Consider the following 53,008-nt stretch of genomic DNA (forward strand, 5'->3'; position numbering starts at 1 on the left):
GCTATTCATAGTTGGCGTCCAAATCGGACGCCCCCACATTCATTCTCCGGAGAGCGACTGCCCTCTCCAAACTGGCTTTCATACCGGATCGCTACGTTTAAGCGCGCCAGTCCGCTACGTCGAGTCGCGCCAAGGTGGCAGAGTCCGGCCTAACGCAGCGGCCTGCAGAGCCGCCCACCGCCGGTTCAAATCCGGCCCTTGGCTTTTTCACGGATACGGTTTCATTCGTCCGGCTGTTCGGGCGTCTCGCGGAGGATCTCCCGCAGACCGGTGAGCGGTGTGCCGGTCTTGCTTCCGTGGCGCGTGACTTCGAACTCGCGGAGGTGCGTTGGGAGTCGCTGGTTCGTTTCTTGAGGACGCCGACGACCTTCCGCAACTCGCCGTCCATCTTGATGTAGCGGAGACGGACGATGTTGTCAGCCAAGTAGCTGATATCTCCTTCGGTCGCTCGGGGTCATCGTCGGTGACCGCGCTCGATCCAGGAGTGAGATCGAGGCCGGCGATTCCGTCGATGTCGAGACCGATGGCGGCGGCGTTCCGTCGGATGTCGGTTTCCGTCTCTTCCAGCGCGACGAAGAGGCACTCCTCGTCCTGCTCGATGCCGTCGACGAGATACACGGGTGCGAGGAGCGATTTCCCCGCCCCGGGTTGCCCATGGAGCATGTCGCTCTGCTTGGAGATGAGGCCACCGCCGAGGACCTCGTCGAGACCCGCCACTCCGGTACTCATGCGGTCGTCGCTGTCGTCGCTCATTCGTCCCCCGTGTAGGGGCGACCCGAATAGCTCTTATTCCGACTTGGCCGCGTTCAGGTGCATCGTGACGGTCGGGTACTGGTGGGCCGTCTCGACGCCAAACTCGCCGCTCGACTGCTCGACCGCCCACCGGAGCAACCAGGGTTCGAGTCGGTCGAGGTGTTCGAGCGGCGTCTCGGTGTCCCGTGCGACGATCTCGATATCGTGGCGACTCAGCACGTCGCTCCGGTCGGTCACGGTGAGACGGACGCGATCGTTCTGCTCGTGGATCGCAATGTCGAGTTTCACTGTCGCGTCGTCCTCGAAGAGCGAGAAGAACCCGCGGAGGGCGGCGCGTAGCGACGGGTGACTGGTAATGACGGCGTGTTCCGGGAGATCCGTGGCGATGTCGGAGTTCGGGACGTGTTTCCGGAGTGCGTCGACTTCGCTTCTGACGAGGGGAATGACGTCGAACACTTCGTCCTCGGCCTCCCCGTCAGCGACGAGGGTATCGAACTCGTACATCTGTGTCCCGATTTGGAGGAGCTCGTCCGCCGCGCGGCGGATCTTCTCTGCGTCTTCGGGTGCGCTCTCGCCGGTCTCGATACGCTCCGCATAGCCGCGGATGACGGTCATTTTGTTCCGGAAGTTGTGGCGGAGGACGCGATTGAGGACGGAGAGGCGGAGCTCGCGGCGTTTGCGCTGTGTCACGTCCTGTTGGAACCCGAGATAGTGCGTGATGTCGCCGTCGTCGTCACGTATGGGGACGACGTCGAGTTGATTCCAGAATGGCGTCCCGTCCTTCCGGTAGTTGAGGATCTCGATGGAGACGTGTTCGCCGCGCTCAATCCCCTTACGCAGCGTCGTGACGGCCGCCTCGTCGGTGTTCCGTCCCTGGAGAAACCGGCAGTTTCGTCCGACCACCTCGTCGGTTTCGTATCCCGTGATCCGCTGGAAGGCGTCGTTCGCGTAGATGATGGGCATATCGTCCGCCTCGGCATCCGCGATGGTGATCCCCTGTGAGGCGGCCTCAATTCCCCGTTGGAAGAGTCGAAGGCGCTGTTCGCGTTCGGCGAGGGTGAGCGACGCCCGTCGCGTCCGGAGGTGGTTCTCGATGCGCCGATGGAGTTCATCTCGACCAACCGGGAGTGAGACGACGTCGTCCACACTGTCCGCGTGCCACGTGTCTTGGCGGTCGTGTGTCGTCAGTAGGACGTGTGGCAGATAGATCGGCTTGGCGTCGGTTGTCCGCTCGCTGACGGCATCATGCCACGCGTTGGACGTGTCGTCGTCGAGAAGGCAGAGGTCGTAGTCGGCCGGGAGATCGTCCGTGTCGGTCGCGGTGACAACGGTGTAGTCGGTGGCGGTTCCGAACCACTCCGCGAGCAGTTCGCGATCGCGGCCCGGCGACATGAAGAGGACCACCCGTTCGGCCCCCTTGGTGTCGTCGAACACCCGCTCCCCCACCTCGTCCATGCCCCTCCTTCGGCGTCCTGATACTTCCATCTGTGGCACGTTTCGTGCGCCCGGATGCAGCACATTTCGAGGTGGAGACCCCGACGGGAGCCGTTCAAAAGGCGCTTCGCGTCGTTCGTGACGTCGTCAGGACGCGGAGCGTTCTGACCGCACGCGGGAACGCGTTACTTCCCCGCTATGACGAGAGAGATCACGCGCTCTCGGACCACGGCGAGGGAGTCGGGAGGGGTAGTTCAAACCCCGCTGACCGTTTCGCGATAGGACCGCACGGAATCGAGCGCGTCGTCGACGGCCGCCGTCACGCCCTCGTCGTCCGTGTCCGACGCGATGTCTTGGAGCGCGTGCGTGTGTCGGGCGAGGCGACCGTGATCGGGCCCTCGCTCTTGCTCGGCGAGCGATCCGAGCGCGTCAGCTTGCGTGGCGAGTCGGTCGCGCAGGTCGTCGTCGTCACAGTCGTCCGCGGCGGCGGCGAGCGTTTCGCTCGCGTTTCGGAGTTCCTCGATCACCATAACGTACCAGTCATCGAACGGCCGCCTAAGCGTTTCGACGCGTCCTCGGCACGCCACTTACGTAGCTACGCCGCCAAACACGTCTAATGAGTGACGCCGTCCCGCTGCAACCGGATCGCCCGGACGCCGAACGGGAGTTTCGCGTCGACGCGCCGTTCGACCCGGCGGGGGATCAACCGGACGCGATCGAGGCGCTCGCCTCGGGCTTCGAGGCGGGGATGGACGCCCAGACGCTCCTCGGCGTGACGGGTTCGGGGAAGACGAACACGGTCTCGTGGGTCATCGAGGAGGTCCAAGAGCCGACGCTCGTCATCGCGCACAACAAGACGCTCGCGGCGCAGCTCTACGATGAGCTGAAGAACCTCTTTCCTAACAACGCCGTCGAGTATTTCGTCTCCTACTACGACTACTACCAGCCCGAGGCGTACGTCGAGCAGACGGACACGTACATCGACAAGGACGCCTCGGTCAACGAGGAGATCGACCGGCTGCGCCACTCGGCGACGCGCTCGCTGCTGACGCGTGATGACGTGATCGTCGTCGCGTCTGTCTCGGCGATCTACGGGCTCGGCGACCCGTCGAACTACGTCGACATGTCGCTCTCCGTCGAGCGCGGGGAGACCTTGGATCGCGACGAACTGCTCGCGCGGCTCGTCGATCTGAACTACGAGCGCAACGACGTGGACTTCACGCAGGGCACCTTTCGCGTCCGGGGCGACACCGTCGAGGTGTACCCGATGTACGGGCGCTACGCTGTCCGCGTGGAGTTCTGGGGCGACGAGGTCGATCGCCTGACGAAGCTCGATCCGCTTGAGGGCGAGGTGGTCTCCGAGGAGCCCGCAGTGCTCTTCCACCCGGCGGAACACTACTCGATCCCCGAGAAGCGACTGGAGGACGCGATGGCGCGGATCGAGGCGGACATGGAGGAGCGTGTCGGCCAGTTCGAACGCGAGGGCGACCTGCTGGCCGCCCAGCGCATCGAGGAGCGCACGACGTTCGATCTCGAGATGCTCCAGGAGGCCGGCTACTGCTCCGGGATCGAAAACTACACGCTTTACTTCTCCGATCGGGAGCGCGGGGATGCACCCTACACCCTCCTCGATTACTTCCCGGACGACTTCCTCACGGTCATCGACGAGTCCCACCGTACCGTCCCGCAGATCAAGGGCCAGCTCGCGGGTGATAAAGCCCGCAAGGAGAGCCTCGTCGACAACGGCTTTCGCCTCCCGACGGCGTACGCGAATCGTCCCCTGAGCTTCGAGGAGTTCGAGGAGAAAACGGACAGGACGCTGTACGTCTCCGCGACGCCGGGCGACTACGAGCGCGAAGTCTCGGGGCGCATCGCGGAGCAGGTCGTCCGCCCGACGCATCTCGTCGACCCCGAAATCGAGGTGTCGCCCGCGGACGGGCAGATCGACGACCTGCTCGCGCGCGTCCGCGAGCGTGCCGAGCGCGACGAGCGGACGCTCGTGACGACGCTCACGAAGCGGATGGCTGAGGATCTCACCGAATACCTTGAGGAAGCCGGCGTCGCCGTCGAGTACATGCACGACGAGACGGACACCCTGGAGCGCCACGAACTCATCCGCGGTCTCCGCCTCGGCGAGTTCGACGTCCTCGTCGGCATCAACCTCCTTCGCGAGGGCCTGGACATCCCCGAGGTGTCCCTGGTCGCGATCCTCGACGCCGACCAGCAGGGGTTCCTTCGCTCGCGGACGAGCCTCATCCAGACGATGGGGCGCGCGGCGCGCAACGTGAACGGGAAAGCCGTGCTCTACGCGGACGAGACGACGGACGCGATGACCGAGGCCATCGAGGAGACCGAGCGCCGCCGCGAGATTCAGCAGGCGTTCAACGAGGAGCACGGCGTCGACCCACAGACGATCCAGAAGGAGGTCTCCGAGACGAACCTTCCCGGCACGAAGACCGACACCGGCGACGCGACGAGTGGCGAGACGCCGGCAGATGCCGAGGCTGCCGCCGAACGCGTCGCCGAGCTCGAAACGCGGATGGAGGAGGCCGCCTCGAACCTCGAGTTCGAACTCGCCGCTGACATCCGTGATCGTATCACCAACCTTCGCGAGGAACATGACCTCGACGCCGATGACGACGGGATCGCGCCCGAACCGGACGCGGACTGGTAGCTACTCGACTTCGATCTCGACTGCGTCGGCGTCCGCGGGCGTCTCGATCACGTCGTCCAGATCGAGTTCGACGAGGTCGACGGCGTTCGATGTGAGTGCGCTGTTCTCGCTCCCGTCGCCGAGCTGCCGGCCGTAGCGCCCGACGAGCGACGTGAGTTCCTGTGGGACGACGTACGTCGTCGCCGCGCCGCGCCCGATACGCTCGATCGCGTCGTATCCCCGATCGATCAGCGCGCGCTCGCCCATCGCTTCGGCGGCGCGGGCACGGAGGATCGTCGCGGCGGCGTCACCCTGCGCTTCGAGGACGCTCGCACGCTTCGTGCCCTCCGCACGTAACACCGCGGCCCGCTGCTCGCCGAGGGCGCGCTCGACAGCCGCCCCCCGTGCTCCCTGTGCTTCGAGGATGGCGGCGCGGCGGTGGCGTTCGGCGGCGCTCTGTCGCTCCATCGCGCTCACGACGCCCTCGCTCGGTATGACGCGTTTCACTTCGACGGCCTCGACGGCGACGCCCCACCCGGCGACCGTCTCGTCGAGCTGCTCGTGGATCCGCTCGTTCATCGCCGTTCGCTCGCTGAGCGTCGCATCGAGCTCCATGTTGCCGATGGTCGCGCGCAGCGACGTCTGCGCGAGATACGCGACGGCGTCGCGATAGCCGTCGATTTCGAGGAACGTCTTCTCGGCGTCGACGACGTTGAGGTAGACGACGGCGCTCGCGCGGACCGGCGAGTTGTCGCGCGTGATGGCCTCCTGCGTCGGTACCTCGATAGTCTGCGTGCGCGTGTCGAAGGCGTGCGTCTCGGTGACGAACGGGATGACGAGATTGAGGCCTGGGCCGAGAATACCCTGATAGGCCCCGAAGACGGTGTACGGGCGGCGCTCGTATGCCTGTACGATCTCGACGCTCTCGACGCCGAGGACGACGAGCGCGCTCAGGGCGAGGACGGTGAGGACCGCCCCCGTTCCGACGCTGGCGGCGACGAGGAGCGCGGCGAGCGTGAGGACACCGACGACGAGGTGCCAGCGTCGCACGCGAGCGCTCGCGCGCCCGAGCGTGCGGAAGAACCGCCGTGTCGCGTCGTCCCCGGACATACGTGAACCATCCCGCCGGGCATCCTTAGCCGTTGCCCCGCCTCGTTCCCAGCCGCTTAGAGCCGCCGATCGAGGCGCTCGCCGAGCGCGGGCCCGACGCCATCGACGTCCCGCAGCTCGGCGACGCTCGCCGCCCGGACGCCCTCGGCGCTCCCGAACCGCCGGAGGAGGCGTTTCCGCGTCTCGGGACCGATCCCCGCCACCTCGTCGAGTGCGGTGTCGACGCTGTCACGGAGGCTCTGGTGATACTGGACGGCGAAGCGATGGGCCTCGTCGCGGACGCGCTGGAGGACGTGTAGCTGCGGGGCGTCCGCGTCCCAGTCGTGCGTGCCGTTCGGCGTGATCACGACCTCCTCGCGCTTGGCGAGCGCCACCGCGGGGACGTCCCAGTCTGCGTCGTCGATGGCGTCCAGCGCCGCATCCAACTGCCCGCGCCCACCATCGACGAGCAGGAGGTCGGGATTGGGCCGGTCGTCCCGGCCCGCGACGGCGCGCCGAGCACGCCACGAGACGAGTCGGTACATGTTCGCGTAGTCGTCGTTCTCCTCCGCGAGCTTCTTCCGGCGGTAGTCGCCCTTCTCGGCGCTCCCCTCGACGAACGTCACGTCGCTCCCGACGACGGCCTTCCCCTGCGCGTGGCTGACGTCGACACCCTCGATCCGCACCGGCCGCCGATCGAGGCCGAGGGCGTCGCGAAGCGCCGAGAGCTCGTCCCGGCCGCCCGCGCGCCGGTGGGCGTTCTTCAGCGCGAGGTCGACGAGCTTCGCCTCGCGGCCCGCCCCCGGCACGCGCATGGCGACGCCCTCGGCGTCGAGCCACGCCGAGAGGTCGTTGTCGCCCGGATCCTCCGGGAGGAGCAGGGCGTCCGGAAGCGTCCGCTCGGCGTAATACTGGGGGATGAACGCTGCGAGCACGTCCGCGACGCGCTCCTCTCCTTCGGGTGCGGTGAGGGTGTGTTGCTCGCGATCGACGAGCTGGCCGCCCTCGCTGTGGAGGCGCGCGACGGTCGCCGTGTCGCCTTCCACGACGACCCCGAGGACGTCGACGTGACGCTCACCGCCCCGTGCGGCGACGGCCTCCCCGCCGCCGCCGTGGAACGCACGGACGGCCTCGAGGCGGTCGCGGAGATTCGCGGCGCGCTCGAACTCCTGGGCCTGCGCGGCCCGCTCCATCTCGCGTTCGATCGGATCGGCGAGCGCGCCGGTCTCGCCCTCGAAGAACCGCTTGGCCGCCGCAACGTCCTCCGCGTACGCCGCGGCGTCGATCTCATCCGTACACGGCGCGGAGCAGAGCCCGATGTCGTGATCGAGGCAGGGCCGCTCCCGGCCCGCGAACTTGTGGTCCGAACACCCCCGTAGGCCGTACGTCTCGCGGATCGCTTTCACGACCGTCTCGACGCGTCCGTGATCCGTGTAGGGGCCGTACACCGCCGGCAGACTCACGGCGTCCCCGTTCGCCCGTCCCGTGGTACGCTGTGCCTCGCTCCCCCCGTCGGGGTCGCGCGTCACCTCGATCCGTGGGAACGCGTGGGCCGTGAACTGGACGAGCGGGTAGGATTTGTCGTCCTTCAGTCGGACGTTGTACTTCGGCTGGTGGCGCTTGATCAGGTTCGCCTCCAGGAGGAGGGCCTGGGTCTCCGTGTCCGTCACCGCGAAACCGAGCGTTTCGGCGCGCTCGACCATCCGCGCGATCCGCGCCGAGCGGGGATCCGCGTACGAACGCACCCGCGCGCGCAGGTCGACGGCTTTTCCGACGTAGAGCGTCGTGCCGTCGTCGCGCTGGAACTGGTAGACGCCGGGCTCCGTCGGGAGGGAGCCTGCGGCTTCGCGCACCGCCTCGTCGTCCATCACCCCGTGCTAGCGCCCGCGGGCGTTTGAACGTCGCGCTCGTCGACCCACAGAGCCAAACGCGCCCGGCCCCACGGACGACGTATGAGCGACGACGAGGACGTCCGCGTCTGGTTCGTCGGCCGCGAGTACACCGACAAGGGGATGCTCACGGTCCGCTACGCGACGCCGGACGGCGAACGCCGCTTCGAGAAACAACAGTCGCTGAACGCTCCCGACCCGACCGCCGCCCGCGACGTCGACCCTGCGAAACTCGTGCCGGTCGCGGACGACGACGTCGCCGACCGGTACCGAACCGAGGTCGAGCGTGTCCGCGAGTCGAACGCCCCGGGTGATCCGGTCTGACGGTGGCGGACGACGTTGACCCGGTGTACGCGACGCGCGCGCTCGTCGAGGCGCTCTGCGAACTCGCCACCGACGCCGAGCCGGACACGCTCTCCGTCGTACTCACCGTACGGCCCGCCGGCGACCTCGATGCCGACGACGGGCCCGGCACGCCACTCGCCGACGTCCCGGCTGACACGCCGGTCTTCGCCGAGTTCTATCTCCCGGACGCCGGCAGCGCGCTCACCGCGGTCTTCGGCGTCGACCTCGCTACGCCGTCCGGACGGACCCGCGGGCGGTTCCTCTCCCATCCGGACGGCGACCCGGACCCGTCGGTGACGGACGATCTCGCGGCCCGACTGCTCGTCGCCGTCCCGCCCTGGTCCGCGGACGACGTCCGCGCCTACGACCGTCGTGGCCGGCGCGACCTCGTCCTCCTCGCCGCGAGCGCGCCCGAGGAGACGATCTGAGTCACGCTCGCGTAAAATTGCCACGGCCCGCAGCACGTCGCGGAGCGGCCGGTTCCGCGCTACTCCTCGAGTCCGAGCAGGTCGTCGACGAGCGCTTCGGGGTCGAAGCGTTGCAGGTCGTCGTACCCCTGGCCGGTTCCGAGGAAGAGGATCGGTTTCCCGGTGACGTACGCGACGGAGATGGCGGCACCGCCCTGCGAGTCGGCGTCCGCCTTCGTCAGGATCGCGCCGTCGATCTCCGCAGCGTCGTCGAACTCGCGCGCGCGGTTGACCGCGTCCTGCCCGGCGACGGCCTCGTCGACGAAGAGCGTCATGTCCGGATCGACGACGCGGTCGATCTTCGCGAGCTGCTCCATCAGGTCATCGGAGGTGTGGAGCCGTCCCGCGGTGTCGCCGAGGACGACGTCGATGTCGTTCGCCTCCGCGTATTCGACGCCGTCGTAGATGACGGCCGCCGGGTCGCCGCCCTGCTCGTGCGCGATGAGTTTCGTGTCGAGGGTTTCGGCGTGCTCGCGCACCTGCTCGTTCGCGCCGGCGCGATACGTGTCGCCGTTCGCGATGACCGAGGAGAACCCCCGGTCGTCGAGGTATTTCGAGAGCTTCGCGATGCTCGTCGTCTTCCCGACGCCGTTGATGCCGGTGAAGACGATGACGAGCGGTTTGTCGGCCTCGGCAACGCGCTCGTCGAAGTCGAACTGCCCGACGCCGATGACGGAGAGCAGCGCGTCGCGCAGCGCCTCGTCTACGAGATCGCCCGTCGACTCCGTGAACTTGCGCTCCTGGCCGACGAGTTCCGCGCGGATCTGATCGAGGATCGCCTCCGCGACGCTCATTTCGACGTCGCTCTCGAGGAGCGCCATCTCGAGTTCCCAGAGCGGGTCCTCTAGATCCTCCTCCTCGATGACGACCCGCCCGCGCACCGCGGATTTAGCCTTCTTCGCGAAGCCGAAGCCCGATGAGGACTCGTCGCTCTCGTCCGCCGGCTCGGTCTCCGCTTCGGGTTCCGTCCCTTCTTCGGGCTCGGCTCCCTCGTCCGATTCCGCCCCCGCCGAGGTAGCCGCCTCGTCCGTCCGCTCGGATTCCGGCTCGGTCGGCGGCTCCGTCGCCGGTTCGCTCGCCGTCGATGCGGACGGTTCGGGCTCCGCTGTCGACTCGCTCGTCGTCGCCGCCTCGGCCGCTGCGGACGCGTCGCTCGTCGGTTCGTCCTCAGGTTCGCCCGCGGGTTCCGCAGCCTGTGGCTCCGTCGCCGACTCGTCGGTCGTCTGCCCGCCAGCCGTCGCGTCGGCCGGCTCCGCGACGTCAGCGCCCGACTCGGTGTCGGCCGCCGTCTCTTCGGTCGGTTCCGCAGTCTCGGCCTCGTCCTCGGCTTCGACCGCCTCGGCGTTCTCCTCCGCGACTTCCTCGGCGTCCTTGCGGAACCGACCGAGCTTCTCCTTCAGCCCGTCGAACATGTGGTGTTACTCGCCGTCGCCCTGCTGGCCCTGCTGTTGTTGCATCTGCTGTTGCATCATCTGTTGTTGGGCCTGCTGGGCCTGCTGTTCGAGCTGCGCGCTCTCCTCTTCGACCTCCGCGATCTCCTCGCGGACGTCCTCGATGCGCTCGTCGAGCGTCTCCTTTTTCGTCTCCAGGCTCTCGACGGCACCCTCCTGGGTGCGCTCGGCCGAGTAGTCGGCACCGATGTCGACGACGACCTCGTCGATGTCCTTGACTTCCGCGCGGACGTACGCGCCGCCACCGACCGGCACCTGCACCGTCGAGCCGGTCTCGATCGTGTTCAGCGCTTCCATGGCCTCGTCGGCCTCACGCTTTTCCTGTTCGAGGGATTCGACCTCCGCCTCAAGTTCGGCCTGCTCCTCTTCGAGGGCCTGAATCTGTTGGGAGAGTTCCTGTAGCTGCTGTCGACCGCCACCGCCGCCTCCGAGACTCATGCGTAAATTCGGGGCCGCGAGCGGGAAGTATCTTAGGATGTTGCGTGTGGGCGTTTCACAGCTCGATGAGACCGGAGAAATGAAAGAAGCCTAGATGTAGCCGAGGGCGTCCTCGATCCGGCCGAGTTCGGGGCCGGTCGTGTCCTCACCAACCACGTAGCCCTGCGTGTTGGCGACGAGGCCGGAGCCGACGAGCGGTGCGCCGTAGTTGATCGTGCCGATGTCGGCGGGGACGCCAAGGACGTCCTCGAGCGCGTCGAGTTCGTCGTCGGTCGTCTTCGGGTGACAGAGGACGCCGTCGTTCGTCGCGACGGCGGCCGTCCCGACGGTTTCGACGTCCGCAATGTGCCCGCGCGTTACGGGGACGTCGAGGGTGTCCCGGACGACCTGCACGGCCTCGCGGTCGAGATCCGGGTGGACGTACGCGCCGGTGTCGTTCGCCAGGACGACGTTGCCGGCGGCGTTGACGCGACCCGGGAGCGCCCCGACGGGCCGGTCTGTCTCCGCGGCGATGCGCTCGCGTTCCCGGTCGCGGACGCGGCCGCTGACGAGGATACCGCTGCCGTTGCCGGCCGCGAGCGATCCGACGGTGCTCGATCCACCGACCCGCGTGCGGATCGCGGGGACTTCCAGCTCCTCTGCGACCGATTCGACGAGGTCGTCGTCGAGGTCGGGCCGGACGAGTACGCAGTGGTCGGTCGCGCGGGCGAACACGCCGACGTACGGTGATCCGGAGAACGAAGCGCGGAGCAAGGTGTAGTTACTCGTCTGCGTGCTCGGCCTCGACGACCGTCTCGCCCTCTTCTTCGAAGCGGGCGGCACGTACGCGAAGCTTCCGCGGCGGGTTCTTGTTCGATCGCGACCAGATGGCCTCGTTGATCGAGGGATCGAGTCGGACCTCCTCCTCGTCGGCGGAGAAGTGTTTCGCGAGGTGTTCGCGAACGAGCGTCGCGGCCCTCCCGGCGCGCTCGTGTTTTGCGACGGCCTGCAGGTCGCGGAGCGGGACGGTAACGATGCGCTCCTCGAAGTCGCTGGCGCTCATCGTTACTCGTCCGTGTCGCTACGCCGCCAGTGGCGGCGCTTGGGGTTTCGCTGCACGTCGCGGTCCGTCTTCATCATGACCCACGCCGGGACGCGGCTGTTCTGGCGCTCCAGCTTCGCCAGCCGCTTCTTCGTGGCCTTGGACTTCTTGCCCATAGTGGTACGAACGTTTCGCCGCCGCAGTTAAAAGAGTGTTCTTCTCGACCGGCCGTACGGGCCTGCCCGACCAGTTAAGGGGCTGTACGCGGACACCCCCACTATGGCCAACGAAGACGCCGAACTGGAGCACGACCTGCTCTCCGAGGAGGCCCGCGAACGCCTGCGAATTATCGCACGCACCGCGCTCGGCGACAGCCTCCGGTCGGTGACGTACTTCACGCACACCGACTACGAGCAGGTCTACCTCCGCTCCGACCTCGAACGCGACGCCGACCTCTCGGCGTTCATCGGCGCGGAGTGGCAGTCCTTCCAGCTCACGCAGGACGCCTACGCGGGCAGCGAGCTCGGCGAATACGACTACACGATTCGCGCGTTCACGAACGGCTATCTCCTCCGCGTCACCACCGATCGCGAGGGCGTGTTCCTCACCACGGACGGGCTGACGATGACGGACGTCGAATCTTGTGCCGCCGCCCTCGAGGAGACACTCGAACACTGGCGCGAGGGGAACCTCGGTCAGAGCGAGAACGCGGACGAGGAGTAGCGTCAGCGCCCGAGCGCGAACCGCTCGCGTGTCTCGTACACGGGCCCCTCGTGCGTCAGCGTGCTCTCCGTCAGTCGCACCTCCGCGACGCGCGCCGTCCCCACCGTCGGCTCGCGCTCCCTGACGAGGCGCTGCACCAACTCCTTCCCGCCGGCGTGTTGCATCCGCGCGAGCGTGACGTGCGGCGTGAACTCCTCGTCCACGGGGTCGAAGCCCGCGGCCACGCACTCGCGTTCGACGGCCTCGTGGAGCGCCGCGAGTTCGACCGCCCCGCCGTCGACGCCGAGCCACAGCACGCTGATGTAGTCGAGGCTCGGGAACACGCCGAGCCCGCCGAACGTCGCATCGAACGGCCCGACGCACGAGGACTCGACGGCGCGCTCGAGCGCCGCGACCGTCTCCTCGTACGCCCCGTCGCTCACGTTGCCGAGGAACTTCAGCGTCACGTGCGCCTGTGCGGGATCGACGAAGTCGAGGCCGTCGGCGTCCGCGAACTCGGCTTGAAGGTCGCGCACCGGGCCGATGAGCTCCTCCGGGAGGTCGACGCTGACGAACAGCCGCATATCGGGCTCTCGTGCGGCGTAGCCCTTAACCCCGCGGGCCGCCAAACGGAACTATGACCGACCGCGAGCCACGCGAGGGCGCGGATCACCGTTTCTCCGAGGGCCAGGGGTTCGACGACCCCTACGAGGGGTTCGACCTCGACCCACCGGAGCTCGACGTCGACCCGACCGAAGTCGATCCCGTCGACGACCGGGTCCTCGTCGACCTCCTCGACGACGCGAACATCGCCGCGGACAAGGTGGACGCCGACTCGCTCATCGACGTCGGGTTGAGCTACATGGGGATCAACCGCTTCGAGGAGGCCGTCGATGCCTTCGAGCGTGCCGCCCGCTTCACTGACGACGAGACGGACGAGCAGGAGGCGCGGGTGAACCAGGGTGTCGCGCACGCCGAACTCGAGGAGTGGGACGCCGCCGCGAGCGCCCACCAGGAGGCCCTCCACGTCGACGAGGACGGCCCGTTCGCCGCCGAGGCACAGACGAACCTCGCGTACGCCCTCTGGGAGTACGGGAAGACCGAGGAGGCATACCAGCACGCCGAGGACGCCGTCCGCAAGGACAAGCGCCTTCCGCACGGCTGGTACAACCTCGGCTTCATCGAGAACGAGCAGGGTCGCTACGAGGCGGCGCTCGACGCCCTCGACAACGCGATCCGCCTCGGCTTCAAGCAGGCCGACGTCTACGAGGAGAAGGCCCGCGCGCTCGACGAACTCGGCCGCGAGGAAGAGGCAACGGACGTCGTCGAGCAGGCCGAGGAGATCCGCGAACGCCAGGAGGAGCGCCTCGTGGAGCAGGAACGCCAGCGCGAATGAGCGTCCATCTCACCGAGCGCCGCACCGATCGGGGCCTCCTCGTCGCCGCCGCCGACAGCGAGACGGTCGGCGAGACGTACGACAACGGCACCGTCTCCGTCACCGTCGAACCGTCGTTCTACGGCGACGCCGACAGCGAGACCGACACCGAGGCCCTCACGGAGAGCCTCGGGCGCGCGAGCGTCGCCAACCTCGTCGGCGACGTCGTCGTCACGACAGCGATTGACGCCGGTTACGTCGCGGAAGCGAACGTCGTCGACCTCGGCGGCGTCCCGCACGCCCAATACCTGCGGATGTAGGCCGCGGGGGCGACGCGCTCACCGCCCGACGCGACCGTCGTCGCCCTCGCGTCCGCCACGCGACGCACCGGTATCGCGTTCTCACCTCCATCGACCGCGTCCACCCATCCGCCTCGTCGTCGACGACGGCAACCGCTCGCGCTTCCGAAGCTACCAAACGTTCTCACGCTCTAGCTACGCTCAATATGGGGACGCAGGAACAGAGCCCGCTCGACGTCGAGGCGCTCCGCGCGGACTTCCCGATCCTGGAGCGCGAGGTCGCCGACGGCGTGCCGCTCGTCTACTTCGACAACGCCGCGACGACCCAGACGCCGACCCGGGTCGTCGACTCGATCACGGACTACTACTACGAGTACAACTCGAACGTCCATCGGGGCATCCATCAGCTGAGCCAGGAGGCCTCGATCGCGTACGAGGAGGCTCACGACCGGATCGCCGAGTTCGTCGGCGCGTCGGGCGAACGCGAGGAGATCGTCTTCACGAAGAACACGACGGAGGCGTTCAACCTCGTCGCCTACGCGTGGGGGCTGAACGAACTCGGCGAGGGCGATACGGTCGTCCTGACGCAGATGGAGCACCACGCCTCGCTCGTTACGTGGCAGCAGATCGCGAAGAAGACGGGCGCGACGGTCGAGTACATCCCCATCGAGGACGACGGGACGCTCGACATGGACGCGGCCGGCGACCTCATCGACGACGACACCGCGATGGTCTCCGTCGTCCACGCCTCGAACGTCCTCGGGACGATCAACCCTGTGCGCGAACTCGCGGAGATGGCCCACGAGCAGGACGCGCTGATCTTCGTCGACGGCGCGCAGGCCGTCCCGAACCGCCCGGTCGACGTCGAGGAAATCGACGCGGACTTCTACGCCTTCTCGGGGCACAAGATGGCCGGCCCGACGGGCATCGGCGCGCTCTACGGCAAACAGCACCTCCTCGAAGCGATGGACCCCTACCTCTACGGGGGCGAGATGATCAAGAAGGTCACCTACGACGACGCGACGTGGAACGACCTCCCGTGGAAGTTCGAGGCGGGCACGCCGAGCATCTCCGAGGGGATCGCGTTCGCCGAGGCCGCCGACTACGTCGATGAGATCGGTCTCGAACGGATCAACGCCCACGAGCAGTACGTTACCGAGTACGCCTACGACGAGCTCTCGACGCTCGACGATGTCGAGATCTACGGTCCGCCCGCGGACGAGCGCGGCGGCCTCGTCGCGTTCAACGTCGAGGGGATCCACGCCCACGACCTCTCCAGCATCCTCAACGACTACGGTGTCGCCGTCCGGGCCGGTGACCACTGCACCCAGCCGCTCCACGACACGCTGGGCGTCCCCGCCAGCATCCGCGCCTCGTTCTACCTCTACAACACCCGCGAGGAAGTCGATACGCTCATCGAGGGGGTCGAGGGCGCGATCGACATCTTCCGCTGAGCAACCGCACGCGGGGCGGCCCCTTCGCGCCCGCCCCCTGCTTTTATACTGCCACACGTATTACGTTGCAGTATGAAGGACGCAGTCACGCGAGCGGTCAACCGTGCGAAGTACGCGGCGATCGGGGCGGCGCTCGGTGCCGGTATCGGCGGTCTGGTCAGTCGGAACGCGGCGAGCACGGGCGGTGCGGTCGGCGCGCTCGCCGGCGCGTTCGTCGGCGAGACGAGCGTCGGCGCGAAGAGCGCCTACGCGAAGCTCACGGATCGCGCCGCCGAGGAGTAACGCCTACTCGTTTTCGACATCGTTCTCCGGACGCGTCGCGTCGTCGAGGTAGCGTTCGCCGACGTACTCCTCGACGAGCAACAGGAGGCTGTATCCGACGGTAGCCCCGAAGCCGACGAGACCGAACACGGCGGCCTCCGGGGCGGACAGCGCGTGTGCGAGCCAGATCGTGGCGAGCGCGCCGAGCAGGTTGCAGAACGTCGCGAAGAGATGCACCATCTCGACGGCCGAGCGGATGTCCCGGCTGTCGCGCTCGACGCTCACGAGGAGGCCGCCGAACCCGTACCATGTGAGCGCTGCGAAGCCCAGAAGCGACCCTGTCACGTAGCCGATGACGTCGAGGTGGCTCGGCACGCCGAACTCCGCGATGAGGAACGCACCCGCACCCCAGATCGTGAGTGTATAGCCGTACGCCCACGACTCGTCGAGGAGCGTTCGCGCGAGGCGGTCCCTGTGGCTCACGTTGCGCCGTGCGGCACGGAACGGGTAAAACGCGACGGTCCATCGTCCCGCACACGCCGCTCGGCGGCCCGGGACGTCGGCATCCATCGCTCCACGAGAACGTCGGCGACGAGGTCGGCGAGGACGCCCGAGAACGCCGGCGACGGAACGTTTTTCCGCCGTACGTCCGTACGTTCGGCCATCATGAGCATGGGATCGGACATGTACCGACAGCAGATCCTCGACCACTACCGGAACCCCCGGAACCACGGGGAACTGGACGACCCGACGTTCAGCCACGAGGGGTTCAACCCCTCCTGTGGCGACGAGATCGAGTTCGACGTCGAACTCGCGGACGACGGCGAGACGGTCGAGAACGTCGCGTTCCACGGCGACGGCTGTGCGATCAGCCAGGCCTCGGCGAGCCTGCTCTCCCAGGAGCTCCCCGGGATGACGCTGGACGAGATCGACGACCTCGATCGCGACGACGTCCTCGAACTCCTCGGCGTCGAGGTGACGCCGATGCGGATCAAATGTGCCGTGCTCGCGGAGAAGGTCGTGCAGGACGGCGCGGACATCTATCGGGGCGAGAAGGACCTCGACGCTACGTCCACCGAGGACGACGAGTGAGAGAGGGGCCGGGGCGACCCGGTACTGTTTACGAATCAATGCGCAGACGGAGACAGCAGATAGCCATCCATCGTGTGCGTCCATCTCTGGGCTGCGACGCGTTACTGGTGATGCGATCAGGCTGATACCGTCAATCTCCGGCTCGAACGCCTGTCTCTTCACCCGGTGTTTTCTGTCAACGACGCTTGGTGCTCCTATATCCGAAACCGTGTCTCAGAGAACGTACTACTCGTATTTGCAATCTTGACTCCGTATCTGCATGTTGTAGTAGTCCGAGTCGTCTGTCGGTGGGCTAGCTTTGATAGTCACATCCTTCGTAGCCTGCGCGCCTATCGACACTCGTTGCGTCGTCGTTCCGCTTGGCGCGTTCGAACTTTCCGTCGGATACCACGCTAACTCGAGCGTCACTGTCCCGGCTATATCACCCTGATTCACCAGTGTCGCACTGTACTCGTTATCGCCGAAGAGATGTGACTGAGATTCTATATCCGACACATGTACGGCGGTACACTGCTTTTGTCGTGTCGTTGAGCTCGGACTACCACCGCCGCTACTCCCCCCACACCCCGCGAGCCCGGAAACCGTTGCGATGGCGATCCCTGATAGCAGCTTCCGCCGACTTGATGTCTTCATGATTTCACCGAACAATCACAGAACACTAAACGTGTTGGTTATTTTATGGCACCTCGGCGCACTCTTGGGCTCGAGGCGGTTGTGCACGTTCTTCCAATCCGCCCTTCTTCTCAGCCGGCGTCTGCTACCGACGCTGGGCGAGCGGCGCGGCGTCCCGGTATCGCTCGGCGTGCTCGACGAGGCTCTCGGCGAACTCCTCGACGCGGCCGTTGAGGTCCGGGTCGATGATCCCCCCACGGTCGTCGAAGGCCCGGTCGACGTCGCCGAGCGCGAGCAGGTCCGTCTCGGCACCCGTGGCCTCGCAGGCGTCGAGGACACGTTCGACCGTGGTTCTGGTGTAACTCCCGTCGCGGCGGCTCCCGGCGATGCCGACGATCGTCGGTCGGTCCATCATGGTCGTCGTTTCGTCCCCGAGCGCCTTACGGCCACTGATCGACCCGCCGCGTGACGGCCGTGGGAGGCCGTTATAGGTCGGTTTTCCTTGTCTCGTCTCGTGGCAGTCGAGTTCGTCCGACCGCAGTCGTTTTGCCGCCGGCGGCGGGAGATAGGCCATGGACGACGCTATCGCGTTCGGCACGGACGGCTGGCGCGCGACGCTCGACGTGTTCACGACGCCGCGGGTGCGTATGGTCGCGCAGGCGACCGTGGACCACCTCGTCGACGTCGGGCACGCGGGCGACCCGGTCGCCGTCGGCTACGACGCCCGCCCGACCTCCCGCGAGTTCGCGGAGGAGATTGCGGACGTCCTCGCGGCCAACGGCCACGACGTCATCCTCCCCGAGCGGGACTGCCCGACGCCGCTTGTCGCGCACGCCATCGCCGAGCGCGACCTCGCTGGCGCGCTCGTCGTGACGGCGTCGCACAACCCGCCCGAGTACAACGGCGTGAAGTTCATTCCCGAGGACGGCGCGCCCGCCCTTCCGCACGTCACGGAGGCCATCGAGGCGCACCTCCGCCCACCCGAAGCCGACCCCGACGCCGAGCGCGGCGAAATCTCGGAAGTCGACCTCGTGACGCCACACGCCGACCACTGTCGAGACCTCGTTGACGCCGATCTCGACGGCCTCGACGTGGTCTACGACGCGATGCACGGGAGCGGGCGGGACGTCACCGATCGCCTCCTCGAATCGGCGGGCGCGGACGTCGAGCGCCACCGCTGCGAGCGCGACGCCGACTTCGGCGGCACCCCACCGGAACCCGACGACGCCAACCTCCAGGGGCTCGCGCTCGCCGTGCAGGAGCACGACGCGGACCTCGGCATCGCGAACGACGGCGACGCCGACCGGATCGCGGTCGTCACGCCCGAGCGGGGCTTCCTCGACGAGAATCGCTTCTTCGCGGCGACGTACGACTTCCTCCTCGACGAGCGCTCCGGGCCGGCGGTCCGCACCGTCTCGACGAGTTCGCTCGTCGATCGCGTCGCGGAGGCGCACGGCGAGGAGGTCTACGAGACCGTAGTCGGCTTCAAGTGGATCGCCGAGGAGATGAAGGAGTGCGACGCGCTGATGGGCGGTGAGGAATCGGGTGGCTTCAGCATCAAGGGCCACGTCCGCGAGAAGGACGGCGTCCTGATGGCGCTCGTCGCCGCTGCCGCGGCCGCCGAGGAGTCCTACGATGACCGCGTGGACCGGCTCACGGACGAATACGGCGAGGTGTACCAGTCGAAGACCTCCGTCGACTGCCCGAACGACCGGAAGGCCGCTGTCGTGAGCGAACTCGCGGACTCGCTCCCCGACGCCGTCGCGGGCGTTGACGTCGACGGCGTGAACGACGCGGACGGCTTCAAGGTCCGACTCGTCGATGACTCGTGGATCCTCATTCGGCCCTCCGGGACCGAACCGAAGATGCGGGTGTACGCCGAGGCCGGCAGCGAGGAGCGCGTCGCGGAACTCCTCGACGCCGGGCGCGACCTCGTCGAGCCGTTAGCGTAGTCGCCCACGGTAGCGTCCGTCTTCCTCGCGTACCGTGATCTCGAAGCCCGCGTTCTCGTAGAACGGCCGGACGTCGGCATCGAAGTCGGCGCTCAGGGGTCGCCAGCGCTCGGCGGCCGCCGCGATCAACGCCGAGCCGATCCCCTGTCCACGGCGGCGTCGCTGGACGGCGATGGCTTCGATGTGCCCGCCGTCCGCGTCGTCACTCACGCGCCCTGCGTCGCCCGTCATGCGCTCCGCGTCGCCACCCACGCCGCCCGCATCGCTGCGTGCACCGTCGCTCGCTTCGTACCTCTCGTCGCTTCGTTTCCCTTTCCGCTCGCCGACCTCGATCGCACCGACGACGCGCTCGTCGGTCGCTTCCGTGTCGCTTCCGGTCGCCGGCGTGACGGCCACGAGCACGCGTCCCGCCGCGATCCGCTCGGCGAGCGCGTCGGCGTCCGTCGTCAACATCGCGGCGTCGAGCACGCGGAGGACGGCGACACGTTCGCCCGCCCGGGCCGGCCGGATCTTGACTCCGCGCTCAGCCGCCACGGACGAGTCTGAGGACGGTTACGTGATCGCTCGCGACGGGCTGATCCTCCGGCACGGGGCGGCCGTCGACCATCACGGACACTTCGTGGGGACTGAGGTCCACGCGCTCCAGAAGGTCGGCGTAGGACGCCCCCTCGATGTCGAACTCGTGGACGTCCTCGCCGACGACCTCGACGGTGACGTGCATACGTGTGCGTGGACGCCGGCGTGTATCAGCGTGTCGCCGTCGCGCGTGAGCGTCTCGTCGTCGTTCGTCGATCCGCCGCTTCGGGGCGCTTATGGGACGCCGGGCGCTTCCTTCCGGTATGGCAGACGCGGGGCGACAGGAGATCTGGGTCGAGAAGTACCGACCGGAGGCGCTCGACGACATCGTCGGCCACGAGGACGTCGTCTCGCGGTTGCAGAGCTACGTCGCCGAGGACGACCTCCCGAACCTCCTCTTCGCGGGGCCCGCGGGGACGGGCAAGACGACCGCGGCGACCGCCATCGCGCGCGAACTCTACGGGGACGACTGGCAGGCGAACTTCCTCGAACTGAACGCCTCGGACGAGCGCGGGATCGACGTCGTCCGTGACCGTATCAAGAACTTCGCGCGTGCCTCCTTCGGCGGCTACGACTACCGCGTCATCTTCCTCGACGAGGCCGACGCGCTCACCAGCGACGCCCAGAGCGCGCTCCGCCGGACGATGGAGCAGTTCTCGAACAACGTCCGCTTCATCCTCTCCTGTAACTACTCCTCGCAGATCATCGACCCCATCCAGTCCCGCTGTGCGGTCTTCCGCTTCGCCGGCCTGAAAGACGAGGCCGTTGCCCAGCGCGTCCGCCATGTCGCGGAGGCCGAGGGCGTTGACTACACCGCGGACGGTGTGGACGCGCTCGTCTACGCCGCCGACGGCGACATGCGCCGCGCGATCAACGCTCTCCAGGCCGCCGCGGCGACCGGCGATTCGGTGACGGAGGAGACGGTGTACGCGATCACGAGCACCGCGCGCCCCGAGGAGATCGAGGAGATGGTGACCGAAGCGATCGGCGGCGAGTTCGTCGCCGCGCGCGCCACCCTCGACGACCTCCTCAGCGAGCGCGGCCTCGCTGGCGGCGACATTATCGACCAACTGCACCGTTCCGTCTGGGAGTTCGACCTCGCGGAGAAACAGGCCGTGCGCCTCATGGACCGCATCGGCGAGGCCGATTATCGGATCGCCGAGGGCGCGAACGAGCAGGTGCAACTCGAAGCGCTGCTGGCGTCGGTCGCGCTGGAGAGCGAGAGCGACGAGTAGCGAGCGGTGAACGCCGCTCGCGGTTTTTTCGCGGAGGGTTTTGCGGCGAGCGGTCGCGACGCGACCCGAGTCGGAAAACGGTCCACGCAGCAGGTGCAACTCGAAGCGCTGCTGGCGTCGGTCGTGCTCGAAGCCGACGGCGAGTAGCCGGCCTTACGCGAGATCGGCGGGCGGCCCGCCGGGTAGGTCGTCCCGACCATGCGGCGCGAAGAAGTCCGGATCGGGGCCGACCGGCACGAGGGTCGAGGGGTTGACGTCCGGGTGGCTTCGGTAGTAGTGGTTCTTTACGTGGTCCATGTGGAGTGTCGCCTCGACGCCCGGGAGCTGGCAGAGCTCGCGGAGGTACGGCCAGAGGTGATCGTAGTCCGCGATCGGCTTCTCGTTGCACTTGAAATGGGTGTGATACACTTCGTCGAAGCGGTAGAGCGTCGTGAACATCGCGACGTCGGCGAGAGTGAGCCGGTCACCGGCGGCGTAGCGCTGGTCGGCGAGGCGCTCGTTCCACCGATCAAGCGCGTCGAAGAGGTCCGTGACGGCCTCGTCGTAGGCGTCCTGTGACGTCGCGAAGCCCGCCCGATAGACGCCGTTGTTGATGACGGGATAGATCTCGTCGATGACGTCGTCGACCTCCGCGCGATAGCCCTCGGGGTAGAGGTCGACGTCGTTCTCGGCGATCGCGCCGGGATCGCTTCGCGTTCCCGACTCGACCGTATCGTCGCTTCGCTCCTCTCCGGTCCTGTCGAACCCACTGTCGAGCATCCGCATGATCTCCTCGGACTCGTTGTTCACGATGGTCTCCTCCTCTTTGTCCCAGAGGACGGGCACCGTGACGCGGCCCGTGTAGTTCTCGTCGGCCTCGGCGTAGATCTCGCGGAGGTAGTCGAAGCCGTACTGGCTCTCCTCGGTACAGCCGGGCTTCTCGGGGGCGAACTCCCACCCCTCGTTCTTCCGCACGGGATCGACGACGTCGACGCTGATGACGTCCTCCAGGCCCTTCACGGCGCGCGTGAAGAGCGTCCGATGCGCCCACGGGCAGGCGTAGGAGACGTAGAGGTGGTAGCGCCCGGCCTCCGGTTCGGGGCCGTCCTCGACGATGTCGCCGGGGCCGCGTCGCGTCCCCGCGATCCACTCCCGGAAGGATGTCGTGTCGCGCTCGAACTCCCCCTCCTCGTCGCTCTGTATCTGCTCGACGTCGTAGCGCCACTCCCCGTCGATCATTCGAGCCATACGCACGAATAGGCGCGCGCGGCGCAAAAGCACGGGGCTTTCTCCTCGATTCTGTGTAATCAAGATCTGGTTGGCCATCTGCGCTGTTGCGTTCAGTTCCTCGCCGGATCGGTCGAGCCTCGCCGATAGCGGGCGAACCGTGCTGTGCGGGCTCGCGTCCGCGAGCGAGCGGTATCACTCGCGCGAAGCGCGAGGCCGAGGAGGGGCCGTAGGCCCGATGCAGGCTTTTGGTCGAGCTTTTGCAAGCGCGCGTAGCGCGCGCTGCAAAAGGTCGTGCGGAAACGTTTTGCCGTTCGGTCGGCCAGAAAGACGCAATGAGCGACCTCGAAGCGGAGTACCGCCTCGACTATTTCGAGGAGGAGGGGTTCCGTCGCGGGCAGTGTACGGAGTGTGGCGCGCACTTCTGGACCCGCGACCTGGACCGGGAGACGTGCGGGGAGCCGCCCTGTGAGGACTACGGGTTCATCGACGACCCGGGCTTCGACGCGGAGTACGATCTCGGCGAGATGCGCGAGCGCTTCCTCTCCTTCTTCGAGGACCACGATCACGAGCGGATCGACCCGTATCCGGTCGCGGCGAATCGGTGGCGCGACGACGTCCTGCTGACGCAGGCCTCCATCTACGACTTCCAGCCGCTCGTCACGTCCGGTGAGACGCCGCCGCCGGCGAACCCCCTGACGATCAGCCAGCCCTGCATCCGGATGCAGGACATCGACAACGTCGGGAAGACGGGCCGGCACACGATGGCGTTCGAGATGATGTCGCACACGGCGTTCAACGCCCGCGAGGACGCCGAGGACGAGTACGCATACGAGGGTGAGGTCTACTGGAAGGAGGAGACGGTTGCGTACTGCGACGAGTTCTTCGTCGACATGGGCGCGGACCCCGAGGAGATCACGTACATCGAGGATCCGTGGGTCGGCGGCGGGAACGCCGGACCGGCCTTCGAGGTCATCTACAAGGGCGCGGAGCTCGGGACGCTCGTCTTCATGTCGATGGAGCAGGACCCCGACGGCGAGTACGAGCTGAAGGACGGGAACACGTACGCGCCGATGGACACGTACATCGTCGACACGGGGTACGGTCTGGAGCGCTGGACGTGGGTCTCGCAGGGGACGCCGACGGTGTACGAGGCGGTCTACCCCGACGCCATCGCCTATCTGAAGGACGCGGCGGCCATCGACCACACCGAGGAGGAGGAGGAGCTGATCCACCGCGCGGCGAAGCTCGCGGGCCACCTCGACATCGACGAGGCGGAGGACATGGACGCGGCGCGCGACAACATCGCCGACAAACTCGGCGTCGAGACCGAGCGCCTCCACGAGCTGATGCGGCCCCTCGAGGACATCTACGCGATCGCCGACCACGTTCGCACGCTCGCGTACATGTTCGGCGACGGCATCGTCCCCTCGAACGTCGGGACGGGCTACCTCGCGCGGATGGTGCTCCGGCGCACCGCGCGCCTCGTGGACGACGTGGACGCGGACGTCCACCTCGACGACCTCGTCGATCGGCAGGCCGAACGCCTCGACTACGAGAACCGCGAGACGATCCGCGACATCGTCCGCTCAGAGGTTCGCAAGTACGAGGAGACCTTGGAGCGCGGCTCCCGGAAGGTCGAGCAGCTCGCGGAGGAGTACGCCGAGCGCGGTGAGCCGATCCCGGCGAGCCAGCTCGTCGAGTTCTACGACAGCCATGGCCTCCAGCCGGACATGGTGACGGAGATCGCGGAGGACGTCGGCGCACAGGTGGACGAGCCGGACGACTTCTACTCGCTCGTCGCGTCCCGCCACGACTCCGGTGAGGCCTTCGAGGGGACCGAGGAGACGGACGATCGCCTCCAGGACCTCCCGGACACCGAGGAGCTCTACTACGACGATCAGTACAGAGCGGAGTTCGAGGCCGTGGTGCTCGACGTCTTCGAACGTGAGGGGGAGGGCGAGGACGGTGGCCCGGCGTACGATGTCGTCCTCGATCAGACGATGTTCTACCCGGAGGGCGGCGGCCAGCCGGCCGACCACGGGACGCTCTCGACGGACGACAAGACGGTACAGGTGACGGACGTCCAGATGCGCGACGGCGTCGCCCTCCACCGGACGGACGAGAACCCGGGGAAGGGCGAGTTCGTGCGCGGGCAGATCGACATGTCGCGTCGCCGCCGGCTGATGCAACACCACACGGCGACGCATGTAATCGGCCACGCCGCCCGCGAGGTGCTCGGCTCGCACGTCCGGCAGGCGGGCGCACAGAAGGGAACGGACTCCTCGCGGATCGACATCAGCCACTACGATCGGATCTCGCGCGACGAGGTGAAGGCCATCGAGCGCGTGGCGAACGAGATCGTAACGGACAACACCGCCGTCGAGCAGGAGTGGCCCCACCGCCACGAGGCCGAATCCGAGCACGGCTTCGACCTCTATCAGGGCGGGATCCCGCCGGGCGAGAACATCCGGCTGATCCACGTCGCGGAGGACGTCCAGGCGTGTGCGGGGACGCACGTCAAGCGCACGGGCGACATCGGCTCGATTCGGATTCTGAACACGGAGCGCATCCAGGACGGCGTCGAGCGCATCACGTTCGCGGCGGGGATCGCCGCGCTCGAACACGACCAGTCGCAGGAGGACTACCTCCGCGAGACCGCGGACACCTTCGACGTCGCGCCCCCCGAAGTCCCCGAGACCGCCGAACGCTTCTTTACCGAGTGGAAGGAGCGGGGCAAGCGAATCGAGGAGCTCAAAGAGCAGCTCGCCGAGGCCCGCGCGTCCGGCGGTGGCGGCGGCGAGGCGGTCAAGGTCGGCGAGTGGACGGCCGTGATCCAGCGCGTCGATGCGGACATGGACGAACTGCGCGCGACGGCGAACGCGCTCGTCGAGGACGGCAAGATCGCGGTCGTCGGCTCCGGGGCGGACGGCGCGCAGTTCGTCGTCGGCGTCCCCGACGGCGCGCCGGTGAACGCCGGGCAGGTCGTCGGCGAACTCGCGTCGATGGTCGGCGGCGGCGGTGGCGGCCCTGCCGACTTCGCGCAGGGTGGCGGCCCTAACGCGGACGCGGTCGACGACGCCCTCGATGCTGCGCCCGACTTCCTTCGCGACGCCCTCGCGGCCTGAGCCGGCTGGTAGACGGCTACCGGCGGCGTCCGCGGTCGCGGCGATACCCGGACTAGCGACAACCCTTTTCGGGCTCGGCGCGCTTCACACGACCATGCAGTCGCTCCGCGTCGCGCTCCTGAACGCCGCCCACGACCCTGCGGACACCGCGCGGAACTTCCGGCGTGAGGTCGACGCCGACCTCGTCGAGTTCCACGTCGCCGGCGGCGAACTCCCTGACTCGTACGACTTCGACGCCGTGATCGTCACGGGCTCGCGGTCCTCGGTGTACTGGGACGACGAGGAGGGGTGGATCGCGCCGACCCGCGAGTGGGTCGCGAATGCCGACGAGCAGGGGCTCCCGGTGCTCGGCGTCTGTTTCGGCCACCAGCTCGTCGCCGAGGCGCTTGGCGGAGCCGTCGAGGGCATGGACGAGTACGAGATCGGCTATCGAACCGTTGCGCACGACGGGAGTGATCCGCTCTTCGACGGCGTCGACACCGAGTTCACGGTGTTCACGACGCACTCGGACGCCGTGACGGAGCTCCCGCCGGGTGCGGACCTCCTCGCCGAGAACGAGTACGGCGTCCACGCCTTCCGCCGCGGGAGCGCCTACGGCGTCCAGTTCCACCCTGAGTACGACACTCGAACCGCGGAACGCGTCACTCAGCGCAAGGACGACCTCGACGACGAGCGAAAATCCGAGGTGCTCGCGGACATCGACACCGCGCAGTATCAGGCGGCCTGCGAGGCGAAGCGACTCTTCGACAACTTCTGTGAGCTCGCGGCGGGCGACGCGCCCCCCGCGGCGGACTAACACCCCGTTCCCGATCGCTTACTCCCGCTCGTCGGGCTGACGCGCCGGCGGACAGGAGCGCACGATCTTCCCCCACCAGCTCCGGCGATCCGCGCCCCATCGGTAGAGCCCTTCGCGAATCTTCCGATACGTCTCAAACTCACGGAGCTCGTCGACGAGCGGCTCTAGTTCGGGGTAGAGTCGGACGAGCACCTGCTCGACGGCCTCGCCCGCGGAGTAAGCGGCCGTGTCGGTGAGGAGATGCGTCGACGTTTCGTACCCGTCGGGAAGGCGCGCGCGCTGATCGGGTGTGAGCTCCGAGAAGCCCACGGGCTCGAAGTCGCCGCGATCCAGCGCGCGCTCGACGCACCAGGTACAGAAGCCACAGTCGTCGTCGTAGACGATCCGCGGTGGGTGCTCGCCTCCGTCAGTGCGCGGCTCGCGGCCCTCCGTGATCGCGGCGTTCGCGTCCCCGCGGCCCTCGACGGTCGCCGCTCGCTCGTTCCGCGACGCCCCTTCCCCGTCGTCGCGCGTCATTCGTATCGCCCCGTGATCTCGCCACAGTCCCGACAGCGGACGAGGACCTCGTCGCCGTCGTCGCCGAGTTCGACTTCGTGGAGGGTCTCCCCGCCGCAGTCCGCACACTCGCGGCGCGTGACGGTTTCGCCGGCGTCCTGCGGTGCGCCCATCGCGAGCACGACGGCGGTTTCGTCGCCGGTGTTGCGCGAGCGCTGGAACTCCCCCGGCCCGAAGCGGACGAGTTCGCCCGCCCCGACGGTGACGTCGTCGTCTGCGGTCCGGAAGGTGAGCTCGCCCGACTGGACGTAGAAAATCTCCTCCTGGTTCTCGTGGCTGTGATAGCCGTAGGCGGTCGATTCGCCGGGCTCGAGTTCGTAGTAGTTGAGTGCGAGGTCGGACGCGCCGAGGGCGTCCGTGAGCGCGTAGACGGTGGACGCCGGGCCCATCCGGCTGTGCTGGTCGGCAAGCGAGACGGTGTGCATACGCGGTGGTTGGGACGCCGTCGCCTCAAAACTGCCGGCCTCGGTCGTTCTCGATCCGTGCGACGGCCGGTCCCCGTCGTTTAAACGCACGGCGCGACACCGTTCGTGTATGGCTATCGACCCGAACTTCGATCAGAACCGGGAGGTCGTGGACGAACACGAGGGTCACGACGTCTGGGGGCCCGTCGAGGAACCCGAGAAACTGGGGATCCACGGTACGCACGTCGCCGTCGACTTCGACATCTGCGACGCCGACGGCGTCTGCATCGAGGACTGTCCGGTGGACGTCTTCGAGTGGGTGGAGACGCCCGGACATCCGACGAGCGAGCGGAAGGCAGACCCCGCAAACGAGACGCAGTGTATCGACTGTATGCTCTGTGTCGACGTCTGTCCGGTGGATGCGATCGACGTGGATAGTACACGAGCCTGAGCGATAGCGAAGGCTCGGAATGAGCGAACGCTGAGACGAACGGTGTGAGTCGAGACGTGAGTACACGAGCCTGAGCGGTAGCGACGGCTCGGAATGAGCGAACGCCGAGACGAACGGTGTGAGTCGAGACGTGAGTACACGAGCCTGAGCGGTAGCGACGGCTCGGAACGAATGAACGGCGAGCGAAGTGACCCGTGAGTACACGCGCGTAAGCGATAGCGAAGGCTCGGAACGAGCGAACGGTGAAAAGCGACGAACGATGGACCCTCGCCTCGGCGTTCGTGCGAGCGGGCCAGCTGCCGTGTCGGTGTCAGGCCCGGTCGATGTCGAGTTGCTCCCGGAGCCGTGAGAGCGCCTCCGAATCCGCGAGTTCATCCAGGCGCTCCTGGAAGTGCTCCTCGCAGAGCCCGACGCGGACGCCGGACTTGTCGACGGAGACGTCGGCGCTCCGGTCACAGTAGTGACAGCGCATACACGGGTGTCGGTGCCGTAGCACCTTAAGCCCGCGGCCGGCTCATACCGTGATACGCCGCCGGAGACGGCGATATTCGCCGCGGTCGACGCCGGTGACGCCCAGCGTGTCGTCGTGGGCGTCACTTCCGCCGAGCGCGAGCAGGTCGTGTTCGTCGACGGCGCGTTGGACGCGCGCGGGGCCGTCGACGTGATCGTCCGCGTCGTGCCCGACGGGCCGGTCGTACGGATAGTGGACTTCGACGGCGTCGAGTGACGCACAGTGCGCGAGCGCGGCGTCCGGCGCGGCGTACCGGAGCGGGTGGGCGAGCCCGACGGCCCCGCAGGCCTCGATGAGGAGGTCGCGGCCGCGCTCGAACGACGGCACGTCGCGGGCGACGTAGCACGGGGCGTCCTCGCCGATGAGGTCGTCGAACACTGCGCTCACGTCGTCGTACGCGGTGCCGGGGTGGGAAACGACGGCGCGCGCGACATGAGGACGGCCGAATCCCGGTCCGACCGTGACGTCGAGATCGACGCCGAGGCGCGCTTCGACGTTTTCCACGATCCGCCGTCCGCGCTCGATTCGATCGCGCCCGAGGCGGTCGAGTTCTTCACTGAGGGCCGGCGTCTCGCGGACACCGTAGCCGAGGAGGTCGACGCGCTCGGTTGATGTCTCGACGCGCAACTCGATTCCGCGGACGAACTCGACGTCGTCACGTTCGGTCAGCGGCGCGTGCAGCTCGGGATGAATGGTGTCGTGGTCGGTGACGGCAACAGCCGCGACGTCGGCACGGTCGGCGGCGTCGACGACCTCGTCGAGCGTCATCGACCCGTCGGAGGCCGTCGTGTGTGCGTGGAGGTCGGCGTAGGGCACACCCCTCTCTACGGGCGAACGCGGGAAGAAACGTGGCGGTCGTCCGTGCTAACAACTCCCTCACAACTTTCATAATGATTGTCCCCGACAGATACAGTTGTGATGACGCTCCGAACGGCGACTGACCTGCTCGAAAACGCGACCTACCCGGCGACCACAGCGGACCTACGAGCGACCTACGGGGAGGTGCGTATCGAACACCCAACGGGCGAGGAACGACTCGGCGACGTCCTCGAACGGACGGGTGACGACGAGTTCGAGAACGCGACGGCCGCGGTCCACGCGGTGTACGGTTCGGTCGGGCAGGACGCGATCGGCCGCGTCGGCTACTCGGATCGCGACCCGACCCCGATGGGCGTCGACGGCCCCGAGCCGGTCTCGTTCTAAGCGGCCGTCGATATTTTTGCCACCCTCCGATACCCTCTTTAGGGTGGGTGAAGTACGCATGGGTATAGGTACCATGTCGATTGGATCATACGACGAGGAAGAACACGAGCGCCGCGAACGCAAGAACGCCGACGTCGACCTCAGCGTGGACGACGATCGGACCGAGTACCACGGGTCGATCACCTACGACTCGGGGGAGTCCGCCGACGCGCTGCTCGACCAGTTCAAGCAGATGAAGCAACGAAACTGAGACCCCTTTTTCCCCGACCGGGCGACGGGGCTCCCGCCGCCCGGACCGTTCCGACACTATCGCCGCCAGCGACGCGGCTCCCCGACAGGGCGAAGGGGCCGGCGTTCCGAGCAGTCGCATGAGCAAGCGACGCTGCGACGCCTGCGGGACGCACGTCGAGATTCCCGGTGGGGTCGGTGACTTCTGGGATTTCGGCTCGCTGGAGAAGGCCGGCCCCGGCGGATTGACGCTCGAACTCGATGACGGAAGCGAGTTCTTCCTCTGTTTCGACTGTATCGAGAAACTCCCCGAGGACCCGACGCGGGCGGACGTTCGCGAAATCGTCGAGGAGTGATGGACGCGGCGGGGGCGAGCGCGGGGGTTAAGCCTCGCGACGGCGTCAGGATCAGGCAGTGAACCCGGCGCGCATCCACGACGAGTTCCCCGCACCCACCTATCGGGGTGCGCAGGAACGCGCGCTCGCCGACGTCCGCGACGCGTTCGCGGCCGGCAACGACGTCGTCCTCGTGCGCGCGCCGACGGGCTCTGGCAAGTCGCTCATCGCCCGCGCGATCATGGGCTGTGCGCGCACGGTCGACGAGGCTGACCCGCACCAGGCGACCGGCGCGTACTACACGACGCCGCAGGTCTCGCAGCTCGACGACGTCGCCGAGGACGACCTGCTCGACGACCTCAAAGTGATCCGCGGGAAGAACAACTACACCTGCATCCTGCCCGACGAGGAGCATACCCCCGTCGATCGCGCGCCGTGCGCCCGCGAGCGCGGCTACGACTGTGCCGTCAAACACCGTTGTCCATACTTCTCGGCGCGCGCCGTCGCCTCCGCGCGCTCGCACGCCGCGATGACACTCGCGTACTTCATGCGTACCGCGGGCTCCGAGGTCTTCCGCATGCGCGACGTCGGCGTCATCGACGAGGCCCACGGGCTCGCCGAGTGGGCGGAGATGTACGCGACGGTCGAACTCGGCCCCCGAACGGTACCGGTGTGGGACGACCTCCGCGTCCCCGATATCGACGGTGCTGAGGCGGCCGCCCGCTTTACCGACACGCTCGTCTCGACCTGCGAATCGCGCAAGGACGAACTGCTCGGCGCGGACGAACTCGACGCAGAGGAGGCCGCCGAACGCGACGCGCTACAGGAACTCATCAGCGAGGCGTCGTGGTTCGCCGAGGACTACCGCGACCCCGAGTCCGCGACGACGTGGGTCGTCGATCAGGCCGCCGACGGCACCATCACGGCCAAACCGATGAACCCCGCTCGATACCTCCAGCACACCGTCTGGGATCGCGCGAACCGCTTCGCGCTCCTCTCCGCAACCATCCTCGATAAGGCGTCGTTCTGCCGCGCTGTCGGCCTCGACCCCGCCAACGTCGCGCTCGTCGACGTTGAACACACCTTCCCCGTCGAGAACCGGCCGCTCTACGACGTGACGCAGGGGAAGATGACCTACGAGGAGCGCGACGAAACCCTCCCGAAGGTCGCGCGCACCCTCGCGCGGATCATGGCCGCCCACCCCGACGAGAAGGGGATCGTCCACTGTCACTCCTACGCGATCCAGGAGGCGCTCGTCGACGAGCTCGAGGCGCTCGGCGTCGCCGATCGCGTCCGCGCGCACGGGAGTGACACGCGCGACGCCGATCTGGAGGCGTGGAAGGCGAGCGACGAGCCCGAGGCGTTCCTCTCAGTGAAGATGGAGGAAGCCCTCGACCTGGAGGGGGAGCTCGCGCGCTGGCAGCTGCTCTGTAAGGCCCCGTTCCTCAACACGAACGACTCGCGCGTCGCGCGCCGCCTCGAAGACGGCCAGTGGGCGTGGTACTACCGCAGCGCGCTCCGCACCGTCATCCAAGCCGCCGGCCGCGTCGTCCGCGCCCCCGACGACCACGGCGCGACCTACATCGCCGACGACTCCGTGCTCGACGTCTTCGAGCGTGCGCGGACCGACATGCCCCCGTGGTTCCGCGAGCAGGTCGACCGCATGACGACGCCCGACCTCCCCACGCTCGATGCTGACGCCGCCACCGCGAACGTCTCGCCCGGCGCGCCGACCCCCCCACGGGACGCCGATTCCACCCGAAACGGGGGTCGGGGGGCCGGCGGGGGACGCACGTCGTCTGACTCCAGCGACGACGCCGGCGACGCGGACGACGCCGAGCGGCACAGCCCGATGGCGGACGTCTGGGATACCGACTAGATCGACGACGCGACGTACGCGACGGTCGAGAACAACATTAGGGCGGCGAGGAACAACGCGATGATCTGTTGGCGTTCCATGGCGTCGCGTTGGTCCCTGATCCCTAAAAGCGGTCGGGGCGGACCTATCCAAGCGCCCACGCGACCGTCGCGACCACGATGAGCAGAACGAGCAGGAGCGCCAGCCAGACGTGGTGCTCGCCCTCACCCATCGTCGATCACCGTATCGAGGACGCCGTGGACGACGCCCTCGCTGTGCGACTTCACGACGCGTGGCTCGACGCTCGCCACCGCCACGCCGTACTCGTCGGCGATCGCGTGGAGTCGCTCCACCGACCGCTCGGGGTACTGCCCCTCGGGGCAGGTCGTGTGGACGTGGATCGTCCCCGCACCGTCGAGGGCGTCGAACGCCGCCGCGAGGTAGTCGCTCCGGTGATCGTCGTTCTCGCCGTCCGCGCCGTACCCCCCGAGGCTGTCGTAATACCCCATAACGACGCGATCGACCGGCTCGTCGCTCGCGTACTCCCGGCAGTCACCGAGGACGCACTCGACGCGGTCCGCGACACCGTTCAGCTGTGCGTTCTCCGCGAGGTAGCGGAAGGCCGCGGGGTTCTGCTCGACCGCCACCACGTCGGCCCCCCCGCGCGCCATCGGGAGCGCGAAATAACCCACTCCGGCGAACATGTCGAGGACGCGCTCGCCCTCGGTGACGACCGCGCCCATCCGCGCGCGCTCGGCCTGATTGCCCGGCGCGAACATCACGTCAGCGAGATCGAGGGCGTACTTCGTGCCGTGCTCCGTGTGGATCGTCTCGGTGTCGCCGCTCCCGGCGACGACCGTCACGTCGGGTTCGCGCGCCTCGCCCGCGATGCCCTCGCGCGCGAGCACCGTCTCGGCCTCGCCGTGGAGGTCGAGCAGCGCCTCGCCGATCGCCGCTCGCTCCGCCTCGTCGTACCCGTCCGGGAACGCGACGAGGACGACATCGCCGACGACCGCCCACGACGACGGTGCATTCGCTACTGCGTCCTCGTCCCATCCACGCTCGCGGAGGTAGTCGTCGAGACCGGCCGTCCGAACGGCAGGATCGTCCTGCTCGATCAGCGCGTCGAACGTCGTGGCGCGCGGCTCGGCGAGCACGGGTAATTCGATCCGATCGGCGTCGTGCTCCCGGATCTTTCGGGCGTCGTCGTAGACGCCCTCGGCGTCGAGACTGTCGAGTTTCGCTTCGGTCTCCGCCTTCGGGACGACGACTGCGAGCGCGTTCACGACGGCAGGACGTGGATACCCGCCCGCGACTTCAGCACCGGTACCTCGGCGTCGTCCGTGTCGAGGTAGTCGGGGCGTGCGACCGTCACCGAGGCGTACGTTTCGGGGTCGAGCACCTGGACGGCATTCGCGTCCTCGACGGCGACGAGCGTCGTCTCGGCCGCGTCCGCGCGCGTCCCGAGCTTCCGGGCGTCCGGGGCGTCGCCGACCTCGTGGGTCGCCTCGAAGGGTTCGCCAGTCGTCAGGCGTACGCCCTTCAGGTTCCCCTGCACGGAGCGCACGAGCACCGGTCCCTCGTCGTCGTCCGCGAGATCGATCACGTCGCCGGGGACGAACTCGGGTAGACGGATCGCGAACGTCACTCGATAGACCTCGTTGCCGTCCTCGTCCTCCGTCACGAGCGTCTCCGAGGAGTCGTACGCCCCGCCGAACTCCTCCGTGAGCTTACGCGCGACGTTCTTGCCGATCTTGGTGTCGGAGAGCTTCAGATCGAGGCCCTCCGGCTTCTCCGTGACCTCGGTGACGAAGGCGCTCCGGTCGCCCGTGGCCTCCATGGACCCGGTGATCTCCTCTGCGATCTCGCGGGCGCGTTCGGTCTCCTCGCTCGTCGGCGTGCGATCGCCGACGGCGCGCACCTGCACGACGCTCGCGTAGTAGTCGCCCGCGATCCGCCCGCAGCGCTGGCAGGTCTGTTTCGCGATCTTCACGGGGACGGTGAACTCCTCAACGCGTGGCTCGCCCCGGACGACGCCGGAGAACTGACAGTGCATCTTGATCGTCGTCTCGTCCACCTGCTCGGGGTCGACGCCCCACGAGACGTCCTCGGCCTCGACGTGGACGCCGAGCGCCTCCGAGACGGACTCGATGGCGATGTCCGTGTAGTCGCGCGCGCCGACGTCCTCCCAGCGCCGCCCGCGATCGACGGCCCCGCAGTGCGCACAGACCGTCACCTCCACGCGCTCGGGGCGATCCACGAGCTCGAAGTCCTCGAAGTAGCAGTCGTTGCAGAGCGCGCGCTCGCGGCGAGTGTGTCCCGTCGCTCCCTCCGGGACGGGATCGCCACAGCGCGGGCAGAAAGCGGCATCGCTCATGTTGGGCCCGAATACGGCGCGAGAACGGTTAAACTCGGTCCTTCGTCGCGTGCTCGCCGTGTTGGCTGTTCGTGCACGGCCGTCGCCCCACCGTGGGGACGGCTTTTAGTCTCACACCGCCAACTCCCGGTATGGAGTGGAACACGGACTGGGGCCTCCGGGCCCGGATGGTCCTCACGATGGTCCTCCTCTTCGTCCTCTACCTCGTCTTCGCGGGGGCGCTCGTCATGTATCTCGGCGGCGGGCTTCTCCTGATGGCGCTGTTCATCGGGGGGTTCTCGCTCGTTCAGTACTTCTTCAGCGACCGCCTTACGCTCTGGAGCATGGGCGCGCGCGAGGTTTCGGAGGACGAATACCCCCACCTGCACGGGACGGTGGGGCGACTCGCGCAGAGTGCGGACCTCCCGAAGCCCGACGTCGCCGTCATCGACTCGCAGGTCCCGAACGCCTTCGCGACGGGACGCTCGAAGAATCATGCTGCGGTCTGCGTGACGACCGGCTTACTCGACACGCTGAACGACGAGGAGCTCGCGGGCGTCCTCGCACACGAGCTCGCGCACGTCAAACACCGCGACATGGCCGTGATGACCGTCGCGTCGTTCCTCTCGACGATCGCGTTCGTCATCGTCCGCTGGGGATGGCTCTTCGGGGGCAACAGCCGCGATCGGAACGCCGCGCCGGTGTGGGTCGCTATCGTCGTCTCGCTCGTCGTCTGGATCGTCTCCTACCTACTCATCCGCGCTCTCAGCCGCTATCGGGAGTACGCGGCCGATCGTGGCGGCGCGCTCATCTGCGGCAACCCCGCGGCGCTCGCCTCCGCGCTCCTCAAGATCGACGGCCGGATGGACCGCGTGCCGACGGAGGACATGCGCGAGCAGGCCGAGATGAATGCGTTCTTCATCATCCCCCTGTCGGGCGGGACGCTCACGCGCCTGTTCAGCACGCACCCGTCGACCGAGAAACGCGTCGAGCGCCTCCGCGCGCTGGAACGCGAGATGGAGACGAGGTCGAGCGCGTAGATGGGCCTCCTCAGCACCGTTCGTGACGTCCTCGGGATCAGCGCCGAGGCGGACGCGACGCGACCCGCGGACCCGGAGGATTTCTTCCAGTTGAACAGCGCCTCCGTGACGATGGTGGCGGACCTCGACTACGCGCCCGGCGAGCGCGCGGGACTCTGTCTCTCCGCGATGGATTCCACGGATTTCAAGAGTACGCTCCGCGACGTCGAGGACGTGCTGGAGGGCGGCGGATTCAGCGAGATCCGCACGGACGACCACGGCTACACATGGGCGGTCGTCGAGCGCGACGACATCACGGACCTCACGACCGAACTCTACGTCGCCGCGGACACGCTCGTCGAGCGCGGCTACGGTGATCGCCTCCTCGCCGCCGTCTTCGCGTTCGACCCGCTCGATGGCGGGCGTCCCGTCTACTGGATCTACTCGTTCAAGCGTGGCTCCTTCTATCCCTTCGCGCCCGCCGGCGACCACGAGCGCGATTCGAGCGCCGAACTCACCCTCCAGTCGGTCCTCGACGGCGAACTCGACGTCGAGGACGACACGTCGTACTGGTACCCCCTCTGGCCGGATGCTCCCAGTGGCCATCCTTGGGAGTAGCGGATCTGCTCTTCTCGCTTGAACGTGCGCCTCACCACACCGAGCGACGCCTCCACGTCTCGCAATTTCACTTTCACCCTGCTGTGTACGAGGGTTTATCCCCACGGCCGAACAACGGTGGTGTATATGCCTGAAGTAGACCTCGAGGAGCTCTCCGGCGTCGGCCCTGCGACCGCCGAGAAGCTCCGCGACGCCGGCTACGACTCCTTCCAGAGCATCGCCGTTGCGAGCCCCGGCGAACTCTCCAACACCGGCGACGTCGGCGAGTCCAGTGCCGGCGACATCATCCAGAGCGCCCGCGAACACGCAGATATCGGCGGCTTCGAGAGCGGGACGGACGTCCTCGAACGCCGCGAACAGATCGGGAAGCTCACCTGGGGCGTCCCCGAGGTCGACGAGCTTCTCGGTGGCGGCGTCGAAACCCAGTCCATCACCGAGGTGTATGGCGAGTTCGGGGCCGGCAAATCACAGGTGACCCACCAGCTCTCGGTCACTGTCCAGCTCCCGAAGGAACACGGCGGACTGGAGGGGTCGGCGGTGTTCGTCGACTCCGAGGACACCTTCCGCCCCGAGCGGATCGACGACATGGTTCGCGGCCTCGACGACGAGGTCCTCGCCGACACCATGGCGCTCCACGACATCGAGGAGGGCGACCCGACTAACGACGACGATCTCGACGAACTCGTCCAGCGCGTCCTCGAGAAGATCCACGTCGCGAAGGCGTTCAACTCCAACCACCAAATCCTCCTCGCTGAGAAGGCGAAGGAAGTCGCCCAGGAGAACCAGGACACCGACTGGCCGGTGCGCCTCCTTTGCGTCGACTCGCTCACCGCGCACTTCCGCGCGGAGTACGTCGGTCGGGGTGAGCTCGCCGACCGCCAGCAGAAGCTCAACAAACACCTCCACGACCTGCTGCGCATCGGCGACCTCCACAACACCGCCGTCGTCATCACCAACCAGGTCCAGTCGAACCCCGACTCGTTCTTCGGCGACCCGACGAAGCCCATCGGTGGCAACATCCTCGGACACACCTCGACGTTCCGCATCTACCTCCGCAAGTCGAAGGGCGATAAGCGGATCGTCCGGCTCGTCGACGCGCCGAATCTCGCGGACGGTGAGGCGATGATGCGCGTCCAGGACGAGGGCCTGAAGCCCGAATAGACACCGCGAGAGAGCCCTGCGACCGAGCGGGCCGCACGAACGCGTAAGATGTGGACCGGTCGTTCGGCTGCCTACTCGTCCGCGACGAGGCGTTCTTTTTCGACCCGCGAGAACTGCTTGATCTCGTATTCGCGACTCATCGCCGCGCTCTTCGACTCGTACGATTCGGTGTGTCGGAGTTCGACCGGCGTCCGCCCGCGCGTGTACTTCGCGCCCTCGCCGGCGTCGTGCTCGCGCACCCGCCGCTCGACGTCCGTCGTGTACCCCGTGTAGAAACTCCCGTCGGTGCATTCGAGGACGTAGACGTAGTGCATACGTCCCAGTGACCATCCATCGCGGTTGACCGTTTCGCTCGTCACTCTACTCCGCGCGCGCCGCCGCGATCCGTCGGGCGATCAGGCCGGCCTGTGCGCCCGCGACGAACCCTGCGTCGACGTTCACCGCCGAGAGAACCGTACAGGACTGGAGCATCCCGAGCATCGCGGCCTCGCCCTTCCCGCCGTGGCCGTATCCCGTGGAGACGGGGAGGCCGATCACGGGCGCATCGAGGAGGCCGGCGACGACGGTCGGAAGCGCCCCCTCGCGACCAGCGGCGACGACGACGACGTCGCACGCGCGCAGCTCGTCGGTGCGATCGAGCAGGCGCGCAATACTGGCGACGCCGACGTCCTCGACGCGCTCGGTCGACGCGCCCATCTCTGTCGCGACGGCGTCCGCCTCGCCCAGCGGCACGGCGTCGCTCGTCCCCGCGGAGACGAGCCCAACGGTCGCGTCCAATTCCGGGGCCTCGAACTCGGGGGCGTGGGCGACGACGACTCGCGCGCGCTCGTCCACCGTCACGTCGGCGTCGGGATGCTCCTCCGCCATCGCCGCCTGCACGGCGGCCCGACGTTCGCCGTCCGCGCGCGTAACGAGCGCGCGACCGGCCGTCTCGACTGCCGTCGCGGCGAGCGCGCCCACCTCCGCCGGGGTCTTTCCTTCCGCCAAAATGGCCTCTGGGACGCCGCGACGGGTCTCGCGGGCGGCGTCGAAGCGTCCGGCGTCCGTCGTCGCGTAGCCTGCGAGTTCCGCCTCGGCTTCCGCGACCGACAGCTCGCCGGCCGCGAGCCGTTCGAGCACGTCACGCATATCCGACCGGTCGCCCCCCAAATACAGATGGGTTTCGCTTCCCGATCCCCGGACAGACAGCCCTCTCACGTCAGTTCATGGGAAGCCTTATTAACGAGGCAAGTAAATCAAGCGCCGTATGGCAGACCTCATCGTTAAGGCCGCCGTGAAGGAAGCGCTCGAGGAGAAGAACGTCGCGTCCGACTTCTACGATGCGCTCGACGAGAAGGTCGAGGACCTCCTCGACGACGCCGCCCGTCGCGCCGAGGAGAACGGTCGCAAGACCGTTCAGCCGCGCGACCTGTAAGGTAACCTCTCCATTCTCTTCGTTTATTCAGCCGCGTAGTCGTATCGCTCGACATCCTCGTCCGTGCCAACGAGCACCGCGTCGGCGAGGTCGACGAACAGCCCGTGTGCGACGACGCCGGGGATGCTCGCGAGGTCGGCAGCGAGCGCGCCCGGGTTCGCGAGCGCGCCGAATGCACAGTCGAGCACGAGATTCCCGTTGTCCGTCACCACCGGGCCGTCCTTCCGTTCTGCACGCCGGAGCGTCGGCTCGCCGCCGAGCGCGTCGATTTCGGTCCCCACGGGTCGGCGCGCTGCCGGGAGCACCTCGATCGGGACCGACGCGTCCAGCCCCCGCGCGACCTTCGTTGGATCGGCGACGACGAGGAACCGATCCGCTGAGGCGTCGACAACCTTCTCGCGGGCGTGTGCCGCGCCCCCGCCCTTGATCAATGCGCCCGTCTCCTGGTCGAACTGATCGGCCCCGTCGATGGCGATATCGACGTTCCCGGCCTCGTCGAGGGTCGTTAGCGGGACACCGACCTCGCGGGCGAGCTCGCGCGACTGGAAGCTCGTCGCCACGCCCGTCACGTCGAGGCCGGCGTCGACGCGCCGCCCGAGCGCGCGGATCGCATGCGCCGCCGTGCTCCCCGTGCCGAGCCCGACGACGTCACCGTCGTCGATCGCTTCCGCGGCCCGCTCGCCAGCGTGTCGTTTCGCCGTCTCGCCCCCGCCGGTACGCTTCATACCCGCCATCTACGGCCGACGGGGCAAAAGCGCCGCGGAGACGTCCTACAACCGCCGCTCGACCGCCTCAGCGTCGTGTGCGAGCGTCAGCGTCCGCGAGCGCCCGCGGCCCTCCAGGCTCTCGTAGCGCGCGTCGATGAGATCGAGCCGGTCGAGTTTGTTCACGAGTTCGGTGTAGCGGGTGTAGCCGAGGTCGGTGCGGTCCGCGAACGCGTCGTAGACGTCGCCCGCCCGCCCGCCGTCGTGGTCCGCGATGGTCCCCAGCAGCTCGCGCTCGGCGTCGCTCAACGTCTCGATATCGCGGGTGAGCCGGTGGTTGCGTGCCCGCTCGCTCACCGCCTCGACGTCCTCGATCGCAACCGTCTCGGAGGCCCGCGACTCGGCGTGGAGGCCGGCGCGCCGCAACATGTCGATGCCGACGCGGAGGTCGCCCGCCTCGGCCGTCTGCTCGGCCACCCGATCGAGGACGTTCATCGGGAGCGCGCCGTCGCGGAAGCCGACGCGGACGCGCTCGCCGAGGATGTCCGCAACCTCCTCGCGGTCGTAGACGGGGAAGTACGCCTCCTCGGGACGGAAGACCGACTGCACGCGCCCGTCGAGCGCCTCGATGACGTCGAGGTCCGTGTCGGAGCAGACGAGGACGACGCCGACCTTCGCGCCCGGGTGCGTCTCGTGGGCGCGCAACAGCGAGTAGAGCGTATCAGAGGCCTCGTTCTCGTAGAAGAGGTAGTTGACGTCGTCGAGCGCGACGACGAGTACCTCCTCCTCGTCCACGAGGCGATCCGCCACCTGCCCGAAGAGTTTCTTGAATGACACGCCCGAGGAGGGCGGTTCGTAGTCGAAGATCGACTGGAACACCCGCGAGAAGACGCCGTAGCGCGTCGCGTCCACCTGACAGTTGACGCGGACGGGTCGGACGCCCGGGCGGCCGCCGAGTTCGCCGAAGAGCTTCTGGATCGCCGTGGTCTTGCCCGTGCCGGGCGGCCCGCGGACCATGGCGTTCAGCGGCCGATTTCCCCGGACGGCGGGCCGGAGGGCGTACTGGAGGGTTTGGAGTTGTGACTCGCGGTGACGGAAGGCGTCGGGCACGTAATCGATCTCGAAGACGTGCTCGTCGCGGAACACCGACTCGTCCCACGATAGCATCCCGCCCGAGTCGTCGGCCATCGCCGAGACGTGGGTCCGCACGCCACATAAGCCTTCGCTGGGGCCGGGTGCTCTGCCCCCCACACGCCTCCCGCCCCGTCTCACTCCCCGGCGTCGAACTTCTCCAGGAGCCCCTCGTAGAACGCCGCGTCATCCGCCTCGTCGGCGAGCTTCTCCACGATGAGCTCCGGCGTCGAGCGCGCGAGCAGGTCCTTCTGCGGGGAGCGCTCGACGACGAGCTCGCCGTCCGCCAATCCGACCGCACGGATGCCGTCGACGTCGACGTCGTAGGCTGCGGCGTCGCGGATCTCGCCAGCGAGGTGGGAGACGAAGACGCCGGTCGCGCCCGCCCCGTGGAGCTCTTCGAGGATGCCCGCGACGATCTTCGCGGACGCCCCTGGTTCGGTGATCGACTCCAGCTCGTCCACGAGCACGCACTTCTCGTCCGCGCCTCGGGTGAGCGCCGCGAAGTCCCGAAGCGTCGCCTCGAACGCCCCGGCGTCGAGCGTCCCCTGGCTTTTCGCGTGGTAGTGCAGCTCCTCGACGGCCGGGACACGCGCCGACTCGGCGGGCACCGGCAGGCCCATGTGTGCGAGTACGACGACGACCGCGACGAGGTCGAGCGTGCTCGTCTTCCCCCCGGAGTTCACCCCGGAGAGGAGCGCAACGCCGTCGACGCCGTAGTCGACCGGCTCCACAGCCTCGAACGCCACGTCGAGTAGCGGCGATCGCCCACCCTCGATCGCGAAGCCCGCCCCGGCGCGCTCCGCGGGCGTGCAGTCGAAGTCCTCGCAGAAGCGCGCGACGGCGAGCTCGACGTCGAGCTCGAGGGCGTCGCGCACGAGGTCGCTCGCGCCCGCCCGGAGGTCGGCGAGGCGCGCGGCGAGATCGCGTTTGCGCTTGGCCGCGCGTCGGTCACGCTCGGCCACGAGCTCCTCACGGAGCCGGGAGACGGCGTCCTCGCGACGCTCGACCGGGTATGTCGGCTCGTCGCCGAAGATCCGCGTCGCGAGATCGGCCTCGTCGTCCCGGAGCGCGAGGGCGTCCGCGACGTGGTCGCGCGCCGCTGTCACCGCCGCCGCGTACTCGTCGGCGAGTTCGCGCGAGAGCAGCGAGTCGACGCCCGCGCCACGTTCGACGAGCGAGAGGAGGTCCGCGCCCTCGATGGTGACGTCGCGCTCCTCGATCGCCTCCCGAAGCCGATTGTTCGCCACTGATTCGGCGGTCGAGACGGCGGCGTCGAGATCGTCGATGGCGACGCTCAGCCGCTCCAGTTCGTCGTCGCCCGCGACGCTTCCGTCCGCCCCGAGGTCGCCGAGAGCGTCCTCCAGCGTGTCGAGGTCGATCGGGGCCTCGACAGCCGCGCGCCGGTGGACGGCCGCGGCCGCACGCAGCGACGCCCGGTTCGTCGCGAAGAAGGCGAGCGCGCGCTCCGGAACGTGCTCCTCGGGATGCTCGAGGGCGTTCGGATCGACGGTCACGTCCCCGTCGATCGTGACACCTGCGAACGCCTCGTCGAGCGCGATGACGGACGAGTAGCCGCGCGAGAGGTCTGCGAGCCCGCGTGCGTCTTCGACGATCTCGACCGGGAGCTCGGGGAACGCCGCCGTCGCCTCCCGATACGTCTCTGCGTCCGTGGTCGCGAGACAGCGATCCCGTACCGTGACGTCGTCCGGCCGCTCGACCGGTTCGACGTTGGCGAGTGCCTCCGTCACCGCGGGATCGACCGTCCGCTCGCGCGCCCGCTCGGCGAACGCCGAGACTTCCGCGATGCGCGAGGCCGACGCGGTCGGATAGAGCGTTGCGAGCCGGCGCTCCGCGTATGTCGTCGTCGCGCGATCCTGTAAGAGCGCGAGCACCGCGTCGTACACCTCGCGGGCGCGGTCGGTCGCGAGGAAGCCGCCGGGGTCATCGTGGCGCGCCCGGATCGCGCCGCGGACGATGTGCGCCGCGCGTCCCGTCGAGATACCGGGAACGGACGCGACGGCCGCCACGTCCCCGCGTTCGAGCGTTTCCGCCGGATCGTCGAGCTCGCGGAGCCGCTCGGCCGTCTTCGCGCCGACGCCGGGCACGTCCTCCAAGTCCATCGGCGGTGAATCGCGCGGCATCGGAAAAAAGCCCTCGCCCTCAGTAGTGCGAGTATCTTTCCGGGTAGAGCAGTGCCTTCCGCCAGCGCCACGCCGCGCCAACGGTTCGCAGTACCGCCCCGACGACGAGTGCGGGCACGTAGCAGGCGAGCGCGAGGCCGAGCGTCCACGTCGCGCCGCCCGCTGTCGGGATCCCGAGCGCGTCGAACGGCCGCGCCGCGGCGTCGACGAGTAGTCCGCCGGGAATTCCGAGGACACCGAACGTGCCGCTCGTCCCGACGAGCGCGTGCGTCAGAACGAGCAGTACGAGCGTCGCGAACGACCACCAGACGGCCCGCCCGCCGATCCAGCGCGCGACGTCTTCGATGTCGGGCATCGGCCGTTCCGATGCATTCCTCCCGCTTAAAACGTCCGCCACGGTTCCCCTGACCGGTACACGGAAGTCGGTGGCGCGTGGATGTGTTGGGTATGACCGTCGAGGCCAAACTCGACGCGGCTCGCGACGCCCTCGCGGAGCGCGACGGCGTGCTCGTCGCGTTCAGCGGTGGGGTCGACTCCGCTGTCGTCGCCGCAATCGCGCACGACGCACTTGGCGACAACGCCGTCGCCTGTACCGCGAAGAGCGAGACACTTCCCGAGGCCGAACTCGCGGACGCGAAGCGCGTCGCCGACGAGATCGGTATCCGTCACGAGCTCGTTTCGTTCAGCGAGCTCGATGACCCGGACTTCGTCCAGAACGACGGCGAGCGCTGCTACCACTGTCGTTCGATGCGCCTCTCCGAGATGTTCTCGGCGGCGCGCGACCTCGGTATCGACACCGTCTGCGACGGCACGAACGCCTCCGACCCGGGCGAGGGCCACCGTCCCGGCCTCCAGGCCGTCGCGGAACTCGACGCCTCTTCGCCGCTGCGTGAGGCCGACATCACGAAGGAGGAGGTCCGCGAGATCGCCGACCGCTACGACCTGAGCGTCGCGGACAAACCCTCGATGGCGTGTCTCTCCTCGCGGATCCCGACGGGGCTCGAAGTCACCGAGGAGAAACTCTCGCGCGTCGAGAAGGCCGAGAAACTCCTCCGTACGTGGGGCTTCGAGCAGTTCCGCGTTCGAGACCACGACGGCCTCGCGCGCATCGAGGTCGCGCCCGACGAACTCGACGTCGCACTCACGACCGAGTTCGCTGAAGCTGCTCGCGAGCACCTCAGCGATGTCGGCTTCGAGCATGTGACGCTGGACCTGCACGGGTACCGGACGGGGTCGGTATCGCCGGCGAACGGGACGGTGGAAACCGACGACTAGACCCGTCGGTCCCTCTGGCTTTTGGTCCAGCTTTTGCCCCCGGCAAAAGGTGGTCGTAGCATGTGACGCTGGACCTGCACAGGTACCGGACGGGGTCGGTATCGCCGGCGAACGGGACGGCGAACGTGGACGACTAACCATCTTTTTCCCGCTCGGGCTCGCCTGCGGCGAACCGCTCGCGGCAAAAACATGGGTGAAAAAGGCCGAGCGACTTCGTCGCTCGGTGAAACTCCCGCTTCGCGCGAGTACGCTGGACCGCAGACCGGACCGCGACGTTAGGTGCAGACTTGCAGTCTAACGATTTGAGCGAGAACCCACGACCCGAATTGCACTAACGCCAAGCGAACTCCCAATGACGAGTACTAGCAGGGCAACTACGGGGTCAGATACATCTAGATACAGCAGCGTCGCTACGATAGCGGCTGTGCTGAACGGGGATGTTCGCGCGAACGAGCGGTCCGAAGGACCCGGTAGTGAGCGCGATTCCCCGCGACGCGTAGCGTCGCGGGCTTTTTCACCCATGTTTTTGCGCGTCGAGGGTCGCGCGGAGCGCGACCCCTTCGCGGAAAAAGATGGAGGTTCAGTTCCCGGTCCACCGCAGGAGCAACAGCGTCCCCTCGAAGAGGACAATCATGGTGGCGGCGACGACGACGGGCGCGACGCCGGTCGGGTCAGGGGTCGCGAGGAAGGAGACGCCGGCGAACGCCCCCCAGAAGAGGAGCCGCCGATCGGCGAGCCACCGCCGCGTGGTCAGCCCCATCATGATCGCGAGCATGACGAACAGCGGGATCTGGAAGACGATCGCGAGATAGGCCATCAGGACGAGGATGAGGTTGAACGTCGAGCCGAGCGCGAGCGCGGCGTTCGCGACGCTCGTCGAGTAGTAGAGGAAGTACGACATCACGCTCGGGACGACGACGAAGTAGGCGAAGACGACGCCGACGACGGCGAGCACGAGGCTGGTGGGAATGGCGGCGAGGTAGTAGCGGCGCTCGTGAGGGTAGAGCCCCGGACGCATGAACGCGTACGTCTCGTAGACGATGACGGGGAGTGCAACGATGACCCCGGCGATGGACGCGACCTTGAACTGCGTGACGATGAGCTCGAGGGGCGCGTAGATGTGCGGTTGGGCGGTCGAACTCGCCGGGAGGACGCCGTCCCAGATGACGGTGATGAGGGTGTCGCCGAACGGGAAACAGAGTGCGCTGACGACGCCGGCGATGAGGACGACGACGCCGAGACGGCGCACCATCTCCTCGACGTGGACGGCGATCGGCTGTTCCTCGTCGCTCGACGGGCCTTCGCCGAGCACGCCCTCGTCGACCTCGTCGGCCGGAACGGGCTCCACATCGTCCGCCGCGCCGTCATGTTCTTCGATGGGGACACCCTCGTCCTCGACCGAGGGGACCTCGTCGGGGACGGACGGGTCGCCGGTGTCGGGGACGGAATCGGGTGGATCGGCGTACTCGTCGTCGCTCCCATCGCCGGTCGGTTCTGCATCCATCTCGGCCGGCTCCGTGCTTTCGTCGGCCGGCTCCGCGCTTTCGTCAGCCGATTCGGCGTCGGAGCTATCGTCGTCGTCTTCTTCCGCGCCCGTGCTGGTCGGTTCGGCGTCCGCGTCGGTCGTCGCACCATCGGGGTCCGTGTCCGGCGCGTCGTCCCCGCTCACGTCGGTGACGGCCGGTTCGATCGGGTCGGCATCGACGTCCTCGGCGTGGGTGACGTCCTCGGCGTCGATATCGTCGGTGTCGTCCCCGTCGAGCCCATCGTCGGACGGCCCGTCCGATGCGTCTCCCATTCTCTGCCTACGATTGGCGACGCGGGCGTTATAGGCTTTCTTTTGGGTGCCGACGGGAAGATTGATAATGGGAAACCGGCTACCGGACACAAATGAGCGACTCGGGGGTCATCAGCGAGGACACGGCCCGCGCTGTCGATACGGGACGGGAGACGATCGGCGTCCTCGTCGGGGCAGCCCGCAAGCGGCTCCAGGTCGTCTTCATCGCGTTCGTCGTCGGGCTCTTCGGCGGCATCATGGCGATGCGGATGTACATCTGGCCGGCGCTGAAACGCGACCTCATCACGAAGCTCGGCCTCGGTTCGAGCGTCGAGGTCATCTTCCAGACGCCGTTCGACGTCATCCTCCTCCAGGTGAAGATCGGGATGGTCGTCGGCGTCCTGCTCGCCCTCCCGATCCTGCTGTACTACGCCAAGGCACCGCTCGCGGAGCGCGACATCGTTCCGGACGTCTCGCTCTCGATCTGGCACCTCGCTGGCGGCGCGCTCGTCGCGATTTTCCTCGCGATCGTCGGTATCGTCTACGCCTACGAGCTGTTCTTCCCGCTGATGTTCCAGTTCCTCGCGGGGAACGCGATGAGCGCGAACATCAAGCCGATGTACTCCATCGTCGCGTGGACGCAGTTCATCCTCGTGCTCGCCATCTCCTTCGGCGTCGCCGCCCAGCTCCCGCTCGTGATGACCGCGCTCTCCTACCTCGACGTCGTCCCCTACGAGACGTTCCGGGCCTACTGGAAGCACGCGGTCATCGCCATCTTCGTCTTCGGTGCCGTCTTCTCCCCGCCGGACCCGTTCACGCAGATCATGTGGGCGGTGCCGCTGCTCTTCCTCTACGCGGTCAGCCTCTATCTCGCGAAACTTGTGACGCTCGCCCGCCGCGGGAGCGAGCGCATCGACCTCCGTGCAGAACTCCGCGACCGCTGGAACGTCCTCGCGGGGAGCGCGGTCGTCGGTTTCCTCCTCGGATACGCCTTCTTCGGCTATGGCGGCGTCGCCGCGCTGAACGATGCGCTCGTTCGTCTCGCCGCGGCCGACCTCCCGCTCGTCGGGGACTCGATCGCCGACCTCGCCGCCGGTGGTGTCCCGAGCGCGACCGGCCTCGTTGGACTCGGCCCGAACGCCTCGCTTGCCGTTGTCGGCCTCGTCACCGCGCTCCTCGTGCTCGTCATGGCCGTCGCCTACGCGGTCTACGACGCCATCGCGACGGCCGCCCGCGCCGAATCCACGGTCTACGGCGGCAAGGCCCCGAAACCAGAGAACATGAACCTCAGCGTCCTTGACGCGACGGGCGTGCGCGCTGCCCCCGACGAGCGCTTCGACGCCATGGACGAATCCGAAGCCCTCGAACTCGCCAGCGAGGCGATGGAGGCGGGCGAGAAGGAGAAGGCGGGTGCGATCCTCGATCGCTTCGACGAAGCCGACGCACGCGCGGCGGCCGAAGCGGCCGAGAACGAGGGCGACGAGGGCGGTGACGGCGAGCCCGCGGACGAGGGCAACGTCCTCTCGCGGACGGGCGCGGGGATGCTCGGCGCTTTCACCGAGGAGGAGACGACGGAGGACGACATCGGCGGCTACTACCACGACATTCAGTTCATCCTCGGCAGCCTGCGCTCGCGGCTCTTCTGGCTCGTCGGCTGGTTCATGCTCGTTCTCGCGGTCGTCTTCGGCTTCCTCTATCAGGGTGGACTCGGTCTCGTCCGCGACGACTTCATCGGGCGCATCCCACAGCGCGTGCTTCAGGCCAACCCCGACGCGCTCGGCTGGCCGGTCGCCCTCCACCCCGTCGAGGCCCTGATCTTCTCCGTGAAGCTCTCGACGGTGATCGCCGTCGTCGCGTCGATCCCGCTCGTCCTCTTCTTCATCTGGCCGGCGCTGCGCGAACGCGGGTTTATCGCGGCTCGCCGCGGTGTCGTCACCGTCTGGGCGCTCGCGATCACCGCCACGATCGTTGCGGGAAGCGTGCTGGGTTACCTCTTTGTCGCCCCGACGATCATCTCCTATCTCGTTCAGGACGCCCTCCAAGCACAGGTCATCATCAGCTATCGGATCAGCGACTTCCTCTGGCTCGTCTTCATGACGACAGCGGGGATCGGTCTGCTCGCAACTGTCCCGGTGACGATGTGGCTCACCCACTGGTCGGGCATCGTCAGCTACGCGGCGATGCGGCGACACTGGCGGGTCTTCGTCATCGCCGCGTTCGCCTTCGCCGCGCTCGTCACCCCGGATAGCCTCTACACGATGGTGGTCGTCGGCGCGCCCATCGCCGTCGCCTTCTTCGTCGGCCTCGCCGGCCTCTGGGTCGTCACGCTCGGCGGCCGACGCGGTGGCGGGGATGCACGCACCGACTCGGACGAGTCCGCCGAACGGCCGGCCTGAGTGAACGCGCTCGCGGAGCGCGTCGTTTAACTATTCGCTCACGAATATCTGGGTATGCCCAAGATATCCGTCGACGTGCCGCGGGAGCTCCTCGACGACCTCGACGACCACGTCGGTGACGACGGGAAGTTCGTGAACCGCAGCGACGCCGTCCGGGCCTCCCTACGCAAGACCCTCGACGTCCTCGACGACATCGACGCCCGACACGGCCGGCTCGAAGACGAGGCTGACGAGTACGATGCGTGAGGGCGAGACGCCGCTCGCGACGGGCCGCGTCGTCCTCATCGCGCTCTTCGTCACCGCGCTCGTCACGTCGCAGCTGACGGCCGCGAAGATCCTCGCCTTCGACATCCCCGTCTCCCTCCCCGTCACCGGGAGCACGCTCGTGATGCCGGGCGCGGCGCTTGCCTACGCGCTCACCTACTTCGCGAGCGACTGTTACAGCGAACTCTACGGCCGTCGGGCCGCCACCGTCGTCGTCAACACCGGGTTCGCGATGAACCTCGTGTTGCTCGTCCTCGTCTGGTCGACGATCCTCGCGCCCGCTGCGGCCTCCTCCATCGACCCCGGGACGTTCGCGGCCGTCCTCGGCTCCTCGACGAGCATCGTGGTCGGCTCGCTCTGTGCGTACCTCGTCAGTCAGAACTGGGACGTCTTCGTCTTCCACGCCCTCCGGCGACGTACCGACGGCGCGCACCTCTGGCTGCGCAACGTCGGCTCGACGGCGACGAGTCAGGCCATCGACACCGTCATCTTCGTCGGTGTCGGCTTCTGGCTCGCCCCGATGCTCCTCGGGACCGGCCCGCTCCCGGCGAGCGTCCTCGCCTCGCTGATGGTCGGCCAGTACGTCCTCAAACTCCTGATCGCGCTCGTGGACACGCCGTTCGTCTACGCCGTCGTCGGCTTCCTCGGCGAACGCGGGACGAACGGGCGCGTCACGCCGACGAAGTAGCTACTCCTCGATCGGCTCCGCGAAGCCGAAACGCGGTTTCACGTCCGTCACCTCGACGTGTACCTCGTCGCCTTCCGCCGCCCCGGCGACGAACAGGGTGAAGCCATCGACTTTCGCGATCCCGTCGCCCTCCTCGCCGACGCCCGTGATTTCGACGTCGAGTTCGTCACCGACGCGCACCGGTCCGGTCAGCTTGTTCTTCCCGACGACGTACACCTCGGAGGACGCCTGCCGCGAGGCCTTCGGGCTCGTCGTCCGCGAGAAGGCGAACTCGCGTTCGACGTCGGCCTTGAAGTCGGCGAGGTCCTGCCCCTGGAAGACCTTCACGGCGAAACTCCCGCCCTCGCCGAGGAGCTCCTCCGCGGTCTCCAACGCCTGCCGGGCGAGGTGGACCGAGCGAGCGTGATCGAGGTTGTACTCGCCGGTCATGTTCGGTGCCATGTCCGAGATCACTACGTCCACGCGGTCGTCCGCGGCCTCGCGGATCGCGTCCTTCGTCTCGTCCTCGGTCATGTCGCCCCGAATCGTCTCGACCGGCGCGTCGCCCTTCTCGACGTCGTCGATCCGCTGGAGGTCGACGCCGATGACGCGACCGTGTGCCCCCGCCGCCTCGGCGGCGACTTGGAGCCACCCGCCCGGTGCCGCGCCGAGGTCGACCACCGTGTCGCCGTGCGCGATGAGGTCGAACTCCCGGTCGAGTTGCTTCAACTTGTACGCCGAGCGTGCGCGATACCCCTGCTGTTTCGCCCGATTATAGTAGTCATCCTTCCCGGCCATGATGGAAGAACGGAGGGCGTCGCGCCGTTTACTCCCTTCGCTCGGTGTTCTTCGCGCCTGACCCCATCCCTTCCCAGCGGCCGCGCCCGCCGAGATCGCCGCGAGCGTTCTCGATGACGACCGCCTCGCCGGCCGGTACTGAGAGCGGACGTAGCGCGCGTCGCACTCTCACGCGTGCGCGCGCATCCGGGGGTTTATTGTACGGCCCAACCCTACCGATGGTCAAGATGTTCAAGGCGATCGTGAGCGCCGACACGCTCCGGGACACGCTCGACTCCGTGAGCGTGCTGGTGGACGAGTGCAAGATCCACCTCAACGACGACGGTCTCGAAATCCGCGCCGTCGACCCGGCGAACGTCGGGATGGTGGACTTGACCCTCTCCGCGGACGCCTTCGAGTCCTACGAGGCCGACGGTGGACTCATCGGCGTCGATCTCTCGCGGCTGGAGGATATCGCCGGGATGGCCGACGCCGGCCAGCTCGTCCAGTTCGAACTGGACGAGGAGACCCGGAAGCTCCACATCCGTATCGAGGGCCTCGAATACACCCTCGCGCTCATCGACCCCGACAGTATCCGACAGGAGCCCGACCTCCCCGACCTCGATCTCCCCGCACAGGTCGTCGTCGAGGGCGCGGACATCGACCGCGCCGTCCGGGCCGCCGACATGGTTTCCGACCACATCGCGCTCGGCGTCGACGCCGAGAACGAACGCTTCTACGTCGACGCCGAGGGCGACACTGACGACGTCCACCTCGAACTCGAACGCGAGGACCTCATCGACCTCGAGGCCGGCGACGCGCGCTCCCTGTTCAGTCTCGATTATCTCAAGGACATGAACAAGGCGTTCCCCAAGGACGCCGAGATTACCCTCGAACTCGGTGAGGAGTTCCCCGTCAAGATGCACTTCGACTTCGCAGAGGGTCTGGGATCTGTCACGTATATGTTGGCTCCGCGTATTCAGTCGAATTAGGACCTGAAAAGGCTGCTTAGTGTTTTTAGCGATCTTCGATTTCTGTCTGTTCTTCCCTCGGGTCCTCGGTGCGTTCGCACAGCCCCCGCAGCCGAGCAGCACACGATGCGGACGCTCGCGTAAGGCCCACATAGTCGCGTCCCCACTCCCCGGTATGCACCGTGCGCACGCGCTCGCCGGCGCGCTGTTCGTCGTCGCCGCCGCCTGCCTCGCGAACCCGCTCTACGTCGCGGCGATTCCCGAGGCGAACGTTCTCGGGCACACTTCGATGGCGGGCGATGCGGCGGCGTTCGCGCCCGACCTGCGCTATCTCGCTCGCCTCGCGTTGAGCGCGTGCGGCGTCCTCGCGCTCGTGTTCGCGCTCGCGGCGCTGTTCGCGGGCGGCCTCCCGGCCGCGGACGAGCGGTAGAACCGCACGGCTCTTTCGCGCGCAACGCGTTCTCGACACATGAGCGATCCCGCCTTCCCCGACCCGGACGACGTCCACCCGATCGAGCCGGGGTGTGAGCGCTGTCCCGCCCTCGTCGCGGCCCGCGAGCGTATCGCGTGGGGGAACGGCCCCCTCGACGCGGACGTCGTCGCGGTCGGTGAAGCGCCGGGTGCGGGCACCCCTGGAGAGGACCGCTGGCAGGGCGGTAACTGGACGGGGATGGCGTACACGGCGCGCCACTCCGGCCGGATCGTCCGCGAGCTCTTCGCGGACAGCGGGCACACCGAGGTCTTCTACACGAACGCGGTGAAATGCTTCCCACCGGACGGCGAGGGGTCGAATCGCGAACCCCGCGCCGAGGAGCTCTCACGCTGCTTCTCGCACCTCGAAGCCGAACTCGCGGACGTCGACCCATCGGTCGTCGTCACGACCGGCAAACACGCGACGCAGGTGCTCTTCGACGCCGCGGGCCGCGACCTAGATGGCTTTCTCGACACCGTCCTCGAACCCGTTTCCTGTCCCTCGCTCGGCGTGACGTCGCTCCCGGTACTCCACCCGGCGTACCAGCATATGTGGCTCTCGCGGCTCGGTTATGACTACGACGAGTACGCGGCCGAACTCGGGGCGTTACTCGACGAGTACGTCTGACCGTTTAGGCGACGACGGTCTCGCCGGCCGTCACGCGATCGCCGACATCGACGCGCACGTCCGCTGTGTCGTACTCGGGCGGGAGGAGGACGTCGACGCGCGACCCGAAGGAGATGTGGCCGACGCGCTCGCCGCGCGCGACGGTGTCGCCGGGTTCGACGGCGGGGTGGATGCGGCGGGCGAACGCCCCCGCGATGAGGTCGAGTTCGTAGCTGTCGGTGGTGATGCGGACGCGTTCGTTGCGCTCGGACTCCTTCGAGAACGCGGGGCGGTGTGCGCCGGGCCGGTGATCGACGGACGCGACGACGCCCGCTCGCGGCGCGCGGTTCACATGGACGTCGGTGACGTTCATGAAGACCCCGACGCGGACACGGCCGTTCTCGGTTCGGAGCACGCTGACGCGGCCGTCAGCGGGTGCGACGATCCCCGACTCGGGGACGTCGCGCTCGGGGTCGCGGTGGAACCAGAGGGTGAACAGACCGAGCGCGGCGCACGCGAGGCCGGCGGGCGCGAAGACGAACAGCAGCGGGACGGCGAGGGCGAGCGGCGGGACGGCGTACCGCCGCGTACCGGGCGCAAAGCGCATATCCCAGGTGTGGCCGGGCCCGCCCAACCCTCTTGCGGTCCCGCCGGACCGGGCGCTTTATCGGCGTCCGTATCCACCCACGTTTCGTATGGAACGCCGCCACGCCCGATACCCCTTCCTCGGCGACGCCCGTCATGCCGTCCAGGAGGCGGGCGTGGACCTCGTCGAGGTCGTCCGCGAGGAGGACGCCGTCGTCGAGCGCGCGAGCGAGCGCGTCGCATCCGCCATCGCCGACCGGGACGTCGGCGAGTCGGTCGCCTCCGATCGCGTCGAACTGCTCTCCTACCCGGTCGCGCGCGTCATCGTCTCGCTCGTCGACGAGAACGTCTGCACGCGCTACTACGCGGAGGCGGAGGCGTCGCGTGCCGCCGAACGCTTCCGCGAGGACTTCGGACGCGAGGACGGCCGCGCGGCGATCACCCGGCGTGCGGTCCTCCGCGAGTTCGACCTCGGCGACGCGGTCACGCCCCAACGCGACGGTGGCTTCGCAGTCGGCGTCGCCGCCTACCTCCGTCACGCGTCGTCGCTACGCGGCGACGAGTGGCGGCTCGTCAACCGCGCGCTCGCGGTCGGCGACGTGCCGGTGAGCGAACCCGAACTCGACGACCTCCTCCGTGAGGCCGTCGAGGAGCGCGTGAAAGACGGCCTCCCGCTCCAAGTGCCGGACGCCATCGGCGACGCACTCGACGAGCCGGTCGCGTCGATCCGTGAGACGCTTGCCGACCTCGACCTCACGCGCGAGATCGACACCGTCGTCCCCGACCTCTTCCCGCCCTGCATGCAACACCTCCTCGATGCCGTCCAGCGCGGCGACCACCTCCCACACCACTCGCGCTTCGCGCTCACCGCCTTCTTGGGGAACATCGGCCTCTCGAC

General features: G+C 67.9%; 60 protein-coding genes, 1 tRNA gene and 2 pseudogenes (1 of these 63 cut by a window edge). 31 read left to right on the forward strand and 32 right to left on the reverse strand.

Features of this window, described 5'->3' with window-relative positions; all coding sequences use genetic code 11:
• Window positions 1-128 precede the first annotated feature (128 nt).
• Window positions 129-204, forward strand: a tRNA-Cys gene (locus tag ABDZ36_RS03175).
• 17 nt (window positions 205-221) lie between these two features.
• Here the strand turns inward: ABDZ36_RS03175 and ABDZ36_RS14865 are convergent.
• From ABDZ36_RS14865 to ABDZ36_RS03190, 4 genes and pseudogenes are all read right to left on the reverse strand, one after another.
• Window positions 222-451 (reverse strand): annotated as a pseudogene (locus ABDZ36_RS14865) (ATPase domain-containing protein); the annotation flags it as partial.
• Window positions 452-516: 65 nt separating this feature from the next.
• Window positions 517-753 (reverse strand): annotated as a pseudogene (locus tag ABDZ36_RS14870) (ATPase domain-containing protein); the annotation flags it as partial.
• 33 nt (window positions 754-786) lie between these two features.
• Complete coding sequence (locus ABDZ36_RS03185) at window positions 787-2,208, reverse strand: PAS domain-containing protein (protein ID WP_211311705.1); 1,422 nt, start codon at window positions 2,206-2,208, stop codon at window positions 787-789.
• 233 nt (window positions 2,209-2,441) lie between these two features.
• A complete protein-coding gene (locus ABDZ36_RS03190; protein ID WP_211311704.1) occupies window positions 2,442-2,717 on the reverse strand; it encodes a DUF7553 family protein in 276 nt (91 codons plus the stop codon).
• An 86-nt stretch (window positions 2,718-2,803) separates the two neighbouring features.
• On the opposite strand from ABDZ36_RS03190, the gene uvrB reads away from it, so the two are divergent.
• Window positions 2,804-4,861 carry an excinuclease ABC subunit UvrB gene (gene uvrB, locus ABDZ36_RS03195; RefSeq protein WP_211311703.1) on the forward strand — a complete coding sequence of 686 codons (2,058 nt, stop codon included), beginning with the start codon at window positions 2,804-2,806 and terminating at the stop codon, window positions 4,859-4,861.
• On the opposite strand, the gene ABDZ36_RS03200 is transcribed toward uvrB, so the two are convergent.
• Together ABDZ36_RS03200 and ABDZ36_RS03205 are read right to left on the reverse strand one after the other, a co-directional pair.
• Window positions 4,862-5,950, reverse strand: coding sequence for an SPFH domain-containing protein (locus ABDZ36_RS03200; RefSeq protein WP_211311702.1), 1,089 nt, complete (start codon window positions 5,948-5,950; stop codon window positions 4,862-4,864).
• 56 nt (window positions 5,951-6,006) lie between these two features.
• Window positions 6,007-7,797, reverse strand: a complete 1,791-nt coding sequence (locus ABDZ36_RS03205; RefSeq protein ID WP_211311701.1) for an excinuclease ABC subunit C — start codon at window positions 7,795-7,797, stop codon at window positions 6,007-6,009.
• A gap of 84 nt (window positions 7,798-7,881) precedes the next feature.
• On the opposite strand from ABDZ36_RS03205, the gene ABDZ36_RS03210 reads away from it, so the two are divergent.
• Together ABDZ36_RS03210 and ABDZ36_RS03215 are read left to right on the forward strand one after the other, a co-directional pair.
• The gene (locus ABDZ36_RS03210) at window positions 7,882-8,142 is read left to right on the forward strand and encodes a DUF7967 family protein (protein WP_211311700.1); all 261 of its coding nucleotides are present in this window, start codon (window positions 7,882-7,884) and stop codon (window positions 8,140-8,142) included.
• A 2-nt stretch (window positions 8,143-8,144) separates the two neighbouring features.
• Window positions 8,145-8,591 carry a JAB/MPN domain protein-containing protein gene (locus tag ABDZ36_RS03215; RefSeq protein ID WP_425545300.1) on the forward strand — a complete coding sequence of 149 codons (447 nt, stop codon included), beginning with the start codon at window positions 8,145-8,147 and terminating at the stop codon, window positions 8,589-8,591.
• A 59-nt stretch (window positions 8,592-8,650) separates the two neighbouring features.
• Here ABDZ36_RS03215 and ftsY read toward each other — a convergent pair whose 3' ends face one another.
• The 5 genes from ftsY to ABDZ36_RS03240 all read right to left on the reverse strand — a co-directional run bounded on the left by ftsY (window position 8,651) and on the right by ABDZ36_RS03240 (window position 11,716).
• Window positions 8,651-10,042 carry a signal recognition particle-docking protein FtsY gene (gene ftsY / locus ABDZ36_RS03220; protein ID WP_211311699.1) on the reverse strand — a complete coding sequence of 464 codons (1,392 nt, stop codon included), beginning with the start codon at window positions 10,040-10,042 and terminating at the stop codon, window positions 8,651-8,653.
• A gap of 6 nt (window positions 10,043-10,048) precedes the next feature.
• The gene (gene pfdA, locus ABDZ36_RS03225) at window positions 10,049-10,519 is read right to left on the reverse strand and encodes a prefoldin subunit alpha (protein WP_211311698.1); all 471 of its coding nucleotides are present in this window, start codon (window positions 10,517-10,519) and stop codon (window positions 10,049-10,051) included.
• Window positions 10,520-10,609: 90 nt separating this feature from the next.
• Window positions 10,610-11,272, reverse strand: a complete 663-nt coding sequence (locus tag ABDZ36_RS03230; protein ID WP_211311697.1) for a translation initiation factor IF-6 — start codon at window positions 11,270-11,272, stop codon at window positions 10,610-10,612.
• Window positions 11,273-11,279: 7 nt separating this feature from the next.
• Complete coding sequence (locus tag ABDZ36_RS03235) at window positions 11,280-11,561, reverse strand: 50S ribosomal protein L31e (protein ID WP_211311696.1); 282 nt, start codon at window positions 11,559-11,561, stop codon at window positions 11,280-11,282.
• Between the two features lie 2 nt (window positions 11,562-11,563).
• Window positions 11,564-11,716: a 50S ribosomal protein L39e gene (locus tag ABDZ36_RS03240; RefSeq protein ID WP_211311695.1), complete on the reverse strand. Its 153-nt coding sequence runs from the start codon at window positions 11,714-11,716 to the stop codon at window positions 11,564-11,566.
• A gap of 103 nt (window positions 11,717-11,819) precedes the next feature.
• Here ABDZ36_RS03240 and ABDZ36_RS03245 point away from each other — a divergent pair, with 103 nt between their 5' ends.
• Window positions 11,820-12,263 carry a DUF7522 family protein gene (locus ABDZ36_RS03245; protein WP_211311694.1) on the forward strand — a complete coding sequence of 148 codons (444 nt, stop codon included), beginning with the start codon at window positions 11,820-11,822 and terminating at the stop codon, window positions 12,261-12,263.
• A gap of 2 nt (window positions 12,264-12,265) precedes the next feature.
• On the opposite strand, the gene thpR is transcribed toward ABDZ36_RS03245, so the two are convergent.
• On the reverse strand, window positions 12,266-12,826 hold the full coding sequence (gene thpR, locus ABDZ36_RS03250; protein WP_211311693.1) for an RNA 2',3'-cyclic phosphodiesterase: 561 nt from the start codon (window positions 12,824-12,826) through the stop codon (window positions 12,266-12,268).
• Window positions 12,827-12,879: 53 nt separating this feature from the next.
• Between thpR and ABDZ36_RS03255 the strand changes: the two genes are divergently transcribed.
• The 4 genes from ABDZ36_RS03255 (at window position 12,880) to ABDZ36_RS03270 (ending at window position 15,652) form a co-directional block, all read left to right on the forward strand.
• Window positions 12,880-13,638, forward strand: a complete 759-nt coding sequence (locus ABDZ36_RS03255) for a tetratricopeptide repeat protein (RefSeq protein WP_211311692.1) — start codon at window positions 12,880-12,882, stop codon at window positions 13,636-13,638.
• Complete coding sequence (locus ABDZ36_RS03260) at window positions 13,635-13,937, forward strand: DUF424 domain-containing protein (protein WP_211311691.1); 303 nt, start codon at window positions 13,635-13,637, stop codon at window positions 13,935-13,937. The genes ABDZ36_RS03255 and ABDZ36_RS03260 overlap by 4 nt, the downstream gene beginning before the upstream one ends.
• Window positions 13,938-14,122: 185 nt before the next feature.
• The gene (locus ABDZ36_RS03265) at window positions 14,123-15,370 is read left to right on the forward strand and encodes an aminotransferase class V-fold PLP-dependent enzyme (RefSeq protein ID WP_211311690.1); all 1,248 of its coding nucleotides are present in this window, start codon (window positions 14,123-14,125) and stop codon (window positions 15,368-15,370) included.
• A gap of 72 nt (window positions 15,371-15,442) precedes the next feature.
• Window positions 15,443-15,652 carry a glycine zipper 2TM domain-containing protein gene (locus ABDZ36_RS03270; RefSeq protein WP_211311689.1) on the forward strand — a complete coding sequence of 70 codons (210 nt, stop codon included), beginning with the start codon at window positions 15,443-15,445 and terminating at the stop codon, window positions 15,650-15,652.
• 3 nt (window positions 15,653-15,655) lie between these two features.
• On the opposite strand, the gene ABDZ36_RS03275 is transcribed toward ABDZ36_RS03270, so the two are convergent.
• Window positions 15,656-16,114, reverse strand: a complete 459-nt coding sequence (locus ABDZ36_RS03275) for a hypothetical protein (RefSeq protein ID WP_211311688.1) — start codon at window positions 16,112-16,114, stop codon at window positions 15,656-15,658.
• A gap of 183 nt (window positions 16,115-16,297) precedes the next feature.
• Here ABDZ36_RS03275 and ABDZ36_RS03280 point away from each other — a divergent pair, with 183 nt between their 5' ends.
• Complete coding sequence (locus ABDZ36_RS03280) at window positions 16,298-16,723, forward strand: iron-sulfur cluster assembly scaffold protein (RefSeq protein ID WP_211311687.1); 426 nt, start codon at window positions 16,298-16,300, stop codon at window positions 16,721-16,723.
• A gap of 757 nt (window positions 16,724-17,480) precedes the next feature.
• Here ABDZ36_RS03280 and ABDZ36_RS03285 read toward each other — a convergent pair.
• The gene (locus ABDZ36_RS03285; protein ID WP_211311686.1) at window positions 17,481-17,747 is read right to left on the reverse strand and encodes an NADPH-dependent FMN reductase; all 267 of its coding nucleotides are present in this window, start codon (window positions 17,745-17,747) and stop codon (window positions 17,481-17,483) included.
• Between the two features lie 160 nt (window positions 17,748-17,907).
• Between ABDZ36_RS03285 and ABDZ36_RS03290 the strand changes: the two genes are divergently transcribed.
• On the forward strand, window positions 17,908-19,287 hold the full coding sequence (locus tag ABDZ36_RS03290; RefSeq protein WP_211311685.1) for a phosphoglucomutase/phosphomannomutase family protein: 1,380 nt from the start codon (window positions 17,908-17,910) through the stop codon (window positions 19,285-19,287).
• Here ABDZ36_RS03290 and ABDZ36_RS03295 read toward each other — a convergent pair.
• Together ABDZ36_RS03295 and samp2 are read right to left on the reverse strand one after the other, a co-directional pair.
• Complete coding sequence (locus ABDZ36_RS03295) at window positions 19,279-19,821, reverse strand: GNAT family N-acetyltransferase (protein WP_211311684.1); 543 nt, start codon at window positions 19,819-19,821, stop codon at window positions 19,279-19,281. The two genes, ABDZ36_RS03290 and ABDZ36_RS03295, sit on opposite strands and share 9 nt — an antisense overlap.
• Entirely contained in the window at window positions 19,811-20,008 is a 198-nt protein-coding gene (samp2, locus tag ABDZ36_RS03300; RefSeq protein ID WP_211311683.1) for a ubiquitin-like small modifier protein SAMP2, read from the reverse strand. Before samp2 ends, ABDZ36_RS03295 begins: the two co-directional genes overlap by 11 nt.
• A gap of 118 nt (window positions 20,009-20,126) precedes the next feature.
• Between samp2 and ABDZ36_RS03305 the strand changes: the two genes are divergently transcribed.
• Complete coding sequence (locus tag ABDZ36_RS03305) at window positions 20,127-21,098, forward strand: replication factor C small subunit (RefSeq protein ID WP_211311682.1); 972 nt, start codon at window positions 20,127-20,129, stop codon at window positions 21,096-21,098.
• Between the two features lie 153 nt (window positions 21,099-21,251).
• Here ABDZ36_RS03305 and ABDZ36_RS03310 read toward each other — a convergent pair whose 3' ends face one another.
• Window positions 21,252-22,325, reverse strand: a complete 1,074-nt coding sequence (locus ABDZ36_RS03310) for a glutathione S-transferase family protein (protein WP_211311680.1) — start codon at window positions 22,323-22,325, stop codon at window positions 21,252-21,254.
• Between the two features lie 314 nt (window positions 22,326-22,639).
• Between ABDZ36_RS03310 and alaS the strand changes: the two genes are divergently transcribed.
• Together alaS and ABDZ36_RS03320 are read left to right on the forward strand one after the other, a co-directional pair.
• Window positions 22,640-25,432: an alanine--tRNA ligase gene (gene alaS, locus ABDZ36_RS03315; protein ID WP_211311679.1), complete on the forward strand. Its 2,793-nt coding sequence runs from the start codon at window positions 22,640-22,642 to the stop codon at window positions 25,430-25,432.
• Window positions 25,433-25,526: 94 nt separating this feature from the next.
• Window positions 25,527-26,228, forward strand: coding sequence for a type 1 glutamine amidotransferase (locus ABDZ36_RS03320; RefSeq protein WP_211311678.1), 702 nt, complete (start codon window positions 25,527-25,529; stop codon window positions 26,226-26,228).
• 18 nt (window positions 26,229-26,246) lie between these two features.
• On the opposite strand, the gene ABDZ36_RS03325 is transcribed toward ABDZ36_RS03320, so the two are convergent.
• Window positions 26,247-26,744, reverse strand: coding sequence for a DCC1-like thiol-disulfide oxidoreductase family protein (locus ABDZ36_RS03325; protein ID WP_211311677.1), 498 nt, complete (start codon window positions 26,742-26,744; stop codon window positions 26,247-26,249).
• Entirely contained in the window at window positions 26,741-27,208 is a 468-nt protein-coding gene (locus tag ABDZ36_RS03330) for a cupin domain-containing protein (protein WP_211311676.1), read from the reverse strand. The genes ABDZ36_RS03325 and ABDZ36_RS03330 overlap by 4 nt, the downstream gene beginning before the upstream one ends.
• Window positions 27,209-27,317: 109 nt before the next feature.
• Here ABDZ36_RS03330 and ABDZ36_RS03335 point away from each other — a divergent pair, with 109 nt between their 5' ends.
• Entirely contained in the window at window positions 27,318-27,638 is a 321-nt protein-coding gene (locus ABDZ36_RS03335) for a 4Fe-4S dicluster domain-containing protein (protein ID WP_211311675.1), read from the forward strand.
• 310 nt (window positions 27,639-27,948) lie between these two features.
• Here ABDZ36_RS03335 and ABDZ36_RS03340 read toward each other — a convergent pair whose 3' ends face one another.
• Window positions 27,949-28,110, reverse strand: a complete 162-nt coding sequence (locus tag ABDZ36_RS03340) for a DUF6757 family protein (RefSeq protein ID WP_176969833.1) — start codon at window positions 28,108-28,110, stop codon at window positions 27,949-27,951.
• 42 nt (window positions 28,111-28,152) lie between these two features.
• Window positions 28,153-28,965 (reverse strand): PHP domain-containing protein, encoded by an 813-nt coding sequence (locus tag ABDZ36_RS03345; RefSeq protein WP_211311674.1) that lies wholly within the window; start codon window positions 28,963-28,965, stop codon window positions 28,153-28,155.
• 102 nt (window positions 28,966-29,067) lie between these two features.
• On the opposite strand from ABDZ36_RS03345, the gene ABDZ36_RS03350 reads away from it, so the two are divergent.
• The 4 genes from ABDZ36_RS03350 (at window position 29,068) to ABDZ36_RS03365 (ending at window position 31,794) form a co-directional block, all read left to right on the forward strand.
• Window positions 29,068-29,352, forward strand: coding sequence for a DUF5789 family protein (locus tag ABDZ36_RS03350; RefSeq protein WP_211311673.1), 285 nt, complete (start codon window positions 29,068-29,070; stop codon window positions 29,350-29,352).
• 73 nt (window positions 29,353-29,425) lie between these two features.
• Window positions 29,426-29,602, forward strand: a complete 177-nt coding sequence (locus ABDZ36_RS03355) for a DUF5786 family protein (RefSeq protein WP_211311672.1) — start codon at window positions 29,426-29,428, stop codon at window positions 29,600-29,602.
• Window positions 29,603-29,720: 118 nt separating this feature from the next.
• The gene (locus ABDZ36_RS03360) at window positions 29,721-29,936 is read left to right on the forward strand and encodes a DUF7561 family protein (protein WP_211311671.1); all 216 of its coding nucleotides are present in this window, start codon (window positions 29,721-29,723) and stop codon (window positions 29,934-29,936) included.
• Window positions 29,937-29,994: 58 nt separating this feature from the next.
• Window positions 29,995-31,794: a helicase C-terminal domain-containing protein gene (locus ABDZ36_RS03365; RefSeq protein WP_211311670.1), complete on the forward strand. Its 1,800-nt coding sequence runs from the start codon at window positions 29,995-29,997 to the stop codon at window positions 31,792-31,794.
• A gap of 203 nt (window positions 31,795-31,997) precedes the next feature.
• Here the strand turns inward: ABDZ36_RS03365 and ABDZ36_RS03370 are convergent, their stop codons facing one another.
• Complete coding sequence (locus ABDZ36_RS03370) at window positions 31,998-33,059, reverse strand: class I SAM-dependent methyltransferase (RefSeq protein WP_211311669.1); 1,062 nt, start codon at window positions 33,057-33,059, stop codon at window positions 31,998-32,000.
• A complete protein-coding gene (locus tag ABDZ36_RS03375; RefSeq protein WP_211311668.1) occupies window positions 33,056-34,150 on the reverse strand; it encodes a 60S ribosomal export protein NMD3 in 1,095 nt (364 codons plus the stop codon). Before ABDZ36_RS03375 ends, ABDZ36_RS03370 begins: the two co-directional genes overlap by 4 nt.
• Before the next feature lie 131 nt (window positions 34,151-34,281).
• On the opposite strand from ABDZ36_RS03375, the gene htpX reads away from it, so the two are divergent.
• The 3 genes from htpX (at window position 34,282) to radA (ending at window position 36,927) form a co-directional block, all read left to right on the forward strand.
• Window positions 34,282-35,169, forward strand: a complete 888-nt coding sequence (gene htpX, locus ABDZ36_RS03380) for a zinc metalloprotease HtpX (protein ID WP_211311667.1) — start codon at window positions 34,282-34,284, stop codon at window positions 35,167-35,169.
• A complete protein-coding gene (pspAB, locus tag ABDZ36_RS03385; protein ID WP_211311666.1) occupies window positions 35,170-35,766 on the forward strand; it encodes a PspA-associated protein PspAB in 597 nt (198 codons plus the stop codon).
• Window positions 35,767-35,892: 126 nt separating this feature from the next.
• A complete protein-coding gene (gene radA, locus ABDZ36_RS03390) occupies window positions 35,893-36,927 on the forward strand; it encodes a DNA repair and recombination protein RadA (RefSeq protein WP_211311665.1) in 1,035 nt (344 codons plus the stop codon).
• Window positions 36,928-36,998: 71 nt separating this feature from the next.
• Here radA and ABDZ36_RS03395 read toward each other — a convergent pair whose 3' ends face one another.
• Window positions 36,999-37,241, reverse strand: a complete 243-nt coding sequence (locus ABDZ36_RS03395; protein WP_211311664.1) for a GIY-YIG nuclease family protein — start codon at window positions 37,239-37,241, stop codon at window positions 36,999-37,001.
• Between the two features lie 46 nt (window positions 37,242-37,287).
• The gene (gene larB / locus ABDZ36_RS03400) at window positions 37,288-38,055 is read right to left on the reverse strand and encodes a nickel pincer cofactor biosynthesis protein LarB (protein ID WP_211311663.1); all 768 of its coding nucleotides are present in this window, start codon (window positions 38,053-38,055) and stop codon (window positions 37,288-37,290) included.
• 118 nt (window positions 38,056-38,173) lie between these two features.
• Between larB and ABDZ36_RS03405 the strand changes: the two genes are divergently transcribed.
• Complete coding sequence (locus ABDZ36_RS03405; protein ID WP_020222877.1) at window positions 38,174-38,341, forward strand: DUF1931 family protein; 168 nt, start codon at window positions 38,174-38,176, stop codon at window positions 38,339-38,341.
• A 23-nt stretch (window positions 38,342-38,364) separates the two neighbouring features.
• Here ABDZ36_RS03405 and rpiA read toward each other — a convergent pair whose 3' ends face one another.
• From rpiA to ABDZ36_RS03425, 4 genes are all read right to left on the reverse strand, one after another.
• Entirely contained in the window at window positions 38,365-39,066 is a 702-nt protein-coding gene (rpiA, locus tag ABDZ36_RS03410; protein WP_211311662.1) for a ribose-5-phosphate isomerase RpiA, read from the reverse strand.
• Window positions 39,067-39,111: 45 nt separating this feature from the next.
• A complete protein-coding gene (locus ABDZ36_RS03415) occupies window positions 39,112-40,233 on the reverse strand; it encodes an ORC1-type DNA replication protein (RefSeq protein ID WP_211311661.1) in 1,122 nt (373 codons plus the stop codon).
• 80 nt (window positions 40,234-40,313) lie between these two features.
• Window positions 40,314-42,299 carry a MutS-related protein gene (locus ABDZ36_RS03420; RefSeq protein ID WP_211311660.1) on the reverse strand — a complete coding sequence of 662 codons (1,986 nt, stop codon included), beginning with the start codon at window positions 42,297-42,299 and terminating at the stop codon, window positions 40,314-40,316.
• Window positions 42,300-42,339: 40 nt separating this feature from the next.
• The gene (locus ABDZ36_RS03425) at window positions 42,340-42,675 is read right to left on the reverse strand and encodes a hypothetical protein (RefSeq protein ID WP_211311659.1); all 336 of its coding nucleotides are present in this window, start codon (window positions 42,673-42,675) and stop codon (window positions 42,340-42,342) included.
• A 92-nt stretch (window positions 42,676-42,767) separates the two neighbouring features.
• On the opposite strand from ABDZ36_RS03425, the gene larE reads away from it, so the two are divergent.
• Complete coding sequence (larE, locus tag ABDZ36_RS03430) at window positions 42,768-43,595, forward strand: ATP-dependent sacrificial sulfur transferase LarE (protein ID WP_211311658.1); 828 nt, start codon at window positions 42,768-42,770, stop codon at window positions 43,593-43,595.
• A gap of 580 nt (window positions 43,596-44,175) precedes the next feature.
• Here larE and tatC read toward each other — a convergent pair.
• Complete coding sequence (gene tatC / locus ABDZ36_RS03435) at window positions 44,176-45,393, reverse strand: twin-arginine translocase subunit TatC (protein ID WP_343749202.1); 1,218 nt, start codon at window positions 45,391-45,393, stop codon at window positions 44,176-44,178.
• A gap of 92 nt (window positions 45,394-45,485) precedes the next feature.
• Here tatC and ABDZ36_RS03440 point away from each other — a divergent pair, with 92 nt between their 5' ends.
• From ABDZ36_RS03440 to ABDZ36_RS03450, 3 genes are read left to right on the forward strand one after another with little or no spacing between them, the layout of a single operon-like run.
• Window positions 45,486-47,768, forward strand: coding sequence for a twin-arginine translocase subunit TatC (locus ABDZ36_RS03440; RefSeq protein WP_211311657.1), 2,283 nt, complete (start codon window positions 45,486-45,488; stop codon window positions 47,766-47,768).
• A gap of 54 nt (window positions 47,769-47,822) precedes the next feature.
• Complete coding sequence (locus ABDZ36_RS03445; protein WP_211311656.1) at window positions 47,823-48,014, forward strand: CopG family transcriptional regulator; 192 nt, start codon at window positions 47,823-47,825, stop codon at window positions 48,012-48,014.
• On the forward strand, window positions 48,007-48,720 hold the full coding sequence (locus ABDZ36_RS03450; RefSeq protein WP_211311655.1) for a queuosine precursor transporter: 714 nt from the start codon (window positions 48,007-48,009) through the stop codon (window positions 48,718-48,720). The genes ABDZ36_RS03445 and ABDZ36_RS03450 overlap by 8 nt, the downstream gene beginning before the upstream one ends.
• On the opposite strand, the gene ABDZ36_RS03455 is transcribed toward ABDZ36_RS03450, so the two are convergent.
• Window positions 48,721-49,497 (reverse strand): 23S rRNA (uridine(2552)-2'-O)-methyltransferase, encoded by a 777-nt coding sequence (locus ABDZ36_RS03455; RefSeq protein WP_343749203.1) that lies wholly within the window; start codon window positions 49,495-49,497, stop codon window positions 48,721-48,723. It abuts the gene before it with no gap.
• Between the two features lie 227 nt (window positions 49,498-49,724).
• On the opposite strand from ABDZ36_RS03455, the gene ABDZ36_RS03460 reads away from it, so the two are divergent.
• The 3 genes from ABDZ36_RS03460 to ABDZ36_RS03470 all read left to right on the forward strand — a co-directional run bounded on the left by ABDZ36_RS03460 (window position 49,725) and on the right by ABDZ36_RS03470 (window position 51,546).
• Window positions 49,725-50,468, forward strand: a complete 744-nt coding sequence (locus ABDZ36_RS03460; RefSeq protein WP_211311654.1) for a DNA polymerase sliding clamp — start codon at window positions 49,725-49,727, stop codon at window positions 50,466-50,468.
• Between the two features lie 154 nt (window positions 50,469-50,622).
• Entirely contained in the window at window positions 50,623-50,877 is a 255-nt protein-coding gene (locus ABDZ36_RS03465) for a hypothetical protein (protein WP_211311653.1), read from the forward strand.
• Between the two features lie 39 nt (window positions 50,878-50,916).
• On the forward strand, window positions 50,917-51,546 hold the full coding sequence (locus ABDZ36_RS03470; protein WP_211311652.1) for a uracil-DNA glycosylase: 630 nt from the start codon (window positions 50,917-50,919) through the stop codon (window positions 51,544-51,546).
• Between the two features lie 4 nt (window positions 51,547-51,550).
• Here ABDZ36_RS03470 and ABDZ36_RS03475 read toward each other — a convergent pair whose 3' ends face one another.
• Window positions 51,551-52,132, reverse strand: coding sequence for a protein sorting system archaetidylserine decarboxylase (locus ABDZ36_RS03475; protein ID WP_211311651.1), 582 nt, complete (start codon window positions 52,130-52,132; stop codon window positions 51,551-51,553).
• Between the two features lie 88 nt (window positions 52,133-52,220).
• Here ABDZ36_RS03475 and priL point away from each other — a divergent pair, with 88 nt between their 5' ends.
• Window positions 52,221-53,008, forward strand: the 5' portion of a protein-coding gene (gene priL / locus ABDZ36_RS03480; protein WP_211311650.1) for a DNA primase regulatory subunit PriL. The gene runs 289 nt beyond the window's last position; only the first 788 of its 1,077 coding nucleotides appear in the window; the start codon lies at window positions 52,221-52,223; the stop codon falls past the right edge of the window.

It is taken from the genome of Halarchaeum salinum (genome assembly GCF_039520965.1).
GTDB classification, from domain to species: Archaea; Halobacteriota; Halobacteria; order Halobacteriales; family Halobacteriaceae; genus Halarchaeum; species Halarchaeum salinum.

Excerpts from the sequence above, each read along its gene's own strand:
- ABDZ36_RS03335 (WP_211311675.1), top strand. The coding sequence starts at position 27,318 with ATGGCTATCGACCCGAACTTCGATCAGAACCGGGAGGTCGTGGACGAA.
- htpX (WP_211311667.1), top strand. The coding sequence starts at position 34,282 with ATGGAGTGGAACACGGACTGGGGCCTCCGGGCCCGGATGGTCCTCACG.
- ABDZ36_RS03285 (WP_211311686.1), bottom strand. The coding sequence starts at position 17,747 with ATGGACCGACCGACGATCGTCGGCATCGCCGGGAGCCGCCGCGACGGG.
- tatC (WP_343749202.1), bottom strand. The coding sequence starts at position 45,393 with ATGGGAGACGCATCGGACGGGCCGTCCGACGATGGGCTCGACGGGGAC.
- ABDZ36_RS03320 (WP_211311678.1), top strand. The coding sequence starts at position 25,527 with ATGCAGTCGCTCCGCGTCGCGCTCCTGAACGCCGCCCACGACCCTGCG.
- thpR (WP_211311693.1), bottom strand. The coding sequence starts at position 12,826 with ATGCGGCTGTTCGTCAGCGTCGACCTCCCGGAGGAGCTCATCGGCCCG.
- alaS (WP_211311679.1), top strand. The coding sequence starts at position 22,640 with ATGAGCGACCTCGAAGCGGAGTACCGCCTCGACTATTTCGAGGAGGAG.
- ABDZ36_RS03185 (WP_211311705.1), bottom strand. The coding sequence starts at position 2,208 with ATGGACGAGGTGGGGGAGCGGGTGTTCGACGACACCAAGGGGGCCGAA.
- ABDZ36_RS03420 (WP_211311660.1), bottom strand. The coding sequence starts at position 42,299 with ATGGACTTGGAGGACGTGCCCGGCGTCGGCGCGAAGACGGCCGAGCGG.
- ABDZ36_RS03260 (WP_211311691.1), top strand. The coding sequence starts at position 13,635 with ATGAGCGTCCATCTCACCGAGCGCCGCACCGATCGGGGCCTCCTCGTC.
- ABDZ36_RS03415 (WP_211311661.1), bottom strand. The coding sequence starts at position 40,233 with ATGGCCGACGACTCGGGCGGGATGCTATCGTGGGACGAGTCGGTGTTC.
- ABDZ36_RS03375 (WP_211311668.1), bottom strand. The coding sequence starts at position 34,150 with ATGAGCGATGCCGCTTTCTGCCCGCGCTGTGGCGATCCCGTCCCGGAG.
- pfdA (WP_211311698.1), bottom strand. The coding sequence starts at position 10,519 with ATGAGTCTCGGAGGCGGCGGTGGCGGTCGACAGCAGCTACAGGAACTC.
- ABDZ36_RS03325 (WP_211311677.1), bottom strand. The coding sequence starts at position 26,744 with ATGACGCGCGACGACGGGGAAGGGGCGTCGCGGAACGAGCGAGCGGCG.
- ABDZ36_RS03425 (WP_211311659.1), bottom strand. The coding sequence starts at position 42,675 with ATGCCCGACATCGAAGACGTCGCGCGCTGGATCGGCGGGCGGGCCGTC.
- ABDZ36_RS03455 (WP_343749203.1), bottom strand. The coding sequence starts at position 49,497 with ATGGCCGGGAAGGATGACTACTATAATCGGGCGAAACAGCAGGGGTAT.
- ABDZ36_RS03270 (WP_211311689.1), top strand. The coding sequence starts at position 15,443 with ATGAAGGACGCAGTCACGCGAGCGGTCAACCGTGCGAAGTACGCGGCG.
- ABDZ36_RS03360 (WP_211311671.1), top strand. The coding sequence starts at position 29,721 with ATGAGCAAGCGACGCTGCGACGCCTGCGGGACGCACGTCGAGATTCCC.
- ABDZ36_RS03470 (WP_211311652.1), top strand. The coding sequence starts at position 50,917 with ATGAGCGATCCCGCCTTCCCCGACCCGGACGACGTCCACCCGATCGAG.
- ABDZ36_RS03465 (WP_211311653.1), top strand. The coding sequence starts at position 50,623 with ATGCACCGTGCGCACGCGCTCGCCGGCGCGCTGTTCGTCGTCGCCGCC.
- ABDZ36_RS03205 (WP_211311701.1), bottom strand. The coding sequence starts at position 7,797 with ATGGACGACGAGGCGGTGCGCGAAGCCGCAGGCTCCCTCCCGACGGAG.
- ftsY (WP_211311699.1), bottom strand. The coding sequence starts at position 10,042 with ATGTTCGACGGGCTGAAGGAGAAGCTCGGTCGGTTCCGCAAGGACGCC.
- radA (WP_211311665.1), top strand. The coding sequence starts at position 35,893 with ATGCCTGAAGTAGACCTCGAGGAGCTCTCCGGCGTCGGCCCTGCGACC.
- uvrB (WP_211311703.1), top strand. The coding sequence starts at position 2,804 with ATGAGTGACGCCGTCCCGCTGCAACCGGATCGCCCGGACGCCGAACGG.
- ABDZ36_RS03290 (WP_211311685.1), top strand. The coding sequence starts at position 17,908 with ATGGACGACGCTATCGCGTTCGGCACGGACGGCTGGCGCGCGACGCTC.
- ABDZ36_RS03340 (WP_176969833.1), bottom strand. The coding sequence starts at position 28,110 with ATGCGCTGTCACTACTGTGACCGGAGCGCCGACGTCTCCGTCGACAAG.
- ABDZ36_RS03200 (WP_211311702.1), bottom strand. The coding sequence starts at position 5,950 with ATGTCCGGGGACGACGCGACACGGCGGTTCTTCCGCACGCTCGGGCGC.
- ABDZ36_RS03210 (WP_211311700.1), top strand. The coding sequence starts at position 7,882 with ATGAGCGACGACGAGGACGTCCGCGTCTGGTTCGTCGGCCGCGAGTAC.
- samp2 (WP_211311683.1), bottom strand. The coding sequence starts at position 20,008 with ATGCACGTCACCGTCGAGGTCGTCGGCGAGGACGTCCACGAGTTCGAC.
- ABDZ36_RS03305 (WP_211311682.1), top strand. The coding sequence starts at position 20,127 with ATGGCAGACGCGGGGCGACAGGAGATCTGGGTCGAGAAGTACCGACCG.
- ABDZ36_RS03440 (WP_211311657.1), top strand. The coding sequence starts at position 45,486 with ATGAGCGACTCGGGGGTCATCAGCGAGGACACGGCCCGCGCTGTCGAT.
- larB (WP_211311663.1), bottom strand. The coding sequence starts at position 38,055 with ATGCGTGACGTGCTCGAACGGCTCGCGGCCGGCGAGCTGTCGGTCGCG.
- ABDZ36_RS03450 (WP_211311655.1), top strand. The coding sequence starts at position 48,007 with ATGCGTGAGGGCGAGACGCCGCTCGCGACGGGCCGCGTCGTCCTCATC.
- ABDZ36_RS03235 (WP_211311696.1), bottom strand. The coding sequence starts at position 11,561 with ATGAGCGCCAGCGACTTCGAGGAGCGCATCGTTACCGTCCCGCTCCGC.
- ABDZ36_RS03405 (WP_020222877.1), top strand. The coding sequence starts at position 38,174 with ATGGCAGACCTCATCGTTAAGGCCGCCGTGAAGGAAGCGCTCGAGGAG.
- ABDZ36_RS03350 (WP_211311673.1), top strand. The coding sequence starts at position 29,068 with ATGACGCTCCGAACGGCGACTGACCTGCTCGAAAACGCGACCTACCCG.
- ABDZ36_RS03475 (WP_211311651.1), bottom strand. The coding sequence starts at position 52,132 with ATGCGCTTTGCGCCCGGTACGCGGCGGTACGCCGTCCCGCCGCTCGCC.
- ABDZ36_RS03330 (WP_211311676.1), bottom strand. The coding sequence starts at position 27,208 with ATGCACACCGTCTCGCTTGCCGACCAGCACAGCCGGATGGGCCCGGCG.
- ABDZ36_RS03255 (WP_211311692.1), top strand. The coding sequence starts at position 12,880 with ATGACCGACCGCGAGCCACGCGAGGGCGCGGATCACCGTTTCTCCGAG.
- ABDZ36_RS03355 (WP_211311672.1), top strand. The coding sequence starts at position 29,426 with ATGTCGATTGGATCATACGACGAGGAAGAACACGAGCGCCGCGAACGC.
- ABDZ36_RS03265 (WP_211311690.1), top strand. The coding sequence starts at position 14,123 with ATGGGGACGCAGGAACAGAGCCCGCTCGACGTCGAGGCGCTCCGCGCG.
- rpiA (WP_211311662.1), bottom strand. The coding sequence starts at position 39,066 with ATGAAGCGTACCGGCGGGGGCGAGACGGCGAAACGACACGCTGGCGAG.
- ABDZ36_RS03395 (WP_211311664.1), bottom strand. The coding sequence starts at position 37,241 with ATGCACTACGTCTACGTCCTCGAATGCACCGACGGGAGTTTCTACACG.
- ABDZ36_RS03445 (WP_211311656.1), top strand. The coding sequence starts at position 47,823 with ATGCCCAAGATATCCGTCGACGTGCCGCGGGAGCTCCTCGACGACCTC.
- ABDZ36_RS03280 (WP_211311687.1), top strand. The coding sequence starts at position 16,298 with ATGAGCATGGGATCGGACATGTACCGACAGCAGATCCTCGACCACTAC.
- ABDZ36_RS03240 (WP_211311695.1), bottom strand. The coding sequence starts at position 11,716 with ATGGGCAAGAAGTCCAAGGCCACGAAGAAGCGGCTGGCGAAGCTGGAG.
- larE (WP_211311658.1), top strand. The coding sequence starts at position 42,768 with ATGACCGTCGAGGCCAAACTCGACGCGGCTCGCGACGCCCTCGCGGAG.
- ABDZ36_RS03310 (WP_211311680.1), bottom strand. The coding sequence starts at position 22,325 with ATGGCTCGAATGATCGACGGGGAGTGGCGCTACGACGTCGAGCAGATA.
- ABDZ36_RS03245 (WP_211311694.1), top strand. The coding sequence starts at position 11,820 with ATGGCCAACGAAGACGCCGAACTGGAGCACGACCTGCTCTCCGAGGAG.
- ABDZ36_RS03460 (WP_211311654.1), top strand. The coding sequence starts at position 49,725 with ATGTTCAAGGCGATCGTGAGCGCCGACACGCTCCGGGACACGCTCGAC.
- ABDZ36_RS03190 (WP_211311704.1), bottom strand. The coding sequence starts at position 2,717 with ATGGTGATCGAGGAACTCCGAAACGCGAGCGAAACGCTCGCCGCCGCC.
- pspAB (WP_211311666.1), top strand. The coding sequence starts at position 35,170 with ATGGGCCTCCTCAGCACCGTTCGTGACGTCCTCGGGATCAGCGCCGAG.